General features: G+C 35.2%; 45 protein-coding genes (1 of these 45 running past the window's edge). 26 read left to right on the top strand and 19 right to left on the bottom strand.

Annotation, left to right across the window (positions count from 1 at the left end):
- The 3 genes in view from ND811_RS05005 to ND811_RS04995 are tightly spaced (at most 31 nt apart) and all read left to right on the top strand, a layout consistent with a single transcriptional unit that may run on beyond the window.
- On the top strand, positions 1–212 hold the 3' portion of the coding sequence (locus ND811_RS05005; RefSeq protein WP_265351022.1) for a YopX family protein. Its footprint begins 169 nt before the window's first position; the window shows 212 of its 381 coding nt (coding positions 170–381); its start codon lies off the left edge, out of view; the stop codon is at positions 210–212.
- Positions 209–1,687 carry a tetratricopeptide repeat protein gene (locus ND811_RS05000; protein WP_265351021.1) on the top strand — a complete coding sequence of 493 codons (1,479 nt, stop codon included), beginning with the start codon at positions 209–211 and terminating at the stop codon, positions 1,685–1,687. The genes ND811_RS05005 and ND811_RS05000 overlap by 4 nt, the downstream gene beginning before the upstream one ends.
- 31 nt (positions 1,688–1,718) lie before the next feature.
- The gene (locus tag ND811_RS04995; protein WP_265351020.1) at positions 1,719–3,593 is read left to right on the top strand and encodes an AMP-dependent synthetase/ligase; all 1,875 of its coding nucleotides are present in this window, start codon (positions 1,719–1,721) and stop codon (positions 3,591–3,593) included.
- Here ND811_RS04995 and pepN read toward each other — a convergent pair.
- Entirely contained in the window at positions 3,590–6,172 is a 2,583-nt protein-coding gene (gene pepN / locus ND811_RS04990; protein WP_265351019.1) for an aminopeptidase N, read from the bottom strand. The two genes, ND811_RS04995 and pepN, sit on opposite strands and share 4 nt — an antisense overlap.
- A gap of 41 nt (positions 6,173–6,213) precedes the next feature.
- On the bottom strand, positions 6,214–6,483 hold the full coding sequence (locus tag ND811_RS04985; protein ID WP_002974517.1) for an RNA recognition motif domain-containing protein: 270 nt from the start codon (positions 6,481–6,483) through the stop codon (positions 6,214–6,216).
- 145 nt (positions 6,484–6,628) lie between these two features.
- Between ND811_RS04985 and ND811_RS04980 the strand changes: the two genes are divergently transcribed.
- Positions 6,629–8,299 (top strand): EAL domain-containing response regulator, encoded by a 1,671-nt coding sequence (locus tag ND811_RS04980; protein WP_265351018.1) that lies wholly within the window; start codon positions 6,629–6,631, stop codon positions 8,297–8,299.
- On the opposite strand, the gene ND811_RS04975 is transcribed toward ND811_RS04980, so the two are convergent.
- Complete coding sequence (locus ND811_RS04975) at positions 8,288–10,750, bottom strand: TonB-dependent receptor family protein (protein WP_265351017.1); 2,463 nt, start codon at positions 10,748–10,750, stop codon at positions 8,288–8,290. The genes ND811_RS04980 and ND811_RS04975 overlap by 12 nt on opposite strands.
- A gap of 332 nt (positions 10,751–11,082) precedes the next feature.
- Complete coding sequence (locus tag ND811_RS04970; protein ID WP_265351016.1) at positions 11,083–11,337, bottom strand: hypothetical protein; 255 nt, start codon at positions 11,335–11,337, stop codon at positions 11,083–11,085.
- 145 nt (positions 11,338–11,482) lie between these two features.
- On the opposite strand from ND811_RS04970, the gene ND811_RS04965 reads away from it, so the two are divergent.
- A complete protein-coding gene (locus ND811_RS04965; protein ID WP_265351015.1) occupies positions 11,483–12,922 on the top strand; it encodes an APC family permease in 1,440 nt (479 codons plus the stop codon).
- Between the two features lie 43 nt (positions 12,923–12,965).
- On the opposite strand, the gene ND811_RS04960 is transcribed toward ND811_RS04965, so the two are convergent.
- Complete coding sequence (locus ND811_RS04960) at positions 12,966–13,592, bottom strand: methyltransferase (protein ID WP_265351014.1); 627 nt, start codon at positions 13,590–13,592, stop codon at positions 12,966–12,968.
- Positions 13,593–13,603: 11 nt separating this feature from the next.
- On the opposite strand from ND811_RS04960, the gene ND811_RS04955 reads away from it, so the two are divergent.
- Entirely contained in the window at positions 13,604–13,843 is a 240-nt protein-coding gene (locus ND811_RS04955; RefSeq protein WP_265377412.1) for a hypothetical protein, read from the top strand.
- Positions 13,844–13,871: 28 nt separating this feature from the next.
- Entirely contained in the window at positions 13,872–14,972 is a 1,101-nt protein-coding gene (locus tag ND811_RS04950) for an NAD(P)-binding protein (RefSeq protein ID WP_265351012.1), read from the top strand.
- A 17-nt stretch (positions 14,973–14,989) separates the two neighbouring features.
- On the opposite strand, the gene ND811_RS04945 is transcribed toward ND811_RS04950, so the two are convergent.
- Complete coding sequence (locus ND811_RS04945; RefSeq protein ID WP_265351011.1) at positions 14,990–15,442, bottom strand: DUF1499 domain-containing protein; 453 nt, start codon at positions 15,440–15,442, stop codon at positions 14,990–14,992.
- A gap of 49 nt (positions 15,443–15,491) precedes the next feature.
- Here ND811_RS04945 and ND811_RS04940 point away from each other — a divergent pair, with 49 nt between their 5' ends.
- From ND811_RS04940 to ND811_RS04925, 4 genes are all read left to right on the top strand, one after another.
- Positions 15,492–16,376, top strand: coding sequence for an alpha/beta hydrolase (locus tag ND811_RS04940; RefSeq protein WP_265351010.1), 885 nt, complete (start codon positions 15,492–15,494; stop codon positions 16,374–16,376).
- A gap of 913 nt (positions 16,377–17,289) precedes the next feature.
- Positions 17,290–17,883 carry a hypothetical protein gene (locus ND811_RS04935; RefSeq protein ID WP_265351009.1) on the top strand — a complete coding sequence of 198 codons (594 nt, stop codon included), beginning with the start codon at positions 17,290–17,292 and terminating at the stop codon, positions 17,881–17,883.
- Positions 17,819–19,477: a hypothetical protein gene (locus tag ND811_RS04930; protein ID WP_265351008.1), complete on the top strand. Its 1,659-nt coding sequence runs from the start codon at positions 17,819–17,821 to the stop codon at positions 19,475–19,477. Before ND811_RS04935 ends, ND811_RS04930 begins: the two co-directional genes overlap by 65 nt.
- Positions 19,478–19,707: 230 nt before the next feature.
- Complete coding sequence (locus tag ND811_RS04925; RefSeq protein ID WP_265351007.1) at positions 19,708–20,178, top strand: hypothetical protein; 471 nt, start codon at positions 19,708–19,710, stop codon at positions 20,176–20,178.
- A gap of 87 nt (positions 20,179–20,265) precedes the next feature.
- On the opposite strand, the gene ND811_RS04920 is transcribed toward ND811_RS04925, so the two are convergent.
- Positions 20,266–20,586, bottom strand: a complete 321-nt coding sequence (locus ND811_RS04920; RefSeq protein WP_265365517.1) for a hypothetical protein — start codon at positions 20,584–20,586, stop codon at positions 20,266–20,268.
- Positions 20,587–20,959: 373 nt separating this feature from the next.
- On the opposite strand from ND811_RS04920, the gene ND811_RS04915 reads away from it, so the two are divergent.
- Positions 20,960–21,412 (top strand): hypothetical protein, encoded by a 453-nt coding sequence (locus ND811_RS04915; RefSeq protein ID WP_265351005.1) that lies wholly within the window; start codon positions 20,960–20,962, stop codon positions 21,410–21,412.
- Positions 21,413–21,556: 144 nt separating this feature from the next.
- Here the strand turns inward: ND811_RS04915 and ND811_RS04910 are convergent, their stop codons facing one another.
- Together ND811_RS04910 and ND811_RS04905 are read right to left on the bottom strand one after the other, a co-directional pair.
- Positions 21,557–22,408 (bottom strand): viperin family antiviral radical SAM protein, encoded by an 852-nt coding sequence (locus ND811_RS04910; protein WP_265351004.1) that lies wholly within the window; start codon positions 22,406–22,408, stop codon positions 21,557–21,559.
- A gap of 89 nt (positions 22,409–22,497) precedes the next feature.
- Positions 22,498–24,570 carry a hypothetical protein gene (locus ND811_RS04905; protein WP_265351003.1) on the bottom strand — a complete coding sequence of 691 codons (2,073 nt, stop codon included), beginning with the start codon at positions 24,568–24,570 and terminating at the stop codon, positions 22,498–22,500.
- Between the two features lie 82 nt (positions 24,571–24,652).
- Between ND811_RS04905 and ND811_RS04900 the strand changes: the two genes are divergently transcribed.
- The 11 genes from ND811_RS04900 (at position 24,653) to ND811_RS04850 (ending at position 40,949) form a co-directional block, all read left to right on the top strand.
- A complete protein-coding gene (locus tag ND811_RS04900) occupies positions 24,653–27,043 on the top strand; it encodes a type I restriction-modification system subunit M (protein WP_265351002.1) in 2,391 nt (796 codons plus the stop codon).
- On the top strand, positions 27,040–28,311 hold the full coding sequence (locus tag ND811_RS04895) for a restriction endonuclease subunit S (RefSeq protein WP_265351001.1): 1,272 nt from the start codon (positions 27,040–27,042) through the stop codon (positions 28,309–28,311). The genes ND811_RS04900 and ND811_RS04895 overlap by 4 nt, the downstream gene beginning before the upstream one ends.
- A 12-nt stretch (positions 28,312–28,323) precedes the next feature.
- Entirely contained in the window at positions 28,324–28,854 is a 531-nt protein-coding gene (locus ND811_RS04890; RefSeq protein WP_265351000.1) for a DUF6680 family protein, read from the top strand.
- A gap of 36 nt (positions 28,855–28,890) precedes the next feature.
- Positions 28,891–30,102, top strand: coding sequence for a hypothetical protein (locus ND811_RS04885; protein ID WP_265350999.1), 1,212 nt, complete (start codon positions 28,891–28,893; stop codon positions 30,100–30,102).
- 213 nt (positions 30,103–30,315) lie between these two features.
- Entirely contained in the window at positions 30,316–32,418 is a 2,103-nt protein-coding gene (locus ND811_RS04880; RefSeq protein WP_265350998.1) for an ATP-binding protein, read from the top strand.
- Between the two features lie 634 nt (positions 32,419–33,052).
- Positions 33,053–33,700 (top strand): hypothetical protein, encoded by a 648-nt coding sequence (locus ND811_RS04875; protein WP_265350997.1) that lies wholly within the window; start codon positions 33,053–33,055, stop codon positions 33,698–33,700.
- Positions 33,701–33,891: 191 nt separating this feature from the next.
- Positions 33,892–35,007, top strand: coding sequence for a hypothetical protein (locus ND811_RS04870; RefSeq protein ID WP_265350996.1), 1,116 nt, complete (start codon positions 33,892–33,894; stop codon positions 35,005–35,007).
- Positions 35,008–35,011: 4 nt separating this feature from the next.
- Positions 35,012–35,878, top strand: a complete 867-nt coding sequence (locus ND811_RS04865; protein WP_265350995.1) for a GIY-YIG nuclease family protein — start codon at positions 35,012–35,014, stop codon at positions 35,876–35,878.
- 178 nt (positions 35,879–36,056) lie between these two features.
- Entirely contained in the window at positions 36,057–37,199 is a 1,143-nt protein-coding gene (locus ND811_RS04860; protein ID WP_265350994.1) for a Fic family protein, read from the top strand.
- Between the two features lie 11 nt (positions 37,200–37,210).
- Positions 37,211–40,243, top strand: coding sequence for a type I restriction endonuclease subunit R (locus ND811_RS04855; protein ID WP_265350993.1), 3,033 nt, complete (start codon positions 37,211–37,213; stop codon positions 40,241–40,243).
- Complete coding sequence (locus ND811_RS04850) at positions 40,218–40,949, top strand: M48 family metallopeptidase (protein WP_265350992.1); 732 nt, start codon at positions 40,218–40,220, stop codon at positions 40,947–40,949. Before ND811_RS04855 ends, ND811_RS04850 begins: the two co-directional genes overlap by 26 nt.
- A 48-nt stretch (positions 40,950–40,997) precedes the next feature.
- Here the strand turns inward: ND811_RS04850 and ND811_RS04845 are convergent, their stop codons facing one another.
- The 3 genes from ND811_RS04845 to ND811_RS04835 form a co-directional block, all read right to left on the bottom strand.
- Complete coding sequence (locus ND811_RS04845) at positions 40,998–41,930, bottom strand: hypothetical protein (protein WP_265350991.1); 933 nt, start codon at positions 41,928–41,930, stop codon at positions 40,998–41,000.
- Positions 41,931–43,069: 1,139 nt separating this feature from the next.
- Positions 43,070–47,068: a choice-of-anchor D domain-containing protein gene (locus tag ND811_RS04840; RefSeq protein ID WP_265350990.1), complete on the bottom strand. Its 3,999-nt coding sequence runs from the start codon at positions 47,066–47,068 to the stop codon at positions 43,070–43,072.
- An 804-nt stretch (positions 47,069–47,872) separates the two neighbouring features.
- Positions 47,873–48,181 (bottom strand): hypothetical protein, encoded by a 309-nt coding sequence (locus tag ND811_RS04835; protein WP_265350989.1) that lies wholly within the window; start codon positions 48,179–48,181, stop codon positions 47,873–47,875.
- A gap of 134 nt (positions 48,182–48,315) precedes the next feature.
- Between ND811_RS04835 and ND811_RS04830 the strand changes: the two genes are divergently transcribed.
- Positions 48,316–48,927 (top strand): phage antirepressor KilAC domain-containing protein, encoded by a 612-nt coding sequence (locus tag ND811_RS04830; protein WP_265350988.1) that lies wholly within the window; start codon positions 48,316–48,318, stop codon positions 48,925–48,927.
- 120 nt (positions 48,928–49,047) lie between these two features.
- Complete coding sequence (locus ND811_RS04825; protein ID WP_265350987.1) at positions 49,048–49,623, top strand: hypothetical protein; 576 nt, start codon at positions 49,048–49,050, stop codon at positions 49,621–49,623.
- A 77-nt stretch (positions 49,624–49,700) separates the two neighbouring features.
- Here ND811_RS04825 and ND811_RS04820 read toward each other — a convergent pair whose 3' ends face one another.
- From ND811_RS04820 to ND811_RS04800, 5 genes are all read right to left on the bottom strand, one after another.
- Entirely contained in the window at positions 49,701–49,928 is a 228-nt protein-coding gene (locus ND811_RS04820) for a hypothetical protein (protein ID WP_265350986.1), read from the bottom strand.
- A 184-nt stretch (positions 49,929–50,112) separates the two neighbouring features.
- Positions 50,113–50,502: a hypothetical protein gene (locus ND811_RS04815; RefSeq protein ID WP_265350985.1), complete on the bottom strand. Its 390-nt coding sequence runs from the start codon at positions 50,500–50,502 to the stop codon at positions 50,113–50,115.
- Between the two features lie 16 nt (positions 50,503–50,518).
- On the bottom strand, positions 50,519–51,055 hold the full coding sequence (locus ND811_RS04810; RefSeq protein ID WP_407658865.1) for a metallophosphoesterase family protein: 537 nt from the start codon (positions 51,053–51,055) through the stop codon (positions 50,519–50,521).
- A 709-nt stretch (positions 51,056–51,764) separates the two neighbouring features.
- A complete protein-coding gene (locus ND811_RS04805; RefSeq protein ID WP_265350984.1) occupies positions 51,765–51,956 on the bottom strand; it encodes a ribbon-helix-helix domain-containing protein in 192 nt (63 codons plus the stop codon).
- A complete protein-coding gene (locus ND811_RS04800; RefSeq protein ID WP_265350983.1) occupies positions 51,953–52,816 on the bottom strand; it encodes a tyrosine-type recombinase/integrase in 864 nt (287 codons plus the stop codon). Before ND811_RS04800 ends, ND811_RS04805 begins: the two co-directional genes overlap by 4 nt.
- 963 nt (positions 52,817–53,779) lie before the next feature.
- Between ND811_RS04800 and ND811_RS04795 the strand changes: the two genes are divergently transcribed.
- Positions 53,780–55,654, top strand: a complete 1,875-nt coding sequence (locus ND811_RS04795; protein ID WP_265350982.1) for a hypothetical protein — start codon at positions 53,780–53,782, stop codon at positions 55,652–55,654.
- A 591-nt stretch (positions 55,655–56,245) separates the two neighbouring features.
- Here ND811_RS04795 and ND811_RS04790 read toward each other — a convergent pair.
- The gene (locus ND811_RS04790) at positions 56,246–56,659 is read right to left on the bottom strand and encodes a hypothetical protein (RefSeq protein ID WP_100728626.1); all 414 of its coding nucleotides are present in this window, start codon (positions 56,657–56,659) and stop codon (positions 56,246–56,248) included.
- A gap of 35 nt (positions 56,660–56,694) precedes the next feature.
- Complete coding sequence (locus ND811_RS04785) at positions 56,695–57,153, bottom strand: hypothetical protein (RefSeq protein ID WP_265350981.1); 459 nt, start codon at positions 57,151–57,153, stop codon at positions 56,695–56,697.
- Positions 57,154–57,671: the final 518 nt, after the last annotated feature.

The following is a 57,671-nucleotide window of genomic DNA, read 5'->3' as shown; positions in this document are numbered from 1 at the left end:
AAGATCTATTTGAAGAAGATATCATTGAACATACTGTGGCTAAAGGTGGAAACCTGACGCAACATACAGGTGTCATTCGATATAACAACGAACATGGAGCTTTTTATTTAGAAAATGGACCTCCTATTTTGCAATTGTTTTCCATTCGCAAAGTGGGCAATCCCTACGAAAATCCAATCCTTTATGACTTGTATTTAAAAAGTAAATCTTGAGATTATTACTTCTAGTATTTACTACCCTATTCTTAACTTCTTTTCCTCTAAGGGCAACTCCCTTAGAGGATTATTGGAAAGCCATCCAAAATACAAAAGAAAAATTTGATATAGAAGATCATAGCCCAAAAAGGTTTAGCTTTCGTTTAGGTGGTGAAATTCCTGGAGTGTTACATAAAGAATCTTTAAATCATGAAATCTTTTGGTTTTGCCAAAAATATATAGATAAATACCACACCAACTATCCTTACCCTAGATTCAAAGAAGACATTAGGTCTCATCTAACAGATCTATACGGAGATCCCTCTCAAAATTTCCTAAGTGGCAAGTTATCTTTTTCTTGTTTTTCAGGTTGGAAAGAAGGGAGTTCTCTCTTAAAACTCTCATTCTTTTTGAATGATGAAGAGTTTTTTCCCTATCGTTGGGACTACTATGATTCCAAAGGTCAATTATTTTTAACCGAAGAAGACGAAACAAAAAATGGTAAAAAAGATAGTTTCACTTATTACTCTCATTCCGGTTGTCCTAAAGAAATCACAAAGGACAAAAATGATTTTGGCGCAATGGATGAATGGTGGTATTTTAATAACTGCCAATTAGTTCGTGTTGAGTATGATGCAAACGAAAATGGATTTAGGGAACGCATTTGTCATTATGAAAATGGAAAAGAATCATTTTGCGAAGGAGTTGGTGAAAAAGAAGAAAGAGAGGCCATCCACTTTGAATCGAATCAAAAATTCTCGGAAGCTCTCAAAGCCTATCGCAAATCTTTAAAGGAATATAAAAAGGAAGTTCCCAACGGAACATCTAGAACTTGTTCCTTATTAAAAAAAATTGCAAATATTGAATACAATGAAAGAGATTTTGTTTCTTTTACTAAAACATTAGATGAATTTTTTTCTTATCGAACTTGTGAATCCGATTCTTTGGACGTATTGATTTATAAATCCTATTATTATCTATATGTCCTTGCAGATTATAAAACTGCAAAAGAAAGTTACCAAAAAACATCAGAGATTTATCGTAAAACCAATGGGGAAATAAGCCCCGAAATCCTTTTGAACTTAGCTTACGCACAGTTTATGGACAAAGACCCGGTCTCTTGTTTGGCTAGTTTAGACAAACTCAATAGCCGTAGGCTCACTGCCTATCCGCGTTTTTTTCTCTTCTATTATAAAGGTTCATGTGAACTAAGCCTCGGCCGATGGGAAGATGCTTACACAAACTTAAAACGAGCACAAATCTTGGGTGGAGAACGGGAATTTTTGCCAGTAGTCTACTACAAATTAGGCAGAGCCTCCTTTGCAACCAACAGAGAACAAGAAGGAAATCTTTGGACCCACCAAGCACTATTATATGATTTTGAATTATTAGAAAAAATGGAATCCGATCCACTTTTTACCAACTTTTTTGAATCTACTAACGGGAAATCGCACAAAAGAAAATATTACTTGAATAAACAAAAAAAACAATAAAATTCAGCTCCAACGGAGATCAGAATAATCAATGAAAAATTTTACGACACTGAATGATGTTTTTTATTATGCGAATAGAGCTTACGGAGCCAAAGAAATGTTCTTTGGAAAAGACTCACAGAAAAACTTTTTTGGTCGTACATTTTCAGATATCTTTCATAAATCAGAAAACCTTTCCTTATCTCTTTTACAAATGGGTTTACAACCAGGAGATCGAATCGGTCTTATGGCAGACAACAGAACCGAGTGGGCCATTGCTGACATAGCAACTCTGTTAAACGGAGCGGTGAATGTACCGAGAGGTTCTGATTCTACTCCGCAAGAAATTGAATATATTCTCAGTCACTCCGAAAGTAAATACTGCTTTGTCGAACATGAAAAATTATATGAGTCTTTAAAACCGGTTTTATCTAATACCAAAGTTGAAAAAGTAATTATTTTAGATCCAGGATTCCGAACTAGTGACAATTTCGCCATTCCAATGGATACACTGATAAAAGATGGAGAGGCGCTTAGAAAAAATCTTCCTTCCCTAGAACTTCGTTCCAAACAAGTGAAACCAGATGATTTGTTTACCATTATTTATACATCAGGGACCACGGGAATGCCGAAAGGGGTGATGCTCACCCACCAAAACATGGTTTATAATGTGGTACAAGTACCACCACGTGTTGGTTTAAAAACATCCGATAGAACACTTTCAATCCTTCCAGTATGGCATATATTTGAACGAGCCATCGACTATGCAATCATAGCAGAAGGTGCCTCGATTGCTTATACGAATATACGCGACCTAAGAGACGACTTCCAAAAAATTAAACCAACCTTTATGGCCTCTGCCCCAAGACTATGGGAAAACTTATATCTTGGGATCAAACAAAAGTTAGAAAAGGCACCGGAAAACAAACGTAAACTTTTTGATTTTGCTTATGACGTCTGCAAAAAATTCAAAGACGGGCAAGACTACCTTTCTGGGAATAAACTTCTCACAAAAGAAGAATCGCCTTTTGAAAGAGCCAAAAATACTGCCGTTTCCTTAGGATCTGTATTAAATCTTTTTTTGTTAGCGAAGGTCTTAGACGGATTGGTCTTTTCCAAAATAAGAGATGTTTTGGGTGGCCATCTAACAGGCACTATATCAGGCGGTGGGGCACTTCCCGCTCATGTCGATGAATTTTTCAACGTAATTGGCATTCCTGTGTATGAAGGATACGGAATGACAGAGTGTGCTCCGATTATCTCAGTTAGGTCTGTAGGGAAAGTCGTCCAAGGTTCTGTAGGAAAATGGCCGGATGGAACTGCTGTCAGAATTGTAAATGACCAAGGCGAATCGGTTCCAAAAGGAAAAATGGGAATCATCCATATCAAAGGCCCTCAGGTAATGAAAGGTTATTATAAAAATGAAGAAGCTACTTCCAAAGCCATTCAAGATGGATGGATGAATACTGGCGATTTGGGTTTCATTTCTTTTAATGATACTTTGTCTGTACGTGGCCGAGTGAAAGACACTATCGTCTTACTTGGTGGCGAAAACGTAGAACCCGTTCCCATTGAAAATTTGCTTTTAGAAAATTCTCTGATCAATCAGGTAATCGTCGTTGGTCAAGACCAAAAATCCCTGACTGCTCTCATTTGGCCGGACAAAGACAGAATGAAAGAAATTGGCCTGCAAACAAAAGATGGCGAGGATTTAAATCAAAACAAAGAAGTGAGACTCTACTTTCAAAATCTTATCAAAAAACAAATCTCATCAGAAAACGGTTTTAAATCCTTTGAAAAACTTTCCGATTTTCGATTTTTACCAAAGGCTATGGAAGTGGGAGAAGAATTGACGAATCTTTTCAAAATGAAAAGAAACGTCATCCACGACAAATACAAAGATCTCATCAAATCTATGTATAACTAAAGAGAACTTAAAATAGTTCCAAGAACCTCCCCCAATTCCTTAGAAAGATTGGGGAGGACTTCGATTTTTTTTAGTTCCTTCTTTGCTATTTTAGGAAGATCACCCTCCTGTTTAGATACCGGCGAAAATAATTTAGTTAACGATGCTGCCATTTGCGGATTGATTTCATTGAGTAACCTTATTCTTTCTGCTATGAAGGAATAACCACTTCCATCTTCTTTGTGAAAACTTAAAGGATTTCTCGCCAAACTAAAGTATAATGACCGAACCTTATTCGGATTACGAATATTGAATTGTGGGTGTTTTTCCAATTTTTCTGCAATTTTTGCGCGATCTTCCCCTGAACTCACTTGAGCTGCAAACCAAACATCTAATACCAAATTATCTTTTTTCCACTTTTCAAAAAAAGAATTAACTGAGTTTTCTTTTTCCGAAGATTCGATTTCAACAAGAAATCTCATGGCGGAAACTTCTTCACTCATATGTTTGGCTTCCCTTTGTTCCATTACAGCCAATTTTTCGAATTTTCTAGAAGGATCGTATAACAAGTAATAAAGAGCGATATTTTTTAGTTTTCGTTTTCCGATTTCTTCCTTCGTTTGAACTGGAATTGTTTTTCTATTTTCTTCCAATAAGATTTGGAAGTTTTTAGTAAATGTAGTTGCGATAGTTTGAATGGCCCAAACTCTTAATTTTTGAATTTTCGAAAATTGATAACAATTTAGATTTTCACTAATTTGGGTTAAACCTGGAAAAGAAAGATAAAAACTTAAATAAGTTTTTTCCCAGTTGCGAGTAAAGGAATCTGCAATTGTTTCTATAATGGCAGAAAAATCCTCTTCTTTGCCTGAACCAAGAGACTTACGAAACCAATCGAAAATCAAATTTTGAAAGGCAAAAAAACGAGCCACTCCATCAGTTTCTACTTTTGCTAAAATTTTGATTTCTTCCTCTGACTGGTGATCATCCAAACGCACCGGACTGGATAAAGAACGAAATAAGGAAATGATTGGCTTTGTTCCATTTGGATCCAAGGCAGAAATTCGGATTTGGTCGCGTTCACCTGCCATAATCCTTTTATTTTCTATAATGAGATTTCCATCTAGGTCAAAAACTGCAAATGAATTCGAATATACTAAGGGGTATTCACTAGATCCTGTATCAACGATTTCAAAGATCCATTCATTGGTTTCTTTCTCATAACTTTCTTTTACTGAAAGCAAAGGTGTTCCACTTCGATGATACCAATTACGAAGATATGGAATGGATTTACCAACAACCTCTTCCATAGAAGATATGAATTCTTCAAAGGTAACTCCCTTGCCATCATACTTAGATAGATAATGTTTTAAGCCTTTTTTAAAACTTTCTCTTCCGATTATTTCCGATATCAAACGAATGACTTCTGCCCCCTTCTCATAAACGGTTACTGTATAAAAATTATTCATCTCCCGGTAAGATTTAGGAAGGATGGGGTGCGACATAGGACCCTGGTCTTCAGGAAACTGAAATTCCTTCAAAAACAATACATCTTTGATTCTTTTGACAGCAGGATCTGTCATATCTTCCGTAAACCATTGGTCTCGAAATACAGTAAGTCCTTCCTTTAGAGTTAAGTTAAACCAATTTCGAAGAGTGACACGGTTACCTGTCCAATTATGAAAATATTCATGGGCAATCACGGCAAGAATTGACTCAAAACTTTCATCTGTAGCTGATTTCTTATCAGCTAATACCAATTTGGCGTTAAATAGATTCAAACCCTTGTTTTCCATTGCTCCCATATTGAAGTCTTCAACAGCAACGATCATAAATAGATCTAAATCATACTCTAATCCGAAAGTGTCCTCATCCCATTTCATTGCTTTTTTTAATGAATCAAAAGCAAATCCAACTTTCTCTTCGTTTCCTTTTTCTACAAAAATCTTAAGAGTAATCTCTCTACCTGATTTCGTTTGAAAGGAATCTTTGGTCTCAATTAGTTCGCCGGCAACGAGTGCAAAAAGATAAGATGGTTTTGGAAAAGGATCTTCCCAGATGACTTCTCGTTTACTGTCTCCCATTTGGTTTTCACCCACAAAGTTTCCATTGGACAACATCACTGGAAATAGTGATTTCTCGCCGGCAATGGTGACACGAAACCGCATCATATTGTCAGGTCTATCGATCGAATAAACGATTTTACGAAATCCTTCGGGTTCGTTTTGGGTACAAAGCATAGATCCCGATTTGTACAAACCTTCGAGTGAAGTATTTTTTGCCGGACAAATCCGGTTTTCTACAGTGAGTTGAAATTCTTTCTTCGGAGGGTGGGAAATAAGAATCCCTGAATCCGTAACTTGGTATTCGTTTGGGTCAAGAATAGCCCCATCCATTCGGAGGGATAAAAACTCTAAAGATTCGCCATAAAGAAATAGTGGTTCAATGGTTTCGGCTTGAAGGATTACATCATATTCGGCTCTGACAACTGTCAGGTGCAAATCTAAATCAAATCGTAAATTGACTTTGGGAGTAAGCCATGGGGAAGGTTTGTAGTCTTCTAATTTGTGGACGAGAGAGGAGGATGAGGATGAGGTCATCCTCCTTCTTTATAGGATGACCTATCCCGGAAAAGTGAATTTTAGTTCTGTTTCTCTTTTCTTTTATCCTCGGCAAAGGTAACCTTTAAATTCCTTCCATCGACAGGTTGTCCATTCATCTGGGTTACCGCCTCTTCCGCTTCTTCTGGATTCGCATAGGTGATGAAAGCAAAACCTCTAAAATTTCCAGTTTCCCGATCATGAATCATTTTCAGATCTTGAATTACTCCGTAAACGGAGAAAATCTGGCGTATATTTTCTTCCTTAAGGGAAAATTTTAAATTTCCCACATAAATTTTATTAGAAACCATTCCTGTCCTCGTAAAACACAATGCACGCCCCAATGTCCTGGGAGCCGGGTCGATTAGATACAATGGAAAGAAAATGTCAACATCAAATATTTCTTGCATATTCTGAAAGATAACAATTTATTTAAAACGCTTCCCAGGTATCCTCTTGAACGAAAAACCCTATATCTTATGTATCGATGACGAATTCTTCATTCTTTGGAATCTAAAGGAACAATTAAAGAAAGTCTTTGGGTCCAGTTTTACCATCGAAACTGCTGAAAGCGCGGAAACAGCAAAAGAAATTATGAAAGAAATTGCGGGCACCTCCGCAGACCTAGCCGTTGTGATCTGTGATCATGTGATGCCTGGTCAAAAAGGTGATGAATTCCTCATTGAAATGCAGGAGAGCCATCCTCGAACTAAAAAAATAATGCTGACAGGTCAGGCACCGGCCCAGGCGATTGGAAATGCCCTAAACCACGGTTGTTTGTATCGTTACCTTTCCAAACCTTGGGATGCTCATGATTTGGAACTGACCATCAAACAAGCTATTGACGCTTATTTCCAAGAAAAGACTTTAGAAGAAAAAAATAAGGAACTTGCCGACAATCTTTATTTTCACAGAGATTCCAAATTCCCCAATTTTGAATCATTGGTAAAACAATTAAAATCGGATGTGAATCCTAAAAAAAACCAATCGATTTTACTCATTAAAATTGTCAGTTTTCCCATCATCATCAAAACATTCGGAATTGAAGTTTATAGAAAGTTATTTAAAAAACTCCTACAACTTCTCACTGTTCACCTACAAAACGAGGAAAAAGTTTTTCATATTTATTCTGATGAAATTGCGGTATTGTCAAATCTACCCGAACATTCATTAGTGGAAAAAATTAGAAGTTTCCGTATGATTTTAAAATCGGATGACTTGGTTTTGGATGGAGTGGGATTCCACTTGGACTGTCGTTATTCATCCGCTACAGGACAAGAGGATTGTTATTACAAAGCGAAACTTGCTCTCTTTCGTGCAGAAGCACAAGGATCAGCCGATTTTGTTTCTTATACTGATGAACTATCCATAGACAATCATTTACAGAACTTTCAACTAAGTCAGAAAATTCAATCTGCAATTACTAATAAACAAATTGTCCCTTACTTTCAGGGGATTGTGGACAACCAAACCAAACAAATTAGGAAATTCGAATGTTTGGCACGAATCAAGGATAGAGATGCTATCCTAACACCAGATGCTTTTCTTAATTTAGCAAGAGTTACAGGTAGCATTCGTATGATCGGGTTACAGATGATTGATGAGTCGATGAATTATTTCTCAGATAAACCATTTGATTTTTCAATTAACCTGACTGAATCCGAATTAGAGTATAAAAGTTTCAGTAAATGGGTAGAATCAAGATTGTCTCATTACAAAATTGATCCAAGCCGAGTTACTTTTGAAATTTTGGAAGATATTAGTTTTTCGGAAAATCGATACAGCTTATCGACGATTCGTAATCTAAAAGAAATTGGCTGCGAAATTGCCATTGACGATTTTGGTGTTCAGTATTCAAACCTTGCAAGGCTACTCGAATTTGAACCTGACTACTTAAAAATTGACGGTCAATTTATCAAAAACCTTCCAGAAAACAAAACAGCATACCTCCTTGTTCAAGGGATTGTGGAACTTGCACGAGGAATTGGTGCCAAAGTGGTAGCAGAGTTTGTGGATCGCCCTGCCATTCAAGATATGATCGAAACCCTGGGAATTGAATATTCCCAGGGATTTCTTTTTATGAAACCGTCCCCTGCACTGCCCACAACAACCCAGTTACAATTGTAAGGTGATTCCAAAATTAACCTGACGAAATGGTCCAGGCTGGATTCCCTCTGGCAAACGTGAAGAAATATACTTTCGATCCTGTAAGTTTTTTCCAGAAAGAAAAACAGACCAATTGTCTTTTTTGTATCCAATGTTTGCATTTACTAGTTCGTAAGCAGGAATCTCACCGTCTAGTCCCGAAACATCAGACTTGATACCAGCATAATTCAAAATGGTTCTATAGTCTGCCGTGGTTCCAACGGTATCATACCAACTCACAGTTTTGGAATTTTCTAAATCGTGAAACTGTTTGGAAAAATATTGCCATTCGATTCTAACATAAAAGCCCGTACTACGGCTTGAAATTCCGAGAGATAGTGTAAGGATATCTCTCGATACATAAGGAAGGCGGTTTCCATTTGTGTCAACATGGGCAAAGGGATTGGAATCACCTTTCGTCCATGCACCAAGATTATAAGTATATTGATTTGATTTGGCTTCTGTCCTTGTATAAATAATATCTAAAGGAATTAAATAGTTTAACTTCCAAAATTGACCAAAGTCAAAAGTCAAATTGGTTTCCACACCGCGATGAATAGACCTTCCAGCGTTTACAGGTCGCGAACCTAAGTTCCCTCCTGCAGCAGAACTATTAATGATTTGGTCCTCGAAGTTTAAGAGGTAACCTACGAATTGACCACTTAGGTATTCAGTTACATCTCCCCTAACACCAGTTTCATAGTTCCAGGAGCGTTCCGGTTTTAATACTAAATCTTCTGCTGTAGGTGAAATGGCCGATTCATATCTTGGAGGTGAAAAACCTCTATGAACACCGGTAAACCAAGTCATATTCTTTGCAAAATCCAAAGTGGTTCCAAACCCAGGTAGTACTATTTGGTTTTTTGCTGTAGCCGTTTTATCTAACTGCACGGTTGGGTTGGTTCCCGAAAAATAATCGAAGGTAACGGGATCAAAATCTCTTCTCGCGCGATTAATAGAACGTGTTTGTGTAAAGGATTCATAACGAACCCCTGGAATTACGGAAAATTTTTCTGTTAGGCGAATTCTATCCTGCAAGTACACGGATACTGCCTTAGCAGATCGTCTTTCATCATCCCTAAGTTCACCACTATTTGCCAAACTTGTTTGGGATTGTAATAAAACCGCAGGAGTTGATCCCACCCCATTGGGATACACGACAAAATCAGGAGTTGGAGGACCATTCAGAAGTTGGACCTTTGCCATATCCAGGTGGTAACGAGTTCCCAAATCAATCTCATGTTTGATAGACCCTGTTTCAATTTCTGTCTGTAATTTGGTTTCAATACCAGCAAACTTATAAGTTCTATCTCTATGAGCATTTGTTCCTCGCATCCAAATGGTATCTCCATTTCTGGATGTAAATGGTTCGCCATCGTAAGTAGCAAGTGTATCAGTTGGCTTCGTACTCCCCCTTGTATTTCGTGAGTAGTTTTGTCTTGCCCAGTTTCTTTCCGTGTAAGCAGAATACACTCTAGTGATTAGTTTTGTTTTTTCGGAAAGAGTCCATTCATGGCCAATCGAAAAACTATAACGTTCAATAGTTCTCTTATCATTCTGTGCAGGATTGTCTTTTGGATTGTTTTGAAACATTCCAGTGGTAAGACCCACATAGGTTGCTTGAGACTCTTGTTGATGGAAACCCAACTTGGTTGTAATATTGTGTTTTTCATTTAACTGGTGTATGGTTTTCAAATTGGCTTCATTAACGAAGTAACCTTGGTTTGCGCGAAAGCCATCACCCTGTTTTCTGAGGACATTGACATCGAAACCTGTATTGCCAAAGGTCCCCCCATAACCTACCATTTGGCTGAAATATGCGTTTTCTCCACCTATGGTTTGTATGTTTAAAGTGGGATCCTTAGGGGGTCTTCTTGTGATAAAGTTGACAACACCACCAATCGTGGAAGGCCCAAAAAGAATGGAACCTGAGCCCTTGACCACTTCAACTCGCTCCATACGTTCGATCGAGGGAGTATAATACATTTCTGGTTCCCCGTAAGGGTTTAGTGATGTAAATAGTCCATCTTCTAAAACAAGAACCTTTCTGGATACTTCCCCACTCACTCCCCTAAATCCCAAATTCATAGTTAGTCCGGCTGGATCTTGGTAACGAATGTTAGCACCAGGCACGCGGCGCAATACTTCCATATTGTCTGTGGGTCTTGTTTCTTCTAAATACTTCTTGGTAATGATGGTAGCAGACCCAGGAATTCTCTTTAGATCTTTTTTTTCTCCAATCACTCGAATCTCTGCTTTCTTCCATTTCGGATCTTCAGGATTCTCTTCCTGGTTCTCCGAAGGCTCACTTGTAGCCGTCTCAGAGAGTTCGGAGTTGGGTTTTGCCTTTTCTTGCGAATATAATGGAACAGATATGGTAAATAAGGCCAAGCATAGTGCCAAAAATGTATTGAGAAGTAGTTTCATTTTCATATAATCTAATTTTGAGACTAGGGTTCATTTAAATGCTTAGGGGACAACAGAAATTTGGGTGTGAGAAGATGGATTTTAAAAATACAATCCAACTAGTTCCAGGTTAAAAATAAACAGTTGTCTGGTTTTGATTCTTGTTTTTGTGTTCCAAAAACCCAAAGAAATTCATCGAAAAAATCTCTATTGATTCTATTGAATTTCTTTAGACATTAGTATAAAAAGATATTCTAATATATTTTTCGACCCAACTAGTATCTGAAAAGGAAAAGTCCATCACCTCACAATTTTATGTCTTAGAATCGTGAGGTTTGCCAGTTTGATTTTAATGAAAACTACTGAGCAGGAACGCCAGGGATTTCTTTTTTCTTTTTCTCTTTAGAGAGTAAACCTTTTAGTTTTTCTTGGGTTTCAGGGTCTTGGAGTTTTTCCTTTCCCATTTGGATTGCCTTTTGGCCCTCTTCCGAATTTGCTTTTTCAATGATTTTATTCATTAAACCTGGTTCTTCAGATGTACCCTCTTTGGATGTACTCGCACAACTAAGTGAAAAGAGTAGGATGATGGCAATTAGGATGGTTCGTTGTTTCATTTGCATTTTTCCGTAACAGAACAAATTTAAATGACAAAAAGCCAATTCGTCAATGGAAAAACAAAATCGTTTGTAGAAAACAAGGCAGTCTCTAAAACCAATCCTGGACCGACATATAGACAAACACCCAAAAGAAGGAACTTTTATGAATCAAAAATCGATGGATCAGGATTCAGCACAATTAGAAGCTCTCGGACTCAAATCCGAGTTTGAGCGCAGTATGAGTTTCTGGGAAAATTTTTCTCTGGGTTTTACTTATCTCTCCCCTGTTGTGGGGGTGTATTCCGTTTTTGCTCTGGCCATCCAAGCTGGTGGTCCCCCCATGATTTGGAACTATTTATTAGTTGGGTTCGGACAATTTTTAGTCTGTTTAGTATTTGGAGAAATTGTTTCTCAGTTTCCGATCTCTGGAGGGATTTATCCGTGGTCTTTGCGCTTAGTGGGCGAACGTTGGGCCTGGATCTCCGCATGGGTTTATGCCTGGGCTCTTTTCACTACTGTGGCAGCCGTTAGCGTCGGAGGGGCTCCCTTTCTTAGCCAACTTATCGGAATCGAATTTGGCAATTCTGGTTTTATTTGGATTGCGATCGTTATGATTCTTATTTCCACCATTCTGAATCTGAGTGGAACAAGACTTCTTGCGCAGGTTGCCTTTTTCGGATTTTTATGCGAACTGATTGGAGCTGTTGTTGTTGGTGGTTATTTATTAATTTTTGCAAAAGTAAATTCCATATCGATACTTTGGAATACTTTTTCCTTCGGGGAAGGTGCAAATTATTTACCGGCTTTTCTTGCGTCCTCTGTAGCCGCTATGTTTTGTTATTATGGATTTGAAGCATGCGGTGATGTTGCAGAAGAGACACCAAACGCTAGTTCTGCGATTCCAAAATCCATGCGTATGACCATTTATATTGGTGGTGGCGCTGCCACCTTTGTTTGTTTGGCTCTTTTGTTAGCCGTTCCTGATATAAACAAAGCAATCTCTGGTGAGGATAGTGATCCCGTAACAACAACACTGACTCAAGCAATGGGAATTTTTGGTTATCGTATGGTGATAGTAGTAGTCATGATATCATTTTTATCGTGTTTACTGAGTTTGCAGGCGGCCGCAAGTCGACTTTTGTTTTCCTTTGCAAGGGATGGTATGATTTTTGGAAGCAAATACTTAAATCATCTATCAAAATCAAATAAAGTTCCAGTGAATGCCTTGCTTATCACTGGCCTTATTCCGATTCTCATTGCAAGCATTGGCCATTGGTTACAAGATGCAGTCACAACAATTATTAGTTTCGCTTCCGCAGGTATTTATATTGCTTTCCAAATGGTAGTTTGTGCAGCTTTATATGCACGGTATCATGGATGGAAACCGAAGGGCTCCTTTACTCTAGGAAAACTTGGCATTTGGATCAATGTTTTGGCTTTAATTTATGGTGTTACTGCAGTTGCCAATATGGTATGGCCAAGAACACCAGAGGAGCCGTGGTATATCAATTACGGAATGATTTTTACTACGCTCATTGTTATTTCTACAGGATTACTTTATCTTCTAATTAAAAAGCCACATTTACAAAGAAAATTGCCTTAATCCAACTAGGATTCGAATTAAAAACACTGATTTGGGAATGGATTTATTCTTTTTCCCAAATCAGAAACTCACCGCCAGAAATTTCTTCTTTTAAAACAATACGAAATCCAGAGAGAAAACTCCCACCAAATCCATGATATGTGATCAATTTTGTTCCTGAACTTAATTGATACAGTTTCTTTTTTAGGACTTCTAAATCCATCAGAAACTGATTTGCCGACTTTATTTTTGAAGAATCGATAGAATGACTTCCCTTCATAGTTTCATACAAAGGATTAAAACAATAATAATGCGAATGACCATAGGGAAATTGATCTAAAAAGTTAACATTTTTGAAAGTCACTTCCGATGTATTCCAAAGTTCTTTCAAAGACTCAGATAAGGTCACTAAATCTTCTCTATCCTCTACTCCCCAAATATTTATCGAATGATTTGATAATATAGATAGGTGAATACAAAATTTGCCAACTCCCGAACCTAAATCCATAATAGAGGTAATTTCCTTTTCTAAGGAAAGATATTTCCATGTCCTTTCAATGACAGGAATCGGAGTCCACTGGAATGATGAAAGTAATTGGAATTTTTTTGGAAGATAAGAATCCCAAATTGCATCTGTCATAGGAACCCCTACGTCCATTTTCTTTCCATTGTTAAAAAATTGGTTTCTCATTTCATCCCATTATGTTAGAACTTTGGTTTATGGACCAAAAGATTCAGTATTTGAACCAAATGATCGAAATCATTGATAATAAAGTTACTATTTTCAAGAAAAACAAGTCCAAATTACCGCAAGCTGCTTATGCTGCTGAAAAACAAGTCCTCACTCGCACCATCCAAGATACGATTCAACTTGCAGAAGAAATAAAACCAGTTCCCTTCTCTCTTATTAATGATTTGAAATCCCTCATCAAACAACTATAATCATAACTTGCTTCTTTAGCGAGCATATATGAATCCAAACTATTGTTACCAAGTACCAGTGGTTGTCGGAGCCGGAGTCTCTGGTGCAACTGTTGCCATGTTAAAACCTGAAGTGGTAGTTTATGATAAAGGGAGAATGCCTGGAGGAAGACTTTCTAGTAAATTAAGAAACGCACCATCCAGTTTTGACTTTGGAGCCACAATGTTTTCTGACTTAATGAAGGTTCGCTTGTTAGGAAAAGAAACAAACTATTCTATTTCCGAAATTTGGAAATCATATTCAGTGAATGTAGCATTCAAACCAATCTATGATAATACACATTTTTATCCTGAGAATGGAATGGCAAACTTGGTATCGTCCATGTTAGGCAATGTAAAACCAATTCAGAGTCATACATTAAAGAACTTAAAATTGACAGATGAAAAAACCTGGAATTTAAATTTTTGGATTTCACCTGATAAAAAGATAAAAACTATAACGGCAAAATCCATCATCCTTACTCTTCCGATACCTCAAATTTTAGAAATTTTTCATTCATCTGAAAAAAATCAAAATCTAAAGCGTTGGTTTGATTTTTTAAAAAATTACAATGATTATCGTAAAACTTTGGTTAGTTATTTTTATTGGGATGAATGGAAACCAAATTGGAAAAAACTTTCGTTAGATCCAAATTTGCCCATTCCCGTTACAACAACACTAAATCGAGGCGAAGATTGGGAGTATCAAAGTTGGGAAAGTCTAAAGTACCCTAAAGATTTTCATAATGGTTCAGCCCTTCTTGTACAATTTGGAGCCATTTTTTCTGAAACTTATTTTGAAGATTGGATGGATGAGAAAAAAAATCCATCTCTAAAAGCCAAAGAAATACTTATGGAGGGTCTAAAAAATATTTTTGATGCACCAGAACCAGACCTAATTTGGCAGCATCGGTGGAAGTATGCACAAGCACAGATACCGCTTTTAGGAAGAGAGGGATCGCTAAATCTAGACACAGAGGAATTTGAAGAATGGAAAAAACTCTGTAAAGAAACGGGAATCACAATTCTCGGAGATTGGCTTTTTGGAGCTAAAATAGAAAGAATCGTTGGAGGGATTTCCTTTTTATCACATAACAACTTACTACATTAGTACATTCGTATACAAGCTTATTCTTTTGCAAGTAACTCTCGAAACTGATTCACTCGCCTCCGATTAGCAAAAATATCCCATAAGCCCAATATAGATTGAGACCTAATTTGTGCTTCTTGTTTATCTTCCGGGAAATAGATCTCCACTCGATCAGGAAATCGAAATACTTTAGTGAAAAAAATGACACGAATGTATTCGCCCTCTTTTTCTTCGCTGATCCAAATGTTTTCTGATTCATGGAAATATTTTGATATCCTTTCATACGCCACTTGTTTTGTCGTTGTGTAAGTGATGGGATCCACTTTGTGAATAAAATTGTATTGCATACTCTGGCTAGAAACACAGTTAGGTGAAGGTGGGCACCCTCTTAGTTCCCCTTCTGTCACGCCGGAAAGCGGGCTAAGAACACTCATACAGCAAATAAAAAAAACTGACAATGCCGATTCCATATCTCCTAAATTTGAAAACATTTGAATTTTTACTTGCAGAATTTGTAAAAATCCAGATTTTTAATCGCTCATGAAACGAATTCAAAAGTATTTACTTTCCTTTTTGACGATTAGTATCATTTTACTTGTCATTGCATCTTATTATTTTTCTAGTTTGGTTCTATATCCAAAAGTAAAATGCAACGCCGAACACCATGTATATTGCAATGGGCCAGCGGAATTAGGATTAGAATTCCAGGAAGTGGAAATCAAAACCCAGGATAAACTTAACCTTGTTAGTTACTGGATTCCTGCTAAAAATGCGAAGGCAACCATTCTTCTCGTACATGGGCATGGCGGTCAAAGAAACGAAGGCCTTCGTTTTGCGAAAAGTCTAAATGCCGCCGGTTACAATTTACTTCTTTTGAGTCTGAGAAGAAATCACGGTGGTTTTGCATCTATGGGATTTCATGAACAAAAAGATATTGAGGCTGCGCTATCCTATCTAAAGACAAACGGCTACAATAAGATTGGTATCTTTGGATTTTCTATGGGTTCGGCAACAAGTATCATTGCAATGGCAGATCATCCGGAAATCCAAGCTGGAATTTTTAGTAGTGGGTATGGAAGTGCTATTGATGTTTTGGTTGAATCAGCAAAACGAGATTTCGGAATTCCTTATTACCCACTCATTCCAGTGGTAAAACTTGCTTTAAACCTTCGTGGGGATATGGATATAGATTCAGTAAGGCCCATTGATAAAATTGCATCGATTAGTCCAAGACCAATTGCAATATTCCATTGCAAAATGGATGATTACGTTGATTACCATCATGCTTTAGATTTATTTGCAAAGGCTGGTGAGCCAAAGTCTCTCTGGTCTCCTGAATGCCATCGTCATGAACGTCTTTGGAATTTTGCGCCGAAGGAAGCAGAGTCTCAAGCAGTAGGATTCTTTCAAAAGTATCTACGGTAATAACGATATAAGAAAGATGATTGCGGCGATCAATATGACCCTTGGTGGATTTTGTGACCATACGTCAGGAATTCCTGACAAAGAGATCCATCAACATTACGCTTCTTAGCTAAAGAAGTGCTGATGCTGTCTTTTATGGAAGGATTACTTACCAGCTTATGGAGTATTGGAGAACTGTTCTGGAAAACCCAACAGACGATGAGGAAAAAAAATAACTTTTCAGTTGCAAAAACTTAGCTCACAAAACCGTTCTCAAGTCGATTTCATTATATATGACAATAGTTTTGTGATGATAAGGATTCTGCTCGAAGGGGACGTACACCAAAGACCCCAATCCTTCAAATAGAAACTCACAATTCTTCTTCTCACCCTTCCTCCCTAAGTTCACTAGAACTACATATACAAAACCTACTAAGAACCTCTCTCCCATAGACAATGAACCAATCAAAAGAGAATACACTCTTAGAACTCTCTCTATCCTGAGCACAATCTATCCCAAAAGATGCAACTGCCCTAAGTCCCTAGAGAACCCTAATCTTAACTTCTTAAGACTAAAAGAGAAAGAATCCATTGCCAGATGCTCTCACTGCCACAAACAAATCAGCATCACAGCAAACACACCCTTCCAAAACATCAAACTACCACTAGCCTTTATCTCCTACACCATCCAAGACCAAATCTTACAATACCCTAAGACAATGACTTCCAAAGAGATCGCAAGAAAACTAGGACTTCCATACAAGACAGCATACTACTTACGCAAGAGAATCCAGGTATTCTTCTCACATCTCAATGAAACACTCAGGGAACAGTTATACAAAGAACTAGAAGAATCCTCTAAAAACTTCAGACTACCACAGGAAGGTGACCTCAAGCAAACCCTTAAAATCAGCCTGTTGCAGTAGCCGACTCAGTGTTGTTATATTCCTCAAGCCTTAGAGCCAACAAACTTAGATCGAGACGATTCAAGGGAGGAACGGCATCCATCTATGCATCGAATTCCATTGGAGGACACCAGATAGGAACCCTTGTCCATACGATTGGCATCAACGGTGGTATGACTTTCTACAAATCGATTCCACTCAATAACCAACATTACTTAGAGAAGGACTTAGAAGAAACCATTCCAAAGAATGTAACACTATTCACAGATGAAGGATATGGATTCCTATGGGATAGACCTAACCATAAATCTGTGAATCATTCGAAGAAAAGTAATGACCCCAGATACAATATGAGCCGTGAACGTTGGGTGAGTAAGGATGGTGTGAGTTCCAATGGTGCAGAAGCTAGGAACAACATATTGAAGCAGAGTTTCCGTTCGTATGGATACATCTCTCCGAAGTGGAGTCAGTTGGCTCTGAATGAGTTAAGTTTTCTTGGGAATGTAAGGTTTGTGCCTGAATTGAAGGAACTACTGACTTTGGGGGGATCTAAAACTGTTGGCTTTGGTGATTTCCACTGCTCGAAGGGGACGTATCACCAAAGAACCCAATCCTTCATATAGAAACTCCAAATACTTCTATTCTCCCTTTCTCCCTAAGTTCACTAAAACTACTTATACAAAACCCGCTAAGAACCTATCTCCCATAGACAATGAACCAATCAAAAGAGAATACACTCTTAGGACTCTCTCTATCCTGAGCACCATCTATCCCAAAAGATGCAACTGCCCTAAGTCCCTGGAGAACCCTTCCCTCAACTTCTTAAGACTAAAAGGGAAAGAAACCATTGCACGATGTTCTCACTGCCACAAACAGATCAGCATCACAGCCAACACACCTTTCCAAAACATCAAACTACCTCTAGCCTATATCTCCTACACCATACAAGACCAGATCTTACAATACCCAAAGACAATGACTTCTAAGGAGATTGCAAGAAAACTAGGACTTCCATATAAGACAGCTTACTATCTGAAGAAACGTATCCAGGTATTCTTCTCACATCTCAATGAATCACTCAGGGAACAGTTATACAAGGAGCTAGAAGAATCCTCTAAGAACTTCAGACTACCACAGGAAGGTGACCTCAAGGAAACCCTTAAAAATCAGCCTGTTGCAGTAGCCGACTCAGTGGTGTTATACTCATCATCCTTAAGAGCCAATAAACATAGATCAAGACGATTCAAGGGAGGAACTGCATCCATCTATGCTTCTAATTCCATTGGAGGACACCAAATCGGAACTCTAGTCCATACGATTGGCATCAACGGTGGGATGACTTTCTACAAATCGATTCCTTTGAATAACCAACACTACCTAGAGAAAGACTTAGAAGAAACCATCCCAAAGAATGTAACTCTATTCACAGATGAGGGATATGGATTCCTATGGGATAGACCTAACCATCGCTCTGTGAACCACTCGAAGAAATCAAACGACCCCAGATACAATATGAGCCGTGAACGCTGGGTGAGTAAGGATGGAGTCTCTAGCAATGGTGCCGAAGCAAGGAATAACATATTGAAGCAGAGTTTCCGTAGTTATGGATACATCTCTCCGAAGTGGAGTCAGTTGGCTCTGAATGAGTTAAGTTTCTTAGGGAATGTAAGGTTTGTGCCTGAACTGAAGGATTTACTGACCTTGGGGGGATCTAAAACTGTTGGCTTTGGTGATTTCCACTATTCCCAAACTATTTCCACTCATAGTCTCTCTGACTTTGCATATCAACCCCTAACAATCCAGGAACGAGGCAGGTTTAGAGATAAGAAACTCATCAACCAGTATAACGAAGCTGATATTCTAAAATACAATAAATCATATCGATCAGCAATATTGCACAATGACTACTATTGGATGAATTTCTACCAAAAGGAAAGGATGCGAAATGAAATAGAATACAATCAAAGAGCGTTTAGTCTCTACACTCACATTTCACCTCAGAAATGGTATGATGCGGATTCTATTTCCCATGAATTAAGAATGAACAAAAGAGAGATTACCTTCATTCTGCGAAAATGGATGGAGTATGGAATTGCTGATATAATTGAAAGAAACGAAAGATACCGAAAAGTCGTTAAATTTAAAATCAAGAAGGTGAAACTCTATTATCTGATTTATTCAAATTTTACGGAGGTAAAAGACTATGGAAAAGTTTAAATTACGAGCTGGGCATATAAGGAAGCTACTAAATGATCAAAATTTTCGATGTTTCGTAAGCGGAATCCCCCTAACATACGAAAACGTAGAAATTGAGCATATAATTCCATTATCGAAAGGAGGTAAACATGAACTCGTGAACCTATGTTTTATCGATAAGTCACTCAAGGAATTGAAACGATTCAAAACCAAAGAGGAAATTATAGAACTTTGCAAAATAATCATAGAGAATGAATTACAATTATCAAATCATTAAATCTATCATTGTAAATCTAGAAAACAGTGTATTAACACATGAACTTGAAAAAGTCTATAATAATCCAATTTCTTGGAACAAAGCTGTCTACAGATTATGTAGGAAGAATTTTGAAAAAATAGAAAGGAAAAGAATGACCTATGACAAATTCAAAATCAAAAATAATATTTACTTCAAAGAATCTGAGAAAGGAAAATGGAATCGAAAGATAAATACATTGGCATCCGCCAATTTAGATATAGTGAATGAAACGAAGGAAGAAAGAATTCAATTGATGATCCTAAAGCTGGAGCGAATCAGAATGCATGTCTCGAAGCAAAAGCAGAAGACATTCCCCCTTTCGAGACTTATCGAAAATTTCAATCGAAGAAGAACTGTAGTTATCCGAGATGAGTGGGATATTCCGATCATTCACTTGGTCAAAAAAATGAATTGGAGAAACTAAACAAAAACAAATTATTGATTGACCCGAAAATTATTTTTCTAATTAATATAATACTTAATTTAGAAAAATCTATTATGGGTGCTCACACTAATCAATTTCTAATCTATTTTTCAAAATTTCCAAATTCATATTCGTTCGATTAGATACAAAGCTAACTTTAATAAATTTATTCAAATTTTTCCCTATATCTTCAGTTACAGATTTTAATTCACTTTCATTCAGACCTTCGGAAAAAGTTCTAACTATAATCGGATTATATTGTATTAATTTACTAAAAACTACTTGATCATGGGCATTAATTTTTCCCTTAATAACGAAAATAATTTTTTTAAAATATCTAAATTCAATTCCATTCAAAATTTCTTCAGTATCATGCATTTGAGTTCCATAACCTGGCATATACTCCATCGGTATCCTTGGGCAGTTTCAAAATCTATAGCAGTAAATGTATTTTTGTTATCTTCCAACTTCGTTTCCTTACTTTTTATCATCCTTCACCAAAATTCTCACTCTAAGTATCCAAAGCATACGTTAGGGGAATATCGGATTCGTATAGATTCCCTTCGGGTGGTTACTAGAACCTGACCCGCATTTGTATCTTTTTTTAAAAAAATTCCTCATTTTTTAGTGAATAGTAAGGCAGAAGGGTGGGACAATTCAACAGGTTCAAGAAAAACTATTTATGCACAAATTTAAATTATTTTTATGCTCTTGATTATAAAAACTAAGCCCGAATATAAAAATTCTATACATATAAACTAACACGTTTTCTACTTATGAAATGTCATCTTCTGGTGCGTCCGATTTTACTAACTACCTAACCCACTTTAGAGAGAGAGTTGAGCAAACAAATTGGATCTTGGTAAAAGAGGAATTTGGAAGCGATGATTTCAAAGAAATTTCTGTCTTTTTCTATGAGATAAAATTGATACTCGATCTCATGCAAAGTATGCTTGAAGTTGGTGAGGATCCGCCTTCGATTACTATCCTTGGAAAAAAAATTATCAATCTTAATGGGGTCGATTTAGGTGAATCCGTCCAAGCAAATGTAGTGAATATTCGAGACACATTAGAGGCGGGAATTTCTATTCTGGAAGGAATCCAAACTCAACCTTTCTTTCCAAATTTTCATAAAGAAATCATAGTCAAAATTCAAAAAGTGGTTCTCCATATTGATGATTTATCCAGAGATTTATTGGCAAGATTTCAATCATACGAAATTGTCTTAATCTAATTGGAGAGGTTACCATTCTTCCCCAGCACTCGATTGACTATATGAAAAATGTTTAAAACAAAGAAAAGGGGCTTCGATTTCTCTAACCCCCAAAAATAGTCATTCTTGAATTTATCTATAGAATTTGTTAAAGGAATCTAAAATCTATATTGAGTAAAATCCGTTACGCTGAGTAAAATTTTCTTTTGAAAAATGAATTTGCTGAAGAGCTTTTTCCACACCTACTTCAAGAATAGGATCACTTTCGTAATATCTACCTGAATTGTTGTCGTAAAATCTTCCACTTGGATTTACCATCAAATAAGAATTGGTCATCAAAGAATTGTCTTCAGCTATAATCTTAACTCCATACTTCGGAAGTCCACTATGAGTCTTTAGAAAAAATGAATATTCTTCATTTGATATTTGATAATCAGAAAAATTCATTTCATTTTCTCCTTCAATTCGCAAAACCTGGAAAACTTTCCATCTATGGATATTGAGTGATTTAACAAAATCAGACATATTTTCCTTCCAATTTAACTTAGTCACTACGGAATTCAATTTCTTATAAATCCTAGCTCCAGACTTAATGCATTCCTCATCGATCCATTCAAAAACCCTTTTGGTATGATCCACACTAGTCCCATTGCCCCTTCCAAGAAGTTGCAATGTTTCTCTGTTCCCGCTATCGCAACTAACTCCAAGAATATCCAAGTGCGGAGCAATGTCCTTAACCCAGTTTTGATCTATTCTTGAGCCATTAGTTATAATGGAAGTTATGAACCCTATTTTTTTTGAATACTTTAGCAGTAAGTTAAAATTGCGATAAAGCAGAGGTTCTCCACCAGCAAAATTAATTTTTCTAAAACCAAAGTTTCTTAACTCTTGCACAATTGAGGCGGAATTTTTGTATTCTAAATGGGCTGTTTGCTTGAAATGTGCAAAACAAAAGCCACACCTGAAATTGCAGTTTTTAGTTAGGTGAAAATTCACCGTTAATCCAGAATTTATCATTTTTATCCTTGCTCATTGGCTTCGTAGAAGCAACTAGCATGAGAAAGATTTGGAACGATAATCTGGAATTTCTATGTTAGTTCATGCCCTCAATTTTGGGAACTATTTAAACACCGCCAAACAACTTTTTCTTCCAATTTTTTATAAATATTGATGAGTGATTTATCACCGTCGAAGAGTTTGTATTTTTCCTGCATTTTTGCTTTTAAAGCTGGAAACCTTTCAAGCGTGAGTTGATTGTAATAATCAAAATTTTTACTATCCCCATTTTCCACAGACAGAATTCCTACTCTCTCTTCTTCGGAAATTTCAAAAATCGGATCGTATAAAAGGTATAAATTATCATTCAAAATGGTTTCTAATTCAAAATAGGAAGTTTTTAAATACTTAGAAAAAATCTTGACTCCATCAAAATTAAAATGGTTTGAAACTACCATATATTTGATTTCTAAATTTTTTTCATTAAATCCAAATCTATTCCTCAATTCATCTCTTCCCAAATCGGTATTCAAATATTTTTCAATATTGGATAACTGAAGACCAGCTTTTAGTAGATTTTGATGATAGGTTTCAAATATTTGAAATAAACCGCCGTTAAATGATGAACTTTTTATTTCCAAGATAAGAAGCGTATTACCATCTTTCACCATGACATCTATTTCCATCTTAGGTACGGTGGATTGATCAGAGTCACATAAAATTTCATTTTTTAAAACTCGAAATTTAGAACTTTCAAATAATTTTGAAACGTTTTCTTCAAGATCAGATGATATTAAGGATGCTAGATTTTCAGTCTCTATTTTAGAATCCTTAGAAATTCGAATCAAACTATCAATGACTGAGAAAGCAAAAAAAGGATTCGCTGAAGATTTAGGAAAAAAGAAAAAAGAATCTTCAATTTCAAATAAATAAGTATTTAGAAATTTGCGATTCAAATCATTTCCAATTCTAAATACAATTTTATCTATGATCGCCTCTCGGAGATTTTTTTTCAAATTTGAACTTGGATATACGTTTAGAATACTGCTATCTGAGAATATTTTAAAATCATTACCCAATTTAGATCCTCGCCAGGAATCCTCTTCAATTTTTAACCCTGCCTCTAAATAAAATAAGAATTGCATAAAAGATATTATTTCGTCTACAATTGAATTTTTTTGTGAAGTTATAAAATACCAAAAAACCATTCTAATTGTCGCCATATACCTCATAACATAATTTATTTCTGCATTGCATTCACATATCTCTCTAAATTTTTTAACAAATACTTTAAAAAGCTTTTGGTCGGATAATGATGAGTTCATCAAAGTAAGTTGGTTTTCTATGTCTGATAAATTATAATGAAAACTATTGTTTAAACAGAATTCCTTAAAAATATCTCCATCCAAATCAATTGGAAAATTGAATAAATATGTTTCACTAATTAATCTTAAATTTAATCCTTCGACTTGATCTAACTTCGGCTTACATTGCAATCTGATAAAAAAATTATGAAACTGAAATTCATCTAAACTTTCTATTTTAATTTGATTACTGCTTAGAATAGTATTTATTTTAAGCATAAGTAACTTTTGGAAGTAATAGGAATGCTGTTGATTTAAATTCGCTTCCGAACTTAAAAATTCTCCGCATACATATAAAAAATCGAATAATGAAAACATATTTAACTTAGATAAAAAAGTTTCTTTTAAACTTATTTCCAATTTTTTATGTGTATTTATAAAATATGCAAACGCATTCAACTCCGAGAAAAGCTCCAATGCGATGTCTCGATTATTCGTTGAGAAATCTGATATCGAATTTTGATTACGAAGACTTGCTAATTTGATAGCTTTAAGAAGCACAGCCTTATCTTTCTCAAAATACTTCTCTATTATTTTAGTTTCCCAGTTTTGACTACAATATACATACAAGTTAATAAAAATCTCATAGTATTCCGTGTTCAAAAATTGGTCGATATTTTGACTAAAAAATTTACTTAAATAGAGTTTCTTAAGTCTTCCATTTATTTTTTTTTTGCTTAGGCTCCCTTTTTCTACTGAGATTTTTGCCAAATAAAAGATGACTATGGTTCCATTTGTGCTCAGTAAATTTTGCAATTCGTCGTCTATATTTTGACTATTACCCAAAATTTTCAAAATCTGTGATTTAAAATTATTCATCCCCACCCCACTTTGTCCCACCCTTCCGCTATCATGAAACTATTGCAGAATTTCCGTAAATTATGAAATCTGACTGTATTCTATGGCAATAAAAAAATCGGAATTATACTCTTCACTTTGGAAATCCTGCGATGAACTTCGAGGTGGGATGGACGCCTCACAATACAAGGATTATGTTCTTGTGATGTTATTTATCAAATACATTTCAGATAAATATGCGGGAGAAGCGTTCTCTCCCATCACAGTGCCAAAGGGTAGCTCTTTTAAGGACATGGTTGCCTTGAAGGGAAAAACGAGTATTGGCGATGACATCAATAAAAAGATACTCGCACCATTGGGTGAAGCCAACAAAATCTCCGATTTTCCTGACTTTAACGATGTAAACAAACTCGGCAGTGGTAAGGAGATGGTCCAACGCCTAACCAATCTCATTGCGATCTTTGAAAACCCTGCTCTCGACTTTTCGGGTAACAAGGCGGAAGGTGATGATATCCTAGGTGATGCTTATGAGTATCTCATGAGGCATTTTGCTACAGAAAGTGGCAAGAGTAAGGGGCAATTTTATACGCCTGCCGAAGTGAGTCGTATCATGGCAAAGATCATCCATGTGTCCTCGGCTGATAAATCTAGTAAGACGGCTTATGACCCCACATGTGGTTCTGGTTCCTTGCTTCTGAAGGTATCGGCTGAGGCGGGTAAGATCACTCTGTATGGACAAGAGATGGATGTGGCAACGTCTTCTTTGGCACGGATGAATATGATCCTCCATGACAATCCAACTGCAGAGATCAAACAAGGGAACACACTTGCCAATCCTTTGTATCTTACGGATAAAGGAGACCTCAAGCAGTTTGATTTTTTTGTCGCCAATCCTCCGTTTTCCTTTAAGGCATGGAGCACTGGAATTGATCCCATAAACGATCGTTATGGGAGGTTTCAGGACTTTGGTATTCCTCCTCAGAAGAATGGGGATTTTGCTTTTTTACTGCATGCGGTTCGTAGTTTGAAGAGTAACGGAAAGGGAGCCATCATTCTTCCTCATGGTGTTCTCTTTCGTGGGAATGCGGAGGCAGAGATTCGAAAGAAACTGATCCAAAAAGGTTATATCGAAGGGATCATTGGTCTTCCTGCCAATTTGTTTTACGGAACGGGTATCCCTGCTTGTATCATTGTGATCAATAAGGAAGAAGCTGAAACACGAAAGGAACTTTTCATTGTCGATGCGTCGAAAGGGTTTGAGAAGGATGGAAATAAAAACCGACTTCGGGAACAAGACATTCACAAAATTGTGGATGTGTTTACCAATAAAATTCAAATTCCCAAATACAGCCGTAAGGTGACATTCAAAGAGATTGAAGAGAAGGAATTCAATCTCAATATCCCTCGTTATATTGATAGCAGTGAACCAGAAGACATCCAAAACATCGAAGCTCATTTGCATGGCGGGATTCCTGAACTGGATGTGGATGCCCTCTCTCCTTTTTGGGAGGTGTATCAAGGACTGAAAGAAACTCTTTTTACTACCAACAAACGAAAAGGATTTTATGATCTCAAATGTTCGAAGGAAGAGATCAAAACTACAATCTATTCTCATCCTGAATTTGTGAAATTTGGAAAACAGATCGAAACCACGTTCGCCAAATGGAAAGAAAGCGGACTCGAAGCATGTAAGTCGATTGGGAGTAAAACCAAACCTAAGGAGTTTATCCATAACTTTAGCGAAAGCCTTCTCACTGCCTTTTCCAAAACCCCTCTTGTGGATGCTTATGATATCTACCAACATCTGATGACCTATTGGCTTGAGGTGATGCAAGATGATGTGTATTTGGTTGTGGATGAAGGTTGGAAGGTGGGAAAGGAAATCGAACCCATTGGCAAATCCAAGGAGTTTGAAGGAAGGCTCATTCCCAAAGCCCTCCTCATCCAAGCCTACTTTGCCAAGGAAAAGGAAACTATCGAAACCTTGGAATCCGAAAGGGATAGTCTGGACTTAAAACTAGAAGAAATGGTCGAGGAACAAGGTGGAGACGAAGGACTTCTCTCGGATGCCAAAACCGATAAGGAAACCGTCACACCTAAGTCTGTGCAAGCACGTTTGAAACAAATCCAATCGGATAAGGATGCCAAGGAAGAAATCACCTTTCTCCAAGAATACCTAAACGTAGCCAACCAAGTTACGGATCTCAATTCCAAAATCAAACAGGCACAAGCTGATTTACAAACCAAAGTGAGCGAACGATACAAAACCTTAAAAGAAGAGGAAATCAAAACCCTGGTAGTAGAAACCAAATGGTTCGCCAAACTGGCAGCAGATGTGCAATCGGAACTGAACCGCATCAGCCAAACCCTGACTAAACGGATCAAAGAACTTGCGGAACGGTATGAAAGTCCGCTTGCGACTTTGGAGAAAGAAACAGAGGCACTGGATAAAAAGGTCAAAGGGCATTTGGCAAAGATGGGGTTTGGGTTATGAAGAAAAAGTTAAAAGATACAGAATTAGGACTGATCCCTGAGGATTGGATGATTAAGAAACTAGGTGATCTAGCTTTTATAACAAAATTAGCAGGATTTGAGTATTCTCTTTATTTCAATAATTATAAAGATGAAGGTGAAATTATCGTTATAAGAGGAACAAACATAAGTCGAAATAAACTTGATTTATCTGATATAAAAACTATTCCCAAATCAGTTTCGTCGAAACTACCAAGAAGTAAATTATTTAAAAACGATTTAATCTTTGCGTATGTTGGAACAATTGGTCCAATTTGGATTATCAATGAAAATGATAAGTACCACCTTGGACCTAATACTTCAAAGATTACATGTAATAATCAAACTTCATTTCGTTTCGTTTATCATTGTTTTTGTAGTATAAATATAAAAACTGAAATTGTAAATAATACAAGTATCGGTGCTCAACCTAGTCTTTCTATGTCGAAGATTAGAAGTTTTCGATTAATTACACCCCCCACTCTCGCCGAACAAGAAGCCATTGCCGATGTTCTTTCCGATACCGATGCTCTGATCACTTCCCTGGAAACCACCATCCAAAAGAAAAAACTCCTGAAACAAGGAGCCATGCAAGAATTACTTACGGGGAAACGTCGTTTGCCTGGGTTTGGTGGGAAAGGAGGAATGAAGGATACGGAGGTGGGACGGATTCCTGAGGATTGGGAAGTGAAGAAGTTGGGGGATATGATTGAATTTCAAGGAGGCTCTCAACCAGATAAATCAAATTTTATTTACGATGAGAAACCTGGCTTTATAAGACTATTGCAGATTAGAGATTATAAAGGAGACTCGTTTACAACCTATATTCCTTCTAAATTAGCAAGGAGATTCTGCGATAAAAATGACATTATGATAGGAAGATATGGACCACCGATTTTCCAAATCTTACGGGGTTTGACTGGTGCATACAATGTTGCATTAATTAAAGCCATTCCAAAAAATAACGTAAGCAAGTCCTATATCTACTACTTTCTTAAAACAAGTAAACTTTTCGATTACGTAGAGACTCTTTCACGACGTACTTCAGGACAAACTGGGATAGATTTGAATGATTTAAAAAACTATGCATTCTCTCTTCCCCCCATTCTCGCCGAACAGGAAGCCATTGCGCAATTGCTTTCGGAAATGGATGAGGGGATTGAGGCTTTGGAGAAGAAGTTAGAGAAGACGAAGGGGATCAAGCAGGGATTAATGCAAGTGTTGCTGACTGGGAAGATCAGGTTGGTGTGAGGGGGAATGGGGATGGATTTAAATTTTAAAATTTCGGATGCTTTATCGATCATAGCGATACTCATCAGTCCGCTACTTGCTGTACAATTGACGATGTTATTCGAAAGGAAAAGAAAAGACTATGAGAGAAGATATACTATTTTTAAAACTCTTTTAACGACTAGATCAAATACACTTTCAATCCAGCATGTAGAAGCACTAAACTCGATAGATGCAGAATTTAATGAAAAAAAATTCAGTAAAGTATTGGATAAATGGAACCTATACCTTCAACACTTAAACCATAAACCACAATATGAAAGCTGGAATCAAAAAAGTCATGATCTTTTGGTCGATTTAATCCATGAAATAGGCGTTTCTTTGAAAATTAATTTCGACAAATCTAGAATTAACCAAAGTGCCTACTATCCAAATGGACATTGGGTAATCGAAGAAGAATTAACTGAAATCAGAAAGGCAATTTTAGATTTCCTTAGAAAAAACAAATCACTGCGTATCGAGATTTCTAAAGATGCAGATAATAAAAATGCTCCATTATCATAACGATTCATATAATTCAATATTTAGGGAACCTTCGGCATGCAATATTTAACATCAATGATAATCATGGCAACTATTCTAAGTTGTAACTTCCATAATATCCAGGAATCCAAAACAAAATATCCTGAATTATTCAAACTGTATTCAGGTAAATGGTTTTTATTTGAGAAAGAAAAAAGTTACGAATTTCCTAAATTTAAAAAAAACTATTCTAGCGAGAATATCCTAACGCTATCCCCCGATGGCACTGCAAATATATCAACGGGGAAATTAAGGTGTAAAGAAGCAAAATGGTATATTAACGAAAACAAAGTATTTTTCAAATGTAAGGATATTGATTCATTCCAGCTTTCTTTCATCAATTATGAAAGGCAAAAAAAGGAATATGATTTATATTTAACTGAAAACCAACTAACCCTTTTTTCGATCGAACTTAAAAACCAAAACGATACTTATGAATTTTACGGAACAAGTGATATAGAAAAATGGAACAGAGCAAACGATTCCTTTTTCCTGAAGCTTAAAGAGAAATTTAAATCAGCAGATTCATACTTTAAGTATAAATGGTATTTCTTCGAAAGTCTTCATATTTCAAATAATGAATTCACCCTTTATTCCGAAGAAAGCTTAATCGATTCTATAACAAAAAAAAATGAGGACATAAATTTTAAAACTATATTTGAATCTCTCAATAAGTTAGAAAGTATATTAACAAATCAGAAATTAGAACTACAAAAACAAGAAGATTGTCAAAATTCATTAAGAAAGCAAAACATTGACTTCAATAGAATCGAAGAAGCATTCCAAAAAAAGAAAAAATCAAGAGATTATGAAGAAAATGGTCAATTAATCCTATCAAAAAATTCTACAAAAGATTCAAAAATAATTTTTGATGAAGTTTTTGAACTTGGAAAAGAGATAAGTTTTCCTAAATCATGCAATTTAATTAAGGTTAATTTCCGCACATTTGCGTTTCAAACAAAACAAGGAAGGATTTTGAAATTCCATTTTGTGACTGATACAGATGGAACAAAAGGCTTTTATAGAGAAAGTTCCTACACAAAGGAATCTATAGCTTCTGAATTTGAATCCAAAAAGGATGAGGAAATGATTATCGTCAAGATCAAGTTAACTTCAGGTATTCTCGCAGGAATAGGCGGTGAAAAAATTACTTCGGTAGATCGTTTTGACAGTTATGATGACGTAAATTTGATTCAAATCAACTGCCAACTCTTACAAGTTTCTAATTAAATTAATTATTTAAATTTAGGGTTTGGATAAGGAGTCGGACAAGACGAAAGGGACTCATGCAGGTTTTGTTTACGAGAAAGGTTTGGTTGGCGGGAGAGGGAGGTGGTTGGTGATGATAAAATTTTTGATATAAACTTTCTCAAGAAAAACCATTCAAGATATATAATAAAATATATCTGCAATTTTCTTGAATAAATATTTAGGATAAACAAAGTGAATCTAATTCTAAGAATATTTTCTCTATTTCTCTACATCGTTATCGCGATAACCATTCATTTCTATTTACTAAACTCGTACAAAATTACTGGTGGCGGAGAAAGTCTATGGTTAATATCATTTATTGGTTTGCATACATACCGACTGCTATCAGCACCTTTTTTCTCGAAATCTGTTGATGCAATTAGCTTGGGTATTTCTGGTTTTCTTGCCTCAACAACTATTGATCTGACATCATCAAGGCTTCAATCGGACATATCTGAATATTTAACTAATACTTCTGCTTTTTTTAGTTGTATCATTGCAATTGTAGGAATTATAAATGGGTATACTACAAAAAACCAAATAAACCCAGAATTACAAAAATTTTCGAACAAGATAATATCTTTATTTTCAAAACCCGAGTTCTTTTTCACTCCTATTGCATTCATAAGTATATTCGGATATTTCGATTCCTCAGGTAGTACACCTATCCTCCTGGTTACATTTTGGTTTTTTTTTGCAATACTCCATCCGTTAGAAAACGTCATCTTTCTTATATTTTCGTTCATCTATATTCGAAAAGAAAAATCTATTGAAAAGTTGACAATTGGAAAAATTACCCGAATAGATAGCCCTAATCTTATTAGAGTGAACTTACATACGCAAACAAGGTGGAACTCGCTCGAATCACTATCAACTACCCTGATCGATGGGAGGAAAGGATATATAATACCTTTATTTTACCAAACTTTAAATGACAAATTAGTTGGTACGGGCTTATTCTTTAGTAATAATAAAATAGTAACTAAACACGAAATTCCTGGATTTGTATATTATACAAATGGACTGTTAAAACCTGACGAAATCATTCAGGAATACCTTGGTTCAAATATGTCTGGAAAGGTAATCGGTATCATTATTGAAGACTCTTCTATCCAAGAAATTAAAATAGAAATTTCCACAAATGAAATTCTAGAAGAAGGTATGGTCGTGTTCTGTAAAATAAATGATAAGATAATCTACTATCAGATTTATGAAGCAAAAACGAAAGAAGAATATTTTAAAGAGAATCCGTATGGAAGTAGAGTTGCAAAAGCTTCTCAAATTGGAATTGAAAGTGATAATGGAAGTTATACATGGTTCCCTTGGCTTCCAGAAATGAATTCACCAGTATTCTTATTTAGATTCTCCACTGAATATAAAAAAACGACTTCATTTTCTCTTGGAAACATGCCTGGAACCAACAAACGAGTCAATTTCGACTTAAATTCACTTGTTAAATACCACACCGCAATACTTGGAATAACAGGAATGGGGAAAACAGAACTTACTTTCGATATTATAAAGGAAGGATTGAAGGGAAATACAAAGATCATTTGTTTCGATTTAACAGGTGATTATATTCAAAGACTGAAAGAATTTAAACCCAGAAAAATCGGATTAAAAAAAAATGCATCAAAAGAAACAAGTGAACTACTAGAAGCAATTGAAACGGGAGAATTTAGTGCATCCAAAGAAAAAGCAAATTTTAATGCTTTTATAAAGGGCATTTCAGGAAATATCACCAAAGAAGTTAATCACTTCCTAAGCAAAAGGGATAAGTTATCAATATTCGAGTTGGAAGATATTTCAAATTCCAGAGCAACTCTACGCATAACAGAATTATATTTATCAGCAATCTTTCAATGGGCTAAGAAGAATAGATCAAAAAAACAACAAATACTAATAGTATTAGAAGAAGCACACACTATAGCACCAGAATTCAATCTTTATAGAAATGATAGAAGCGACACTGATGCCGTTGTTGGTCGAATTTCTCAAATTGCATTGCAAGGAAGAAAGTATAACGTTGGTCTATTGATTGTCTCACAAAGAACTGCATTAGTCAGTAAAACCATCTTATCTCAATGCAATACCTTTATTACATTCAAAATAATAGATAAAACTAGTTTAGACTTCTTAACTCAAGTTTATGGTCAAAACTACATAAACAGTATTCCTAACTTACGACAGAGTCATGCTTTAGCATTCGGAAAGGGAGTAAGTAGCGAAAAACCCATTCATATTAGTATTCCATTTGATCAAGCAAAGAAAACTGCAAGCGAAAATATGGTATAACAACATTATGAAATATGAAAAATCATATGACTGGTTCGTGACTTCAAAATCATATTTATTCGCCAGTCATCATTTAACATATTTAATGCTTTCAAATTCGATAGCAAATACAAAAGGAACTTTGATTGGAAAGAATCTGTTCGATTTTGTTTCAAAGTCAAGCCACCATCAAAATTTTTAACTTTGTCACCCTATTTTATTTAACTTCAAACATGGCTTGGAGCTATATCTCAAAGCATTTATTTAAGTCAGCAAGAGTAACTTTAAATTAACTCATAATCCGCTAGATTAATTAAAAAACCTTGCTTAAACCAGCGACCTGGTATTTATCAAAATAGAGAATGTAATTGAGCCAATTCTAAAAAAATATTATGAGAAGCAGATTTTCCAAACAGTTAAGTCGAGATTTGATAAATAGAATGAAATCGGCAGATATCCTGAACTAAGAGATAAAAGCTCGATCGGACAAACGAATCTATTCGCGAATTCTATTTTTTTTTAAGAGATGAAAAATGATACTATAACCGCACTAGAAATATTTGAAAACACCTACCATGAATTTTGTAAAACTAGCAATAAACACTGAGACTTGTGAAATATATAATAAAGAAAAACACCTATCAAAGGAAAAACAATGATAAAGACAGAAAAACTGAACGCTTTATTCGAAAAATGGAAAAACTCGCATCCTGAATTTAAGAATAGCTTTGTTTCCGATGGAATAATAAATGAAGAAGAGTATTTAAAAGCTAAGGTGAAAATTTTAGTACTCACCAAAGAATCAAACAATCCAGAGCAATCCGAAGAGGATTACCGAGATTGGTGGAAATATGGCATAAAATTTGGCTTTTCGAGGAGAATCGCTGAATGGAGCTACGGAATACTGAATAACTTTCCACCTGTGCAATCTATATCTGAAGAAAACTTGATTGATTCGATTCGTAAAATTGCCTTCATGAATGTAAAAAAAATTGCTGGAGGCTCAACAGCAAACGATGCAGAACTTGAACATTATCTAAATCGTGACAAAGAATTTATCCTAGAACAAATCGCAATCATAGAACCTGATGTGATCATCACTGGAATTGCAAAAGATGAGTATTTGAATCTTTTATATCCGAACCTTAAGTTAAAATCCTCTGGATATGATATTCTGATTGGGAAAGAAAAAAATATGAAATTTGTTAGTTTCTATCACCCTTCTTACAGAGTTCCAAGAGCCATGGCTTATGCTTTGTTAAAGGAAGTTTGCCTTTCTGAGGAATTTAAATCATTGGATTAAACGAGGCGAATTTGTAAAAAATTTCAAATATTGGCAGTGCGATGCATTTATTTTAAATATGGGCTGATTAAATAAAAACGGACACCTTTTTTGCAAAGAAAAAGAAAGAGTTAAAGATGAATAAATTGACCAAAGTTGTTAATTCGAACATAATAAACTGCAATAAAAGAATCATATGATCAAGGGAATAAATGTTATATCAGATAAAAGAAGAAAAGATTCTCCTCGAAGAAAGCAAACCATTAAAACTGGAGAAACAGTTGCAATCATTGTTAATGGAATCAGGCGAGACAGATGGGACACTTCAAAGTCCCAAATATTTACGTGAGGATATTTTTGGAACAAAACTATTAATTATAGGAAAGGAAGTTTATACAAAAGACAAAAAGCGATCGGACATTCTTTGCTTAGATGAAAACGGTGACGCAGTAATTATAGAGATAAAAAAAGAATATGCTAGGTTGGGAATCGAAACACAAGCTCTGCAATATTTGGCTGATGTTTCATCTTATGTTGGGAAAGATTTCGTGGAGCGTTATAAAAATGATTACGAATTTTCTGATTTATTTGAGGAACATATTTGCTCGTTTCTAGGATGGTCTGAAATTTCTGAAAATTTAAACAGAAATCAAGCAATCTTCCTCGTTGCCAATGATTTCGATAAGGTAGTATATTCAATAGGAGATTGGCTTTTTTCCAAAAATGTTTCTTTCAAATGCCTATCATATTATACTTATGAAATCAATAACAGACAATTTATTGACTTCACTATCAAATTCGAAAAGACAATTGCTAGATCAAACTACCTTGATTTTACTCAGAAATCTAAAAAACGTCGCAACATTTTTTACTTCAACATAGGCATAAAAGAACAATTAAAATGGGAAAGAATGATAAGGGAAAATTTTATCTCATGTGGGTTTGATGGGGTCAAAGGAGATCGTGGTTATAAGATCTTAAATTCATTCTATCCAGGAGATAAATTGGTTTGTTATCTGAGCGGAAAAGGTGTGGTCGGAATTTGTGAAATTCCTCATGACTCATTCGAAAATAAAAATATACAGGAAACAGAGAACAAGCACTATTCTTTTTCTGATGAGACTTTAGACTCTTGGGGTAGCTTTCACAAACATAAATTAAGGATAAATTGGTTACGATACGTAGAGTCAATAGACAATGCAATAAAAAGCAATGTATTGAAGGATCGATTTAATCTTTACCATCCAATTCAAACGTTACAAGCTTTCCCCAACGAAAAAGCTTACAAAACTATCTTTGACGAATTTGAAATACTAACGAGACAGTAAACCCATGAAACCCTTTCCCAAAAAGATCACCCTCTTCCTCATTGATGGAGACGCCAGCGGAAGGATCTCTGCGGAACTTTCCAATTGGAATGGAATCACCTATAAAATTCCACGAACTCTGATTAAGGAATCCATCAGTAGGGAAGATTTATATTCCACGGGTGTATATTTTCTATTTGGTAAGAATCCAGAGGATGAAGAGAAAGACTTAGTTTATATTGGCGAAGCAGAAAGTATCCTAGACAGGCTCAAACAACACTTAGGTTCTAAAGAATTCTGGATTGAAGCAGTTTGTGTTTTTAGTAAGAACCTAAACAAAGCCCATGTAAAGTATCTGGAAAAAAGGCTTTTTGAATTAGCAAAAGAGGCAAATCGCTATGAATTGGAAAATTCAACAGTGCCCGCAAAAACTTCCATTTCCGAAGCAGACCAAGCGGAGATGGAAGAGTTCCTTGAAAATATCAAACTTACAGTTCACACATTAGGATTCAAATTATTCGAACGAATTGATAAAAGGGAGTCCGAGAAAATATCTTCTCAATCGAAGGACTATACAATTTTAACGAAAGGCATTAAAGCAACAGGCTTTCTCACAACAGAAGGTTTCGTAGTTAAAAAAGGAAGCCAAGCAATGATGGAATTAGTTCCATCTATGGAGAAATGGGCAAAAGGATACATGAGACTTCGTGAAAAGCTGATTGCCGATGGAACCTTAAGAGTAGAAGGCGATCACTATATCTTCACTCACGATTTTCTTTTTTCTTCTCCTTCGGCAGGTGCTGTGATTGTGATGGGAAGAAATGCCAATGGGATGACTGAATGGAAGGATGATAAAGGAAAATCCCTCGCAGAAAACGAAGCCATGGAATAGTAAGGAGTATTGGTTCATAAAGTCAGAAAGAACGCCAATCCAATGATTTCTTACTCTACCAAAACCCCAAACTGGAGTGAATACCCCATATTTTCCAATCTAATCTTATAATAATTTTTAATTGCACTTAAACCATTTCCTGCAATTATAGAATTTCTTATTTGCAGGAAACTCCAAAGTGAAAACAATTCCCATCTCTCAATTTGTCTCAGGAACCTACGTCCAGCGTTTTCAATACAAAAGTTTCGAACCAGAACCAGTGGATTGCCAATGGGTTTTAGACGATCCAGACATCGTTATGCTACTCAGCGAATCAACACTTAGGCTTGGCGAACTCAACGCCTTTTCTCAGTTAATTCCTGATGTGGACTTCTTTATCAAAATGCATGTGTTAAAGGAAGGAACCAAAAGTAGCCGAATCGAAGGCACTCAAACCAATTTTGACGAAGCAGTCCAAAAAGAGGAATTCATTTCGCCAGAAAAAAGAGATGATTGGATGGAAGTGCAAAACTATGTGCAGGCAATGAACCAAGCGATAATTGATTTGAAAACCTTACCACTCAGCAATCGACTCTTAAAACAAACGCATAAAACTCTCATGCAAGGAGTGAGAGGAAAACAAAAACTACCAGGACAATTTCGAGTCAGTCAAAATTGGATTGGTGGGAGCAGTTTAGCAGATGCTAGTTTCATACCACCTCATCATGAGGGTTTGGAAAATGCCATGTCCGATCTGGAGAAATTTTTAAACAACGAAATTACTCCCGTCCCTCATTTGATCAAAATTGGAATCGCACACTACCAATTTGAAACCATTCACCCATTTTTGGATGGAAATGGAAGGATAGGAAGGCTTCTCATCACACTCTATTTGGTAAGCCATAACCTATTGTATAAGCCGACCCTTTATCTATCTGATTTTTTTGAAGAGAATCGGGATAGCTATTATGACAATCTAACAAGAGTCAGAACTCAAAATGACCTAAAGCAATGGCTTAAGTTTTTTTTGGAAGGAGTTCGAGTCACCTCAGTCAATTCGATTCAGACCTTCAAGTCCATCATCCAACTCAGAGAGGAAACAGATTTAAAAATAGCGACACTTGGGAAAAAACAATCTCTTGCGAAAGAACTGGTTCAGCTTTTATATTCTAATCCTATTTTAGATTCTAGCGATGTAGCAAGAGAGCTACAAATCAATCCATCGACAGCGAAACGGCTCTTAGATGATTTTCTATCCTTGAATATTCTAAAAGAAACAACTGGTTTTAAGCGAAACCGTATTTTTGCGTTTGACGACTATTTGAAATTATTCCGATCATAGAATAACAGCGTATGAAAATAGGCGATATCGAAAGGGCTACGCAGAAACGAGTCATAGAACTCTTTCAAAACGAATTGGGTTATGATTATTTAGGAGATTGGCAGGATCAATCTAACAAAAATATTGTCCCGAATCTCCTTGCCCGCTTCCTTTCCAGGCGAGGTATTTCCGAAACCAAAGTTTCCCGAACTCTCGACCTACTCCACCAAACCAACAACCAATTTGGCAAATCACTTTATGAAAGGAACAGGGAGGTCTATTCCCTACTTCGTTACGGTATCCCTGTTAAAGAATCCGCTAGTGAGAATGCCGAGACAATCTCACTCATCGATTGGGAACATCCTGAAAACAACCACTTTGGAATCGCAGAAGAAGTAACCGTTCTTGGCAAATCAGAAAAACGCCCTGACTTGGTTTTGTATGTGAATGGTATTGCCCTAGCCGTATTAGAATTGAAGAAGGCTACTACATCTGTTTCTGAGGGGATCCGACAAAACATTCGGAACCAAAGTAAGGAAGCCATAGAGGACTTTTTTACGACCATCCAATTCGTATTTGCAGGAAATGATACGGAAGGTCTCCGTTACGGGACAGTCGGAACTGGAGAAAAGTTCTTTCTCAATTGGAAAGAAGACATTGAAGATAACTCCCGAAATCTTTTAGATAAATACTTATTAAAACTTTGCAACAAACATCGATTTCTCGAAATTATTTACGACTTTGTTTTGTTTGACGGTGGAATTAAAAAACTACCACGATACCACCAGTACTTTGGAATCAAGTCTGCTCAGGATTTTGTTCGAAGAAAGGAAAGTGGTATCATTTGGCATACCCAAGGTAGTGGAAAATCCCTTGTCATGGTGATCCTAGCTCGTTGGATCCTAGAAAACAATCCCAATGCAAGGGTTGCTGTCATTACCGATCGAGATGAATTAGATACCCAAATCGAAAAAGTATTTAAACAATCGGGTGACAAGATTTACCGTACCACAAGTGGTAAGGATTTGATTGGGCAACTTTCGATGGCGACTCCTCGCTTGCTTTGTTCCCTCATCCATAAATTTGGTAAAAACAATGTAGATGACTTTGATGCCTACTTAGAAAGCATAAAAAAGAATCCTCCACAAACCCAAGGAGAAATCTTTCTCTTCATTGATGAGGCACATAGAACCCAATCAGGAAAACTCCATAGATTGATGAAAGCGATCCTAAAAGGAGCAACTTTCATTGGATTCACAGGAACCCCACTCCTTCGAAAGGATAAACAAACATCCGAGGAAGTCTTTGGAAAATACATCCACCAATACCGATTCAACGAAGCAGTGAGAGATGAAGTAGTTTTGGATTTGATGTACGAAGCAAGGGACATCGACCAAAGACTCAGCAGTCCTGAGAAAGTGGATGAATGGTTCAATGCGAAGACAAAAGGTCTGAACGATTACCAAAGAAAGGAACTCAAGAAAAAATGGGGAACCATGCAAAAGGTTCTCAGTTCCAAATCCCGAATGGAAAAGATCGTATCAGACATTTTACTCGATTTTTCCAATCGCCCTGCTCTGAGTAGCCAATACGGCAATGCAATGTTAGTTGCAGGTAGTATTTACGAGGCATGCAAATATTACAAACTCTTCCAAGATACTAACTTAAGAGGTAAATGTGCGGTCATTACTTCCTATTCACCAAACAAAAGTGATATTCGAACAGAAGATATCGGAGAAGGAACAGACACTGAGAAGGAATTTATTTACAATACATATACAGCGATGCTTGGAGATAAAGATGCAGATCAATTTGAAGAAGAGGTAAAAAAAACCTTCATCGAAACTCCTGCTTTAATGAAACTCAGCATAGTCGTTGACAAACTCTTAACAGGATTTGATGCTCCTGCTTGCTCCATTCTTTATATTGATAAAAATATGCAAGATCATGGACTCTTCCAAGCTATTTGCCGAGTGAATCGATTGAATGGGGAAACTAAACCCTTTGGTTACATCGTAGATTATAAAGACCTATTTAAAAAGGTGGAGAATGCCATAGAGGTCTATACTTCCGAACTTAATCATGATGGAAATGATGATACTCAAAGCACTGACAGCTCCATAGTTGTTAAGGACAGACTCCAAATTGCTAGAGAAAAATTAATCGAAGACCTTGAAGCCTTAGAAACCTTATGCGAAGCTGTCGCACCGCCAAAAGATCAACTCGACTACCAAAGATACTTCTGCGGAAATACAGAAAAACCAGAAGATATTGAAGACACGGAATTTCTTAGAATCAACTTATACAAGCTAGTTGCAAGTTTTGTTCGTTCCTTTTCTAACATCGCAAATGAATTCGAGGAAGCTAATTTCACAAAAAAAGAGGAAACCTACTACAAAACCAAATTCGAATTTTATGTGAACTTACGCCAAACCATCAAAAAAGCTTCAGGTGACGTTATTGATTTAAAATCTTACGAAGCAGACATGCGACATTTGATAGATCATTATATCCAAGCAGATGAATCTAAGATCATTTCCATGTTTGAAAATCTTCCCCTTTTGGAACTCGTAGAAAATTTGAGCAACCTAAAAGAAAAGAGTGCAAATACCCCAAGAAATCGAGAAGCCTCTGCCGAAACGATTGAAAACAATATCCGCCAAAAAATCATCCGTGACCACCTACTCGACCCTGCCTTCTACAATAAAATGAGCGAACTTCTTCAGGAGATCATTTTAGAGCGAAAAAAGGGAGCCACTTCGTATGAAAATTACCTTAAGAGAGTTATGGAACTCGCAAAGAAAGTCAGTAAGGGAAACCAATCCGATGCCCCTTCTCAACTCAAAACACCTGGACAAGTTGCTCTCTACAACAATTTGAATAAAAACTTAGAGCTTGCCCTAAAACTACATGAGGCAATTAATTTTAATCGACCTGATGATTGGCATGGCAACCCAACAAAAGAAAATGTTTTAAAAAAGACGATTTATGATTTAATGGACAAGAATGTTGAAGAAGTAGAGAGAATTTTTAAAATCATTGCCGAACAGCCAGAATACAGATAAGTTTACACTCCAGAATATTGAGATATCTGTAACCTACAAGGATATCAAGAATATCCATCTGTCTGTTTATCCACCTAACGGAGAGGTAGTGATCTCTGCCCCGCTCCGCATGCGTAAGGATATCGTCCGAGTATACACAATTTCGAAGCTGAGTTGGATCAAAAAACAAAGAGAAAAACTCCAGAAACAAGAACGAGAGCCAAAGCGAGAATTCTTAGACAAAGAGTCTCATTATTTATTTGGTAAACGATACTTACTCAAAGTGGTCGAAACAAAGTCGAAACCTTCGATCCAAGTAAAATCCTCTTCAATCATTCTATCCATTCCCAAAAGAACCTCAAAACCAAAAGTAAAAAAGCTATTTGATGACTACTACAAATCAGAACTTCAATTGAAAACCGAAAAAATAATGGCTAGTGCCCAAAAGAAAATGGGTTTATCAAACATAACATTTGGAATCCGAAAGATGAAAACGAGATGGGGATCCTACATTCCTGGCAAAAAGAAGGTTTGGCTCAATACAGAACTCGCAAAAAAACCCATCGATTGTATCGAGTATATCATCTATCATGAGCTAACCCATGCCTTTGAAAAAACGCATAATGTCAAATTTAAGTCGATCTTATCTCATCACTTGCCGAATTGGAAAGAGCTAAGAAAGAAGCTGAACCAACTCCCAACCGCACATGTAGATTGGGAGTATTGAGAGAATTCTGAAATTCGATTTAACCTACTTTTATTTTGAACTTCGAATTCAATAGTAGATGTTATTGTCATCTAACCAACTTTTGACGAACTGCCAAGTTTTCTCAGAAACCCTTCTATTTCTTTTCGCTTTTATTTCAGAGAAAATCCAATACTTACCCTCTTTCATGATAGCTAGTGTTGCTCGCATAGGATACAAGACCTTAAAAAAGAAATAATTACCTTTCTCAATATCTTTTGCAAAGTCAAAACAGCAATGTTTCTGAACACATCCTTCCTCATACAGGATAGCATCGTTTAAAATTGGTTGGATAAAGAGATTCCCTTGCCAAGGAATGCTGGGTTCTTGAAAAATCTTTTTCGGTGAGTTCTTCCAAATTTCATCTTCTAATTTATCCTGAAATTTAAAAAAGTGGTTCATTCTTTTAAATCTAACAAATGGAAATCTTTCATGAACTTTGATAAACATTTCAAAACCATGAAGATACCTCCTTTCAAACTCTAAAAAATTTAACCTGTCATCAAAAATAAAACAAAGTCTAAAGTCGTTTCCATATATGGAGTGTTGGTCATCAAGAAAAGAAATACTCGGAATCGCCTTTGAATTTTTTCTATAAAGATCCGATAAAAAATAAACTGTAATCAAAGTGATTTGCTTTAAATGAGAGAATATTTTTCCGTATTGCCCTTTTCTTACTAAGTCGATTAACATCCTAATTAGATACTCAGATAGCATATCTTTTGATATCTTCTTTAGCAATGAAACTTCGAAAGATTTAAATCCCAAAGCATGACCAATCTCTTTTTGGTTTTTATTCAATAAGTCTTTGTACAATATTTCCTTTTTTAAGTTAAAATGGTTCCCCGTGGAAAAATAATAAAAAGCAAGTCCATGATTAGCTTTAAACAATTCATAAAATTTTTCATTTCTCGAAAATTCCTTCAATAAGTTAAAATGTTTATTCTTTTTAAAAAAATTCACGCCTTCTACCGCTTCTAAATAGTGAGGTGGAATTGTTTTAAAAAATTTTCGGCATTCCTTGTATATAGTCATAAATTTCCTGGGAAACCATTTGCTCATTTTAATGAATGGAATCTGCGTCAAACTTGGAGACAGGTCATTTTTGATAATGGGAAGTAAGTAAATTTCCTGCGGAAGTGATACTATTTCGGAATAATCATTAAAAATTTTGACTAAATCATCTTCTGTTGAATAAAAACCTTCGAAAATTATTGCAAATATCCCAATAAGATAATGACGAGAAGATAGCTCGATTCCATCAACTTCGAACCAATCCTGGTCAACATGAGTTTCTTTTTTCCAAACTCGCAAAGATGGATAAGCTTCTATTTTAAAGTATCCCAATGAAGTTGCAATATAGAGAAAACCATCAGCGTATTCTATTCCATATTTCATACAAATGGAATTCGGGATGTTTTAAATCTCTGTCCCGTTAATTGAGATTTTTTTTTAGGTTTTTTCGATTTTTTTTTGTAAGTTCAGATGCATATGGGTGGGACAATTTAAATTGGATATATATAAGAAAACCCAAAATTTATTAAAAAAATATCGTCGGAAAAATTTAACTAAACAACAGAAATTAGAGGCGTATTCCAATTGAAAATAGAATGCTTTAGATCATGAGAATAAATAGCGTAGTGTAGCTAAGGATATGTGGAAATTAAAGGTCAAAATGATATTTCGCTTGCCTCAACCTCTAAGAAAGCATGGCTAACAAGTTTATCCAGATCAGTAAGCAGATTTGTATAATTTAACTGAAATCAATGGAATATCTGTTTCCTTAAAAAACATTCATTAAGTCAGACCCGTATCGGAAGATAAGAAAGCAAAGAAATTTAGATTCCCAGTCGAATGGAAAGAATTTTTAAAAGGTGAAGACGGTGACTATACTATCAAATATCCAAGAGAATTCTTTGCTTTTTCTACTGATCAAGAAGCTAAAAAATCCAGGGATCATCTTATCAAAGAATGGAATGATTATTTAGAATATAAGAAATAAAAACTCCAAAATCTTCGTTAGTTCCTGAAAATAGAATATTAACAAACAATTATAAATATTTCTTCTTCATTTCATTCACATCCTTTATATATTTAGACAGTTACTGCTTATTTACCCCATTTCCAATAGGCAGACCGCTAACACTCCAATTTGCAATTGGGTCATATGAATTCTTTGCCGTTGCATAATTGACAGTACTTAAAGTTGGTTGATATTTATATGCAATTGAATTTTCAGTTTTATCATTAAGTCGAATCTCATTCAATCTCCAAATTCCCATATCATTTGCTGAAGATAAGAAAACGTAGGAAATAAATTCATTCGTAGATTGATGATAAGAAAAATAAGTCGATAAACTTGTCCCGCTACCTGTTGAAAACTTTGTGTTCGAATGTAAATATGCGGATAAAGAGGTAGATATCCCAGCATTCAAATCTGAAGCTTTTAATTTTATTGTAACGAAGCCACAGGAATTGATACTTGTTGGATTATAACTAATGCTTTGAATTGTAGGAGGAGTTGTATCAGGATTCATTCCAGTTAAGTTTAGAATCGCAGGTAGACCTATTCCAGTAATAACTCCCTGTAGAACAAAATTTGTATTTGATTTAGAAGTATCTCTTTGATAAGTTGAGGACTTTCCAGAAATATCAGATATACCAATAGCACTTACTTGCCATTGAGAGGTTGATTCATAGGCATCAAATTTCACATCACACCTCCAGCGATTTGTTTCAAAAGCACAGGATGACGACTTAGTTTCCGTAGGTTGTGCATCTATATTTCTAATGCTTAGTGAAATACTTGCGACACCCGACACATCATCTGTTGCCTGAACATAATATGTAGCAATCCCTGACCCACTTCTTGTCCCAGTTGAGTTAATCACAGAAGATAATACAGGAGGGGATGAGTCTATAGTCATCCCACTGACCAAGACCGAATTTGAAAGGTTGACTACAGTAACAGATGAACCTAATGTATACTTGCTAGTGCTTAAGCTCCTGTTAAATTGATAAATTGATGAGTTACTATTGTTGTCGTATAAGAATACGTTTCCGATTTGCCAATTTCCATTTTGTTGGTAATTCTTTAATTTGATCGTACCTTCAAAGTATCCTCCAATTGCGTTATATGATTTTGTCTCAATATATTCAGTAGTATAACCATTTCCCGTTGTGAAAAAATTTGGACTCATGAAATATGCATATGCAGATCGCAAACCAGAGCCAGCGTCTGATGCATAAATTCGAAAGTCTATACTACTTCCAGGAGTTGCATTGCTCGTTAAAATCTGAACTGATGTCAATACGGGAGGAGTTGAATCAGGTGATGGAACATTATATCCAGAAGATGATACTGTCACTGAGGGAGAATAATTGATTCCAGATACGGTATAACCTCCATTGCTAGAAAGAAAATACTTATTGTTGCATTCATTGTTTGAGTCTTTCTCATAAATAGCTTGATTAGAATTCTTATCAGAAAAATTAATTTTTTTCAACCTCCAATTGCCAGTTTCAAGCCCATTTGTGACTGGAAATTCAAATTGATAGTAACCACCTAACGAATTGTATGGTTTTGACTGAGAAATCGAATTACCATTGGAGCTACTTGTCCAACGAGAAGGCGAAACAAATTCAGCGGTTGCATAAGTATCGCCAAGACTGGCTCCGCCAGAATCAGTCGCATACACTTTATAAATCGCATTGCTACCTGGACTAGCAGTAGGTGTCACTAATTCAATACTTTGGATGACTGGCACCTGTAGATCCGAATTGAGACCTGAAATAGCGATTTTGGGGGGAATTGGAATGTTTGAAACAGTAATGCTAGGAGAAGTTACAATCGTAAAGTAAGACTCACTGTAAGAAGGTAACAAACTATACTGAATATTGTTACCAAATTGATCATTTATTGAAATTGAAGTCACTTCCCAGTTTCCGTTATCAAAGTAATCCTCTATCTGGGAACTTCCTTCGAAGTAACCTGTGGCTGAGTTATACTCCATTTTGGCGTTAGCATAACTTCTTAAATATGTACTCCCAGCTTTGATTGGACTTTGCATTGAAACATAAAAAAAGTATATCGATGAATTATTCTCAGATAATTGTGCTCGAAAGGGAATCGACCCTGAACCATTTTTAGATGTAACTAGTGGAGTAAATGAAATTAATGAAGGAGGAGTTGTATCTACATAAGTACCTCCCGAAAAATTTAAAACGCTTTGAGTCGTTGATAAGATAGAAGGTATATACGAATTATTCGAAAAGATATATTGTGCAAGATAACTAGATGATACATCCGATCGATAGCTATACTGATTAGAATTTAATTTGGAGTCGGTAGCTGAAAGGAAAGAAACTCGCCATTCTCCATTTTCAAATCCATCGGTTAAGCTGAATGGAATATCTACATAACCAGAACTTATGTCTTGATTTTCTAGAAATTTGGCTAGAATCTGACCTTTCCCAGTATTTCTATAAGTTGGACTCATTATATTTACGACAATGTATCTCAAACTACTTTGAGAATCTGATATAAAAACTCGCAGAACAATCGTCGAACCAGGCGAAGCTGAATTCGTGAGAAACTGAAACTTTGATATGAGGGGAGCCTCGGTATCTGGGCAACCACTGCAGAGTGCAGGATAACCCACCCCAGTAAGATTCAAAGTGAAACTTGGACGTGTTGGATCATTAGTCGAGACTACCAAAACTGCATTATGCGTCTCGGTTGTTGTCGGTATATACTGTATTGTAAGCGTTACACTCTGACTAGGAGATAGTTTAGTTATCCCCATTGAAATAAATCTAAAATGAGATGCTCCTAGTCCAGAAATTGTAACTGGAGTTGAATTAAAATTTAAATCACCAGATCCATCATTACGTATTGTAATCTGTTTTTCAACTGCTGGACTACCCACTCTATTCAATCCCAAAGATAAACTATCGTTTGAAGATAGAACAAGTGATGAATCTAATATCGTTATCGAAGGTTGGGGAGCATTAACACCTTCTCCAAGTAAATTTAGAATTAACGATGTATCATTACTGTTAAGAGCCAACTGTGCAATTTTGGCACCAAGAGACGAAGGTGAGAAATTTAAGGATAATTCTAAACTTTGACCTGGAGTTAACGTGACTCCAGTGATATTATTACCTAAATTATAATGATTCCCATTAGTTCCGCTAAGAACTGCGTTCGATGAAAAAATCAAATTTGCATCGCCAGTATTTTTTAAAGTTAATCTTTTCTGGTTGCTCTGATTCAATACGACCTTTCCAAATATTAAATCTGATTGATTCAACTTAGATACAGTACCTTCAAGAACAGAAAGCTTTGGTCTGGGAGTGGGAGTTCCAGTTCCAGATAATGAAACCACATAGGAAGGATTATCAGGATCATTTGAATTAATAACAAGACTTGCAAACTTACTACCTGAGGAAGTTGGTGCAAATTTGATCGTAAAATTTGATTCAAATTTTGCCGAAATCGATGAACTTACATCTTGAATTAAAATAAACTCATTTGCATTCGCACCAATTACACTTATTCGAGGTAACCCAGTTATTGATAATGTAGCGGTACCTAAATTCTGGACTTTAAATTGCGAAGTTATTCCAGTAGTATTCTCTTGAATAGAACCAAAATTGAAACTTGCACCGCTCTTGATCCAATTAGAATTATTTGTAATAAAAATGTCAGGAACAGGATCAGTCGAAGAAATCCCCTGCAATTGAAATGAGATGACATCCGTTGTTTTTGAAAATGAAATCTTAACAGAGCTATTTTTTGTTCCTGCCGAGGTCGGAGTAAAGATTACTCGAAACCTAATTTCCTGACCTGCGGGAATAACCTTCGTTCCATTCCATTCTAATGTAAATTGGGAAAAATCATTCCCAAGAATCTGGATTGCTGAACTATCAGCGAGAACCCAGTCCTTGCTAGACGTGTTTCGGATCGAAAAATCTCGTGAGGCAGTCTCACCTGAACTAAGCGTACCAAAAATAAAAGAACTTCCAGTGGGTATCGGAACAATTCCAGCAGAAACAACAATTTCATTAGATAAAGTCGAATTAGATGTCGGTGTCTGCACAGGCGTATCGACTACCCCCGTGCTATTTGTCTGAACGGTACTTCCTAGTGAAACAAACGAAATTAATGCTTCTAGCGGACTTTGTCCTCCAGATTGCTGTGAATTGATTAAGAAAATACAATTATTGCATATAAATACAAAAAAAATCTATTCTTCATTAACCAAATACGTGTCATACGAGTTACATTGTAATTAATATTTCGTAATGGCAATATTTTTTTTTAAAAGTTAGACGGCATCAAAGAAAACGAGACAGATAATATAGAGAATCTGAGTAAAGGATAATTATCCTTACTGGAATGTCCGCACCAAAAAGAAATCAGAAAGACATTTTTAGCTTTGCTTACAAAAATTGCTTTGCTGATTTCAATTTCAAACCTTTACTAGGGTCAAACGTATTCTAGTCTTCGATCAATAAAAACAAAATTATCATTACAATTTATACAACGTGCACTCGGCATGTAAAAGGATAATCTCTTTTGATTGTTTTTTCAAAAGATTCTGCAATTCCATTGCTCTTTAGTGAGCATAAATGCGTATGACATGCTTCAAAACTATGGCTCTCTATAAATTCAAAGGCTGATGAGCTGTATAATTGGGTTATACTACCCATTCTTTCGTGATAGGTGACCACCTTAATCGCATTCAAGAAGACGGATTTTTTTAAATGTGTCATAGTCTAATTCCAAAATTTTTGTCTTTATTGGAAAACTGTCTTGTAAAAAGAGGGTAAGACTACGTTTAATCTGTCGATCTAAAATGCCATATAATTTGGGTAAATGATGTCTATTTTGAACCAAGTAGTCAATTGCATTCTTTCGTATTTATTACTATATACAAAGAAACCTTATTTTTATCATTTTTTAAATGAGAAACTTTTACCCCGATACTGAGACCCGATATATAACCTGTTGCAAAGTAATCAGTTTTAATTTGAACTAAGGACATTATTTCGATGTTACCACTATTATCTTTAAATTCTATCCTAGGATTGGACTTGATATTTTGTAAATTCAAGTAATCCTTCGTTATCTTTCTACTTTCAGGAATTAAGCCTACCGAATAAGTATCAAAATCATCTAAAAATCTGTATTCTAAAGTATTATTGCTCATTTATTATCCCTTACTGACTAATTAGTCATTACATATTTAGTAGTAATTTTTTAATCTTTTTTTGGACTTCATTTTCATCCTCACTCGGGAAAAATATTTTTTCCCTGCGTTACTAATTAAAAGAGGAATACGGAATGAAAAAAATAAAATCTCTGCCAGAGAACAAATTAATGAGCATCCAAGAAGTTGCATCTATCTTAGGAGTCACACCTGAAGCAATTCGAATTCATACACGAAGATTATATCCTGGATACATCGAAAATGGGAGAACGACATTTCTATCCGAGGAAATGGTATTTGCAATTAAAAAAGAAATGAAACCTTCAAGTTCACTTGAAGGTGCAAGAACAGAATTGGAAATGAAGAAGATGACCTTAGAAGTTATTCATTGGCTCGAACATGAAAATAATGATCTTAAAAATGCCCTTACTAATATTGAGAACTCGATCCAAATTCCCTTAGGATTCAACATACCAGATGGATGTATCCAATTGAATACCGTTGCAAAAATTCTAAATTTTAATATTGGGCGAAACATCCTATTCCAAATTTTGAGAGATGCTAAAATTTTAATGTCTGGAAAAAAGCACAACGAACCGTATCAAAAATTTATAACAAAAGAATATTTTCGTTTAATACCGACGCTTAATTCAAATAGAAATATATGGATGATAACTACTTACGTTACTCCCAAGGGATTAATATGGCTAAAAAAATATTTAAACTATATTTTGATCCGTTCTTAAGTGGGAGAATAAAAATACTTGACAAAGTTAAATTTATTCATATTCTGATCATTCGACGGAATTTACGGGAATTAACCCCTTACTTGCAACGTCGTAAAACAATTGCTAAAGAGGTGGCTTATGAATTCTTCAAACAATCCTGACTCCAATACAAAAACTGAGGATGACCTCATTACAGTCGAATATCAAGGTGTAGAGCTAACAGCGAAATTTATCCTTAGAACAAAACGTGACTTTGCAATCGAAATACTTTCACCTTATTCTGGATTTCTTACTGGACTTCACAAGCCCTGTTTTGCCGATCCGAAATCATCTTTTTTGAATGCTGAAGGAATATTTAAAGCAGAAGGGATGTTGATAAAACTTTATATAATTCTTAAGCAATTTTTCGAGAATATTGAGTCAATAAAATCGGAAATCCCAATAATTCAAGAGGAACATGAAGTGACTAACTCAAAGATTTTGGAATTAAAAAATGATCTCAAGAATCTTAAATCGAAAATGAAGAAGAAGATTTTAACTCCCCTAGAATACCAACGATCAATTAAGCCACTGAAGAAGGAAATAAAAAATCTCAAGTGTAGTAAATTCGATTCATTTGAACGTTTACTGGAGAAGAATTTACAAACAATAGTTCCCTATAACCTTAGATTTGAGTTTTACGAATTCCTCATTAAAGAAACTAAGGCTATCTAGTATTAGCTGTATATAACGGTTACCATTCAAATTATCCATTTTGCTTTGATCGCCATACGATAGGAATAAATGGAAGTTCATAATGTAATTTCACTTGCTTCCACTTCTAAAAAAGCAAGCCTTACAAGATAATCCATATCAGAAAGTAAACTGGTATATCTTCGCATGTTTTCAGTAATTTCGTCTGCATAAGTCGGATGCATAAACTTCGAATGGAATTGACCTCCTTGGCGAGATGGTAGAATGACGTGTGGAGACGAAGCAAAATAAAGATGATTTCCATCCTCATCAAATTCAATATTCAATTTCTCCTAAAATTTGCGTAGTAGATAGTCGCTTAAATACGGATAGTTTATTTTGAACCTTATAAATGCATCATAAAGTTGTTCATACTGTCCAGGAACTCTACGTTGATTTGATTTTTTGTATGTAATCAATACGTCGATGTTTTTGGTTTTAAATCTCAGTTTGTGCATTCGTGATACCTCCTCAAACTTCTAGTGATTTAAGTTCCTTAATTATTTCATCCAAATATATGAATCTATTAATAAATGATTTGAGATACAAGTGGAAATGTTCATTTCTAAATTCTTGTTTTTCGGATCCTCTTAGATTTTTAGTATTGATCGAAAGATCTCTAAGTCCCGAAAACATTGTAATTCCTCCATCCCATCTAATAATACCCAATTTACCTTTGTATCCATTTATCCAATGAGCGTCCGATATATTATAGGAATTAGGTTCTAATTTAGAAAAAAGTAATTCAAAATTAACAGCAGGATCCAATTCAATAGAATATTCAATTTCCTTGTAATCAGAATCTAACCTCTGAGTTGTTATTCTAAGTTCACCTGCATTGTTTTTTATATTTATTTCCATACTTACCCTCCTTTCTTCAATTATTGCTAGATATGATCTTTAACTCAGGATACACAAGGGCACTTAGATGACCACCTAACCCACATCCAGTGTCAATAAACCAATGATTTCCAATGTATCTTACTGAATGAAATGGGATATGTCCCTGCACAAAAATCAACTTGTCATCAACGTGATCCAGATTCTCCCTGAAAGCTGAGTAAATTAAATCATATTCAGTTTGTTCTTCTAAACTCTTACTATCATCAATGCCCGCATGACTGAAGTATGCGGTATCATTGTAATAGTAATATACCAAATTATTCTTTAACCAATCGACATGATCTAGACCGATACCAAAATAGTTTAAAATTTTTCCTCTTTTAATCTTATCAGTTCCAAATTTTGAGTAAAAGTTTAAAAATTCCTCTTCATGATTTCCTTTAAGAAATATAGCAGGCTTTTCTAAAGCCATGAATGTATCGAGCACATCGACTAAATGCTTTCCATTATCGTGAATGTAATCACCGAGAAAGATTAACTTATGTTCAGGAAAGTCCTTTATTTTTCGCATGATTATGGAAAGATCATGAAAGCAAGCATGAATATCTCCTATTACTATGAACTTTTCACCCCTGCTTTCATCGTTTTCCGAATTTACTTTTGTTTGAATTAATTCCTCGATAATTTACTAACCTCCGCCATAGTAAAATATTTTATAAATGAAAATTTTCCATCTTTGAAAGCCCATAAGAATCCTAACGGATGATACTCTGGCTTATATAATTTCATGAAATTTGGATCTAATTTCATCACCAATGATGCAGAGTCGAAGCAATGAACACCTTCTTTATGATTTTTCATGAAGATACAATTATCTAAGCTGAGTGTATTTAAAATTATACGATCAAATGAAGCATTCTTGCCCAATAGATTTGGTAAGATGATTCTGGAAAATGTCTTCTGTTCATCAGAAAACCATTCACCATTCCATTTTAGTGAACTGATGAAACCATATGATGTAATAATTTTTTTAATAAAGCACCTCCCGACTCAGATTTTATATTTCAGAAAAACACAAACTAACGGCTACTATATCACCAATAGAATTTAGTCAACATCTTTTTACAGACTCTACTAATTTAATGAAGGATTTGAAATGGAAATTAGGATTTCGGGGTAAAAGAAGTGAAATATTTAAATTTTAGAAATGTGAGAAATATAGCCGATGTGAACTTCTAATTTTGTCTTAAACTAAACACACATAATACAGAATGTTTTGACTAGCTTTTATATTTCTCTACGAACTGCTTTACTATTATTTCGATCTGCTTTGTTCGAGATCTACCTTCGTCTGACGAGATTTTATCAAGTTTCTCAAGCAATTCTTCAGTCAGCCTGATGGAAACTGAAACAGTAGGAACTAAGTTTGGGTTAACTGGTCTACCTTTCTTTTTGGGTATTGGTTTTTTCATCCGAATAATTCCTGAGGTTTAATTTCATCGTGGTTATACATTTGTTCGGTTATTGAAGAACTAGCATGTCCTAGGTATAGCTGAACAGCTTTCACAGACCCTCGCTTTTTGATTTCCCTAGTAGAAAAACTATGCCTGAACTGGTGAGGGTTAACGTCTCTTCCAAGTATTCTTCTTCCCAGGTCTCTAACATCTTGAAAGATCATGGCTCTGTTATATTTTTTACCTCGAAGTGAAGTAAATAGGAACTCTTTGGAGCTAAACTCCTGTTTAATTTTTTTAAAAAGCTTTTCAGGGATGAAAACCCTTCTAGGCTTCCTGCCCTTTCCCATAACCGAAATATATACGAATCCACCTACTTTCTTACAATCTTTTAGCCTAATATGAATTAACTCAGAAATACGCAGTCCAGTTACTGCCAATGTTTCGATTGTTAGGGAGTATCGCTCTCTCTTATTGCCTTGTGACCAACCTTTTGCATTTATTGTTAGAGTTCTTTTGATGAGAATCTTAATTTCTTCTTCAGAAAGAATCTTTTCTGAATGAATAGCCCTATCAATTTTGGCAACTTTGATAGTTTTAGCCTCTTCAGTTAGTGAGGCTCGAACTCTAGAGTCGAAAGTCATCCGCTTGATTGCTTGGAAGATAGCTGTCTTACGAAGTGCTATGGATGCGGGAGAATAGCTACCCTCACCTCTCAGTTTAGGCTGTGATAAAAACCTTCTAATTGCCTCAGGAGAGAGCTTAAGACCTTCCCTAGCCTCGAAATCCAAATACTGCCTGACAGTGGCTCTATATGCCTCAGGTAAGCCCTGAGAGCTAATTCTTAACTGTTTGGATATATTCTCAATGGTGACCACTTTAGTCCAAATATACTCTATTCCAATGGTTTGTCAAGCTAATTATTTCTATTAAATAAATACTATTTCAATACTATCATTTGATTAGTTATGTTAGTCTACTTGTACTTATCTTACTGTAATAAACTCAGGTCAATAATTCATAACTTATTCACTAAAAGAACTATCGCTGAATTCTTTAAGTGCTGGTATATATCCATTTGTTCATATAATTCTACGAAATTTTTCGCCTTGAAACATATTATAGTAGAACTTTTAATCAGACTGTCGCTTCCAAAGAAGCTCCAAAAACCTAAAAAATGAAAATAAAATAAACTTTAAGAATAAAAGGTTTCATGGTAGTTTTCGCTAAATTAAATCTGTTCGATTCTCTTCGCTTCCGCTCGAGCCTCTCACCTTTAATGTTTAAAAAAACTACCAAATTCCCTTATTCTTAATAAAATAACTATAATATAAGGGAGTTTTGTAGTTTATAAAAAATGAATAGCGAAGTCGAAATGCGAAGCTATTTCGGCAGAGCAAAATTCATGAATCGAAAACTAATGAATATACTCTTTACTTTTTTTTAGGTAAAGGAAGTTCGTAAGAACTGACAAATTAAGTATTAAGGTATTAAATAGATTTTTCGAAGCGGAAAAATTTGTAGATTTAATTTGAAATTTAATTACAAATTCGTGTTCGATAATTGCTTAGTCTACAAATTTACCCTAAGCTACCCAATTTTGATAAAGCAAATTATGAAAATTATAAAAATTAAATATGAAAATCTTAAAATTATAAGATCAAAAACGAGATTAATATTTATATGATAGCCCAGCTTTACATTTCTTTAAAATCTCAATGAAGAATAAAAAAACTTGACAATACATCTGTTAGGTTTTATTTTCTTGCTTTTTTTGCAATTCGTTTAACCTGTGGTCAAAATAAGAATGTATCTTGTAAATCAGATTACAGTTGTGAACTATGACAAAAATCGAAAAACTTAAACAATTAAAAGAATGCGAAATTAGCAAAATCCACTTAAACCCTGAATTATTCAATTTTCTCATTGAATGCCAAAGCTTAATTAAACACTACAATTTATACGTAGATGAGTTCCTATCCGAATACAGAGATGAAGCCACACTATTTCATTTTGAAAATAAATTCAAAAAGCATGTTAATTTACTAATCGATAACGAGCGATATAACGAAAATTTTCAGTTATATATTGATGAAAGTATTTCAATTACTGAATCTCTAATTAATAGATATGACCGAAAGTTCACGAAATATTCCCTTACACCTTTTCGATTTATCGCAAATTTAAAACTTTCACTATCAGATGAGAACATTGATTCGTGTCATTTCGAAAAATGGATCAAAGCTTATGTTGTAAGAACTAAACGTATCGGAATCTCAAAATCTATAGCAGAAAATGAACTTATAAAAATTTTTGGTCTACATGATTATAGAGGAAAAGTAAAAGAAACCTTTGAAGATTTATATTCTACGTTACACGATGAAAAATATGCCTCCAATATATTCTCAAATTTATCAATTTTATATGAAAACTCTTTTAAGATAAATTTTGAAAAATTATTTCCAAGGGCAGGAGCGACAAATAGAATATTATACCAGACACTAATTCATATGGCAGAAAGCAAGGGAAGCAGAATTCTAACATTTGAATCATATAAAAACATTGCATTGAAATGCAGAGGAAATGTGACACACAAGACAGTTAAGGAAAACCTCAACAAACAAGACAAAGTCGGCCTAATTAAAATTGAAATTAAAAATAAAGTCGAAAACGAGGAATTAAAAGCGAAACTAGATGATTTATTAAAACAAAATAAAATTACCCAAGATAAATATTTTCTTAGCTTAAAAAGAGGTATTAAAAGGGAATATCTTGAATCAATAGAAATTTTAGACAATAGCTCATTCGTGAATCTTCTAAAAGACATTAAAACTATTTTTTTTAAATCGGAATTGATGAATTTAAAAGCAATTGGAAAAAGAGGAAATGAAATATTCTGGATTATATATAACAGTGATAAACCTAAATTAAGCAAAAAAGAAATCTATCAACTATTCCCGAATTTAAAAAACAAGAGTGATTCAGTCGGAAGAAAATTAAAACAATTAGTAGAATATAAATTTCTTCGCACTCTTAAGGAGAAATCAACTACCTATTTTTCGGCAAATGGAAACGATTTTATTTTAAATATTGAGCGAGCTAAGATTTTAGAAAACGAAATGGCAGAAAATAATTCAAAGCCTTTTTACGATCATGAATTCGAATTTCATAAAAATGAATTCAAAGACCTAATAAAAGTAGATAAAAGTTTAGAGGATATCCATTTAGAAGAAAACTTATTAAAATTAGTTATAGAGAACAAGGAAGCCTTAATTCTTCTACGCAAGGCAAAGAGACCGTTGGATTGTCTTGAATGGGAAAGGCTATTAATGAAAAAGTATCCCGAATTAAAGGATAAATATAATGATTTTATCGATAAAGCAGACATTTTAACTATAGCAGGAATCGTATATTTATCTGCAAATAATAATCTAATATTAAATATCAAACTCTATAACCATTTGACTAAAAGAAAGAAGAATCGAACTACTAGAATTCCTCATCAGTTCCTCTTTGATCATTTTCTTGAAAAACAAGTATGGGAATATGAGTCAGATAGAAACAGAAGAGAAGAATTTTTACGAAAACAAGAGATTAGATATAAAATGCAAAATGAAAATCTAATTGAATCTATAAATCAAGAAAAATTATCTGAAGTTAATAAGGCATTATATACTAGAGAATTGGCACCAAACGAATACGAGAGGTTGCTATGAATCAGAGATTAAATAAAAGAGTATCTGCCAAAAATCAAAAATCTAGTGAAAACTCCAAAAGCATATTCATTCAATAAGGTAAATAGCATTTTTAATTATTCACCTACCAAGAACATCTAATCTACAGAATCGAAATTCTTATAAAAAATAATCCTAGTTCTTGATGACCTAAAATTAATCAACTCTAACGGAAACGACTTCTTTAAGCTATGGTAATTCGAAGACAAAGATAACTTATTTAAGGCAATTTTCACTACTTGCCTGCCACACGGAGCGGACATATACTCCTTGAAAGTATTCATATCAAATTTCCGTTCATTTTTTTTTACAAGAATTACTATTGAACGCACTTTCGACGGGAAAGAAACAAATAGAGCGTAAGCAATTGTAAGTAGATACAAGGAAATGATGCTAACAGAAATCTTAACGAATATTAGGTCAATTTTCAAAAAAGTAACTGTGACCAAAATCAAAGTAATAGTCATAATTACGATAGGGTATACTAATAAACGGGTTTTATCTAATTTTGTGATCATCAAAATATCCTGATAGCGAGTTAATTTTAGGAATCAACTCGCCTCGATCCTAAACCTATTTTATTACGTTATAAAATTTAGTTAGTAGATCCAACATTACTTCATCTGTTCCATTAAGAATATTGATAGAAGTAGACTGCGTGCTAGATTCATAATAAAGTGAATACATAGGACAAAAAACCAAACAGGTTTTATTCATCTCATATCCAATCTCTTTAATACTTGTTTTCGTGAGTAATTTTACATTCGTATTCGTCACAAAACAATACCAATCTATGGTTTCACGCACTTCCATCGCTCTCATATTAGTAATTATAAGTTTTCCGTGAATTTTGTGCCCAAAAATTCTAGAAATAATTCTTGCCACATTTCCAAAAAATCTCTGTATCGGGTTTGATCCCCTATTCCAAAAATCTGCTTCCAATTCAAAAACCTTTTCTTCCCCAGGAAGAAGTGTTAATTCTTTCATCTTTTACTCCATTCTTTATAAATTTTGAATACTTTTTATTTAAATATTAGCTTTTCACCAGTCTCGACTTCAACAGCAGACAATATCTTACATTCATAATACTTTACTTCCTTAGTAAAATAGTTTCTTATTCCAGTATCAGAGCCGATTACGATCGTTATACTGGCACTAGATTTCGGCAATATATAGTTATTTTTATATTCACGAGCGGGGCCTTTCGAAATTGGAAACTTTGTTTGAGATAAGTATTCCCATTGAAAAGTCACATTCTGAAGCTTGTAGCCAGTCTTATTGGTAACTCTGCCTTTACAGCTTAACTCATACTCTCTATCAGACTCGGGTGTCAAATTTGAAAGGAATGCATTTCCCAGAGCACCTGCTCCACTCTCCACTGGTAGTTTTCTCACTGAACAACTGCACTTCTCTATGAAAACTGTATCTTTTTCATTCAACAGAAACAAAGGAGGTTTTGCGGGTGGTGCGGGTTCTGCCACTATATTTTGAGTAGATTCCTTTGGAGAAGACGAACAATTTAAAACTAACCAAATCTGGCATAATAATAAGCAAAATATTCGTGAAATGATATTGATCCTCGTAATACTCATCTAAAATCCTCTACATCCGATTTTCAATATTACTATTGACCTAGTAGGTTCATAGCAATAATGGAGTCGAAAGTTAGTCGAAATCTACTCACGCCTGTTAGGTAGTCAATTAAATTTAAATAAATAATATTCAAAAATACCTATTTACAAAAGAAATTTTAAATGTAATCGATTCTATACCGAAGTATCTAGTCCATTTTTTTAAGGCAAATAAATTGATATTCATTAACTTTTTATTGCATAGTGTTTAAAAAATTCGTAAGAATTTATTTAAAAAGTTCACCCTAAGGTAACAACAACCTTACCCGATCACGTTTGTGCTTAGAAGTATTCACACAAACTAACCAAATATATTGCTTGCTATACTAAATATTAACTTCCTGACGCTTTATGTACTCGAAAAGAGT

It is taken from the genome of Leptospira soteropolitanensis (assembly GCF_026151655.1).
Lineage (GTDB): Bacteria > Spirochaetota > Leptospiria > Leptospirales > Leptospiraceae > Leptospira_A > Leptospira_A soteropolitanensis.
Note: the sequence above shows the minus strand (reverse complement) of the source record. Positions and strands in the feature narration are given on the sequence as shown.

Coding starts and splice junctions, on each gene's coding strand:
- ND811_RS04995 (WP_265351020.1), top strand. CDS start 1,719: ATGAAAAATTTTACGACACTGAATGATGTTTTTTATTATGCGAATAGA.
- pepN (WP_265351019.1), bottom strand. CDS start 6,172: ATGACCTCATCCTCATCCTCCTCTCTCGTCCACAAATTAGAAGACTAC.
- ND811_RS04985 (WP_002974517.1), bottom strand. CDS start 6,483: ATGGTTTCTAATAAAATTTATGTGGGAAATTTAAAATTTTCCCTTAAG.
- ND811_RS04975 (WP_265351017.1), bottom strand. CDS start 10,750: ATGAAAATGAAACTACTTCTCAATACATTTTTGGCACTATGCTTGGCC.
- ND811_RS04970 (WP_265351016.1), bottom strand. CDS start 11,337: ATGAAACAACGAACCATCCTAATTGCCATCATCCTACTCTTTTCACTT.
- ND811_RS04965 (WP_265351015.1), top strand. CDS start 11,483: ATGAATCAAAAATCGATGGATCAGGATTCAGCACAATTAGAAGCTCTC.
- ND811_RS04960 (WP_265351014.1), bottom strand. CDS start 13,592: ATGAGAAACCAATTTTTTAACAATGGAAAGAAAATGGACGTAGGGGTT.
- ND811_RS04955 (WP_265377412.1), top strand. CDS start 13,604: ATGTTAGAACTTTGGTTTATGGACCAAAAGATTCAGTATTTGAACCAA.
- ND811_RS04950 (WP_265351012.1), top strand. CDS start 13,872: ATGAATCCAAACTATTGTTACCAAGTACCAGTGGTTGTCGGAGCCGGA.
- ND811_RS04945 (WP_265351011.1), bottom strand. CDS start 15,442: ATGTTTTCAAATTTAGGAGATATGGAATCGGCATTGTCAGTTTTTTTT.
- ND811_RS04940 (WP_265351010.1), top strand. CDS start 15,492: ATGAAACGAATTCAAAAGTATTTACTTTCCTTTTTGACGATTAGTATC.
- ND811_RS04925 (WP_265351007.1), top strand. CDS start 19,708: ATGAATTACAATTATCAAATCATTAAATCTATCATTGTAAATCTAGAA.
- ND811_RS04920 (WP_265365517.1), bottom strand. CDS start 20,586: ATGGAGTATATGCCAGGTTATGGAACTCAAATGCATGATACTGAAGAA.
- ND811_RS04915 (WP_265351005.1), top strand. CDS start 20,960: ATGTCATCTTCTGGTGCGTCCGATTTTACTAACTACCTAACCCACTTT.
- ND811_RS04910 (WP_265351004.1), bottom strand. CDS start 22,408: ATGATAAATTCTGGATTAACGGTGAATTTTCACCTAACTAAAAACTGC.
- ND811_RS04905 (WP_265351003.1), bottom strand. CDS start 24,570: ATGAATAATTTTAAATCACAGATTTTGAAAATTTTGGGTAATAGTCAA.
- ND811_RS04900 (WP_265351002.1), top strand. CDS start 24,653: ATGGCAATAAAAAAATCGGAATTATACTCTTCACTTTGGAAATCCTGC.
- ND811_RS04895 (WP_265351001.1), top strand. CDS start 27,040: ATGAAGAAAAAGTTAAAAGATACAGAATTAGGACTGATCCCTGAGGAT.
- ND811_RS04890 (WP_265351000.1), top strand. CDS start 28,324: ATGGATTTAAATTTTAAAATTTCGGATGCTTTATCGATCATAGCGATA.
- ND811_RS04885 (WP_265350999.1), top strand. CDS start 28,891: ATGCAATATTTAACATCAATGATAATCATGGCAACTATTCTAAGTTGT.
- ND811_RS04875 (WP_265350997.1), top strand. CDS start 33,053: ATGATAAAGACAGAAAAACTGAACGCTTTATTCGAAAAATGGAAAAAC.
- ND811_RS04870 (WP_265350996.1), top strand. CDS start 33,892: ATGTTATATCAGATAAAAGAAGAAAAGATTCTCCTCGAAGAAAGCAAA.
- ND811_RS04865 (WP_265350995.1), top strand. CDS start 35,012: ATGAAACCCTTTCCCAAAAAGATCACCCTCTTCCTCATTGATGGAGAC.
- ND811_RS04855 (WP_265350993.1), top strand. CDS start 37,211: ATGAAAATAGGCGATATCGAAAGGGCTACGCAGAAACGAGTCATAGAA.
- ND811_RS04835 (WP_265350989.1), bottom strand. CDS start 48,181: ATGAGCAATAATACTTTAGAATACAGATTTTTAGATGATTTTGATACT.
- ND811_RS04830 (WP_265350988.1), top strand. CDS start 48,316: ATGAAAAAAATAAAATCTCTGCCAGAGAACAAATTAATGAGCATCCAA.
- ND811_RS04825 (WP_265350987.1), top strand. CDS start 49,048: ATGAATTCTTCAAACAATCCTGACTCCAATACAAAAACTGAGGATGAC.
- ND811_RS04815 (WP_265350985.1), bottom strand. CDS start 50,502: ATGGAAATAAATATAAAAAACAATGCAGGTGAACTTAGAATAACAACT.
- ND811_RS04810 (WP_407658865.1), bottom strand. CDS start 51,055: ATGCGAAAAATAAAGGACTTTCCTGAACATAAGTTAATCTTTCTCGGT.
- ND811_RS04805 (WP_265350984.1), bottom strand. CDS start 51,956: ATGAAAAAACCAATACCCAAAAAGAAAGGTAGACCAGTTAACCCAAAC.
- ND811_RS04795 (WP_265350982.1), top strand. CDS start 53,780: ATGACAAAAATCGAAAAACTTAAACAATTAAAAGAATGCGAAATTAGC.
- ND811_RS04790 (WP_100728626.1), bottom strand. CDS start 56,659: ATGAAAGAATTAACACTTCTTCCTGGGGAAGAAAAGGTTTTTGAATTG.